The sequence below is a fragment of the uncultured Endozoicomonas sp. genome, from assembly GCF_947495845.1.
In the GTDB taxonomy this organism is placed as follows: domain Bacteria; phylum Pseudomonadota; class Gammaproteobacteria; order Pseudomonadales; family Endozoicomonadaceae; genus Endozoicomonas.
Genome location: NZ_CANMAO010000025.1, coordinates 1 through 57,671, shown reverse-complemented (window position 1 = coordinate 57,671; position 57,671 = coordinate 1). Strand labels below are relative to the sequence as shown.

At 47.5% G+C, this 57,671-nt stretch carries 51 protein-coding genes and 1 tRNA gene (1 of these 52 running past the window's edge); 23 read left to right on the top strand and 29 right to left on the bottom strand.

Features of this window, described 5'->3' with window-relative positions; translation table 11 throughout:
* Positions 1-106: the 5' portion of a hypothetical protein gene (locus tag Q1B11_RS15475; protein ID WP_299734221.1), read on the bottom strand. The gene continues 44 nt to the left of window position 1, outside the view; the window shows 106 of its 150 coding nt (coding positions 1-106); the start codon lies at positions 104-106; its stop codon lies beyond the left edge, outside the window.
* A gap of 61 nt (positions 107-167) precedes the next feature.
* On the opposite strand from Q1B11_RS15475, the gene Q1B11_RS15470 reads away from it, so the two are divergent.
* Positions 168-1,460: a protein kinase gene (locus Q1B11_RS15470; RefSeq protein ID WP_299734220.1), complete on the top strand. Its 1,293-nt coding sequence runs from the start codon at positions 168-170 to the stop codon at positions 1,458-1,460.
* Between the two features lie 7 nt (positions 1,461-1,467).
* Here the strand turns inward: Q1B11_RS15470 and Q1B11_RS15465 are convergent, their stop codons facing one another.
* Positions 1,468-2,058 carry a cob(I)yrinic acid a,c-diamide adenosyltransferase gene (locus Q1B11_RS15465; RefSeq protein ID WP_299734219.1) on the bottom strand — a complete coding sequence of 197 codons (591 nt, stop codon included), beginning with the start codon at positions 2,056-2,058 and terminating at the stop codon, positions 1,468-1,470.
* Positions 2,059-2,144: 86 nt separating this feature from the next.
* Entirely contained in the window at positions 2,145-3,413 is a 1,269-nt protein-coding gene (locus Q1B11_RS15460) for a hypothetical protein (protein ID WP_299734218.1), read from the bottom strand.
* A gap of 172 nt (positions 3,414-3,585) precedes the next feature.
* Between Q1B11_RS15460 and waaA the strand changes: the two genes are divergently transcribed.
* Positions 3,586-4,875, top strand: coding sequence for a lipid IV(A) 3-deoxy-D-manno-octulosonic acid transferase (waaA, locus tag Q1B11_RS15455; protein WP_299734217.1), 1,290 nt, complete (start codon positions 3,586-3,588; stop codon positions 4,873-4,875).
* Positions 4,876-5,039: 164 nt separating this feature from the next.
* Here the strand turns inward: waaA and Q1B11_RS15450 are convergent, their stop codons facing one another.
* A complete protein-coding gene (locus Q1B11_RS15450; RefSeq protein WP_299734216.1) occupies positions 5,040-5,297 on the bottom strand; it encodes a hypothetical protein in 258 nt (85 codons plus the stop codon).
* A 127-nt stretch (positions 5,298-5,424) separates the two neighbouring features.
* On the bottom strand, positions 5,425-6,828 hold the full coding sequence (locus Q1B11_RS15445) for a TolC family outer membrane protein (protein ID WP_299734215.1): 1,404 nt from the start codon (positions 6,826-6,828) through the stop codon (positions 5,425-5,427).
* Between the two features lie 225 nt (positions 6,829-7,053).
* Between Q1B11_RS15445 and Q1B11_RS15440 the strand changes: the two genes are divergently transcribed.
* On the top strand, positions 7,054-7,548 hold the full coding sequence (locus Q1B11_RS15440) for a DUF1249 domain-containing protein (protein ID WP_299734214.1): 495 nt from the start codon (positions 7,054-7,056) through the stop codon (positions 7,546-7,548).
* Between the two features lie 197 nt (positions 7,549-7,745).
* Here Q1B11_RS15440 and murJ read toward each other — a convergent pair whose 3' ends face one another.
* Entirely contained in the window at positions 7,746-9,323 is a 1,578-nt protein-coding gene (gene murJ, locus Q1B11_RS15435; protein ID WP_299734213.1) for a murein biosynthesis integral membrane protein MurJ, read from the bottom strand.
* Between the two features lie 402 nt (positions 9,324-9,725).
* On the opposite strand from murJ, the gene rpsT reads away from it, so the two are divergent.
* Positions 9,726-9,995 (top strand): 30S ribosomal protein S20, encoded by a 270-nt coding sequence (gene rpsT / locus Q1B11_RS15430; RefSeq protein WP_067518922.1) that lies wholly within the window; start codon positions 9,726-9,728, stop codon positions 9,993-9,995.
* 245 nt (positions 9,996-10,240) lie between these two features.
* Positions 10,241-11,566, top strand: a complete 1,326-nt coding sequence (locus tag Q1B11_RS15425) for an insecticidal delta-endotoxin Cry8Ea1 family protein (protein WP_299734212.1) — start codon at positions 10,241-10,243, stop codon at positions 11,564-11,566.
* Between the two features lie 71 nt (positions 11,567-11,637).
* On the opposite strand, the gene proB is transcribed toward Q1B11_RS15425, so the two are convergent.
* The 4 genes from proB to rplU form a co-directional block, all read right to left on the bottom strand.
* Positions 11,638-12,762: a glutamate 5-kinase gene (gene proB / locus Q1B11_RS15420; protein WP_299734211.1), complete on the bottom strand. Its 1,125-nt coding sequence runs from the start codon at positions 12,760-12,762 to the stop codon at positions 11,638-11,640.
* Complete coding sequence (gene cgtA / locus Q1B11_RS15415) at positions 12,759-13,967, bottom strand: Obg family GTPase CgtA (RefSeq protein WP_299734210.1); 1,209 nt, start codon at positions 13,965-13,967, stop codon at positions 12,759-12,761. Before cgtA ends, proB begins: the two co-directional genes overlap by 4 nt.
* 274 nt (positions 13,968-14,241) lie before the next feature.
* On the bottom strand, positions 14,242-14,499 hold the full coding sequence (gene rpmA / locus Q1B11_RS15410) for a 50S ribosomal protein L27 (protein WP_067581727.1): 258 nt from the start codon (positions 14,497-14,499) through the stop codon (positions 14,242-14,244).
* Between the two features lie 100 nt (positions 14,500-14,599).
* Positions 14,600-14,911, bottom strand: a complete 312-nt coding sequence (gene rplU, locus Q1B11_RS15405) for a 50S ribosomal protein L21 (protein WP_067518940.1) — start codon at positions 14,909-14,911, stop codon at positions 14,600-14,602.
* 466 nt (positions 14,912-15,377) lie between these two features.
* On the opposite strand from rplU, the gene ispB reads away from it, so the two are divergent.
* Positions 15,378-16,355, top strand: a complete 978-nt coding sequence (ispB, locus tag Q1B11_RS15400; protein ID WP_299734209.1) for an octaprenyl diphosphate synthase — start codon at positions 15,378-15,380, stop codon at positions 16,353-16,355.
* Between the two features lie 5 nt (positions 16,356-16,360).
* Here the strand turns inward: ispB and Q1B11_RS15395 are convergent, their stop codons facing one another.
* The 4 genes from Q1B11_RS15395 to Q1B11_RS15380 all read right to left on the bottom strand — a co-directional run bounded on the left by Q1B11_RS15395 (position 16,361) and on the right by Q1B11_RS15380 (position 21,751).
* Positions 16,361-17,212 (bottom strand): hypothetical protein, encoded by an 852-nt coding sequence (locus Q1B11_RS15395; protein WP_299734208.1) that lies wholly within the window; start codon positions 17,210-17,212, stop codon positions 16,361-16,363.
* Between the two features lie 599 nt (positions 17,213-17,811).
* Complete coding sequence (locus Q1B11_RS15390; RefSeq protein WP_299734207.1) at positions 17,812-18,849, bottom strand: NAD(P)-dependent oxidoreductase; 1,038 nt, start codon at positions 18,847-18,849, stop codon at positions 17,812-17,814.
* 661 nt (positions 18,850-19,510) lie between these two features.
* On the bottom strand, positions 19,511-20,335 hold the full coding sequence (gene galU, locus Q1B11_RS15385) for a UTP--glucose-1-phosphate uridylyltransferase GalU (protein WP_299734226.1): 825 nt from the start codon (positions 20,333-20,335) through the stop codon (positions 19,511-19,513).
* A gap of 48 nt (positions 20,336-20,383) precedes the next feature.
* On the bottom strand, positions 20,384-21,751 hold the full coding sequence (locus Q1B11_RS15380; protein WP_299734206.1) for a phosphomannomutase CpsG: 1,368 nt from the start codon (positions 21,749-21,751) through the stop codon (positions 20,384-20,386).
* Between the two features lie 129 nt (positions 21,752-21,880).
* On the opposite strand from Q1B11_RS15380, the gene Q1B11_RS15375 reads away from it, so the two are divergent.
* The 3 genes from Q1B11_RS15375 to Q1B11_RS15365 all read left to right on the top strand — a co-directional run bounded on the left by Q1B11_RS15375 (position 21,881) and on the right by Q1B11_RS15365 (position 25,986).
* Positions 21,881-22,720 carry a hypothetical protein gene (locus Q1B11_RS15375; RefSeq protein ID WP_299734205.1) on the top strand — a complete coding sequence of 280 codons (840 nt, stop codon included), beginning with the start codon at positions 21,881-21,883 and terminating at the stop codon, positions 22,718-22,720.
* 189 nt (positions 22,721-22,909) lie between these two features.
* Complete coding sequence (locus Q1B11_RS15370; RefSeq protein WP_299734204.1) at positions 22,910-24,490, top strand: peptide chain release factor 3; 1,581 nt, start codon at positions 22,910-22,912, stop codon at positions 24,488-24,490.
* Positions 24,491-24,804: 314 nt separating this feature from the next.
* Positions 24,805-25,986, top strand: coding sequence for a hypothetical protein (locus tag Q1B11_RS15365; RefSeq protein WP_299734203.1), 1,182 nt, complete (start codon positions 24,805-24,807; stop codon positions 25,984-25,986).
* Between the two features lie 255 nt (positions 25,987-26,241).
* On the opposite strand, the gene Q1B11_RS15360 is transcribed toward Q1B11_RS15365, so the two are convergent.
* The 3 genes from Q1B11_RS15360 to Q1B11_RS15350 all read right to left on the bottom strand — a co-directional run bounded on the left by Q1B11_RS15360 (position 26,242) and on the right by Q1B11_RS15350 (position 29,210).
* Positions 26,242-26,990 (bottom strand): IS5 family transposase gene (locus tag Q1B11_RS15360; RefSeq protein ID WP_299734202.1). Its coding sequence is split into 2 segments (ribosomal slippage): positions 26,242-26,658 and positions 26,661-26,990, totalling 747 coding nucleotides; the frame shifts between segments, so codons are not numbered across the junction.
* Positions 26,991-27,447: 457 nt separating this feature from the next.
* Complete coding sequence (locus Q1B11_RS15355) at positions 27,448-27,933, bottom strand: peptidylprolyl isomerase (RefSeq protein ID WP_299734201.1); 486 nt, start codon at positions 27,931-27,933, stop codon at positions 27,448-27,450.
* Positions 27,934-27,965: 32 nt separating this feature from the next.
* On the bottom strand, positions 27,966-29,210 hold the full coding sequence (locus Q1B11_RS15350) for a hypothetical protein (protein WP_299734200.1): 1,245 nt from the start codon (positions 29,208-29,210) through the stop codon (positions 27,966-27,968).
* 85 nt (positions 29,211-29,295) lie between these two features.
* Here Q1B11_RS15350 and Q1B11_RS15345 point away from each other — a divergent pair, with 85 nt between their 5' ends.
* Positions 29,296-29,871 carry a DNA-3-methyladenine glycosylase I gene (locus Q1B11_RS15345; protein ID WP_299734199.1) on the top strand — a complete coding sequence of 192 codons (576 nt, stop codon included), beginning with the start codon at positions 29,296-29,298 and terminating at the stop codon, positions 29,869-29,871.
* Here the strand turns inward: Q1B11_RS15345 and ybaK are convergent.
* From ybaK to Q1B11_RS15330, 3 genes are read right to left on the bottom strand one after another with little or no spacing between them, the layout of a single operon-like run.
* The gene (gene ybaK, locus Q1B11_RS15340; RefSeq protein WP_299734198.1) at positions 29,842-30,309 is read right to left on the bottom strand and encodes a Cys-tRNA(Pro) deacylase; all 468 of its coding nucleotides are present in this window, start codon (positions 30,307-30,309) and stop codon (positions 29,842-29,844) included. The genes Q1B11_RS15345 and ybaK overlap by 30 nt on opposite strands.
* A gap of 8 nt (positions 30,310-30,317) precedes the next feature.
* On the bottom strand, positions 30,318-30,731 hold the full coding sequence (gene arfB, locus Q1B11_RS15335; protein ID WP_299734197.1) for an alternative ribosome rescue aminoacyl-tRNA hydrolase ArfB: 414 nt from the start codon (positions 30,729-30,731) through the stop codon (positions 30,318-30,320).
* Complete coding sequence (locus tag Q1B11_RS15330) at positions 30,732-31,064, bottom strand: DUF2288 domain-containing protein (protein ID WP_299734196.1); 333 nt, start codon at positions 31,062-31,064, stop codon at positions 30,732-30,734.
* 275 nt (positions 31,065-31,339) lie between these two features.
* On the opposite strand from Q1B11_RS15330, the gene Q1B11_RS15325 reads away from it, so the two are divergent.
* From Q1B11_RS15325 to Q1B11_RS15290, 8 genes are all read left to right on the top strand, one after another.
* On the top strand, positions 31,340-31,714 hold the full coding sequence (locus tag Q1B11_RS15325) for a nitrous oxide-stimulated promoter family protein (protein ID WP_067518971.1): 375 nt from the start codon (positions 31,340-31,342) through the stop codon (positions 31,712-31,714).
* A 328-nt stretch (positions 31,715-32,042) separates the two neighbouring features.
* Complete coding sequence (gene rsxA, locus Q1B11_RS15320; RefSeq protein WP_299734195.1) at positions 32,043-32,627, top strand: electron transport complex subunit RsxA; 585 nt, start codon at positions 32,043-32,045, stop codon at positions 32,625-32,627.
* A gap of 62 nt (positions 32,628-32,689) precedes the next feature.
* Positions 32,690-33,271 carry an electron transport complex subunit RsxB gene (rsxB, locus tag Q1B11_RS15315; protein ID WP_299734194.1) on the top strand — a complete coding sequence of 194 codons (582 nt, stop codon included), beginning with the start codon at positions 32,690-32,692 and terminating at the stop codon, positions 33,269-33,271.
* The gene (gene rsxC / locus Q1B11_RS15310) at positions 33,268-35,577 is read left to right on the top strand and encodes an electron transport complex subunit RsxC (protein WP_299734193.1); all 2,310 of its coding nucleotides are present in this window, start codon (positions 33,268-33,270) and stop codon (positions 35,575-35,577) included. Before rsxB ends, rsxC begins: the two co-directional genes overlap by 4 nt.
* A gap of 123 nt (positions 35,578-35,700) precedes the next feature.
* Positions 35,701-36,801, top strand: a complete 1,101-nt coding sequence (gene rsxD, locus Q1B11_RS15305; RefSeq protein WP_299734192.1) for an electron transport complex subunit RsxD — start codon at positions 35,701-35,703, stop codon at positions 36,799-36,801.
* A 3-nt stretch (positions 36,802-36,804) separates the two neighbouring features.
* Positions 36,805-37,527, top strand: a complete 723-nt coding sequence (gene rsxG, locus Q1B11_RS15300; RefSeq protein ID WP_299734191.1) for an electron transport complex subunit RsxG — start codon at positions 36,805-36,807, stop codon at positions 37,525-37,527.
* Positions 37,517-38,260, top strand: a complete 744-nt coding sequence (locus Q1B11_RS15295; RefSeq protein WP_299734190.1) for an electron transport complex subunit E — start codon at positions 37,517-37,519, stop codon at positions 38,258-38,260. The genes rsxG and Q1B11_RS15295 overlap by 11 nt, the downstream gene beginning before the upstream one ends.
* Before the next feature lie 99 nt (positions 38,261-38,359).
* Positions 38,360-39,652 (top strand): hypothetical protein, encoded by a 1,293-nt coding sequence (locus tag Q1B11_RS15290; RefSeq protein ID WP_299734189.1) that lies wholly within the window; start codon positions 38,360-38,362, stop codon positions 39,650-39,652.
* 11 nt (positions 39,653-39,663) lie between these two features.
* Here Q1B11_RS15290 and Q1B11_RS15285 read toward each other — a convergent pair whose 3' ends face one another.
* The gene (locus Q1B11_RS15285) at positions 39,664-40,035 is read right to left on the bottom strand and encodes a 6-phosphogluconolactonase (RefSeq protein WP_299734188.1); all 372 of its coding nucleotides are present in this window, start codon (positions 40,033-40,035) and stop codon (positions 39,664-39,666) included.
* A 147-nt stretch (positions 40,036-40,182) separates the two neighbouring features.
* Between Q1B11_RS15285 and ptsG the strand changes: the two genes are divergently transcribed.
* Complete coding sequence (ptsG, locus tag Q1B11_RS15280) at positions 40,183-41,616, top strand: PTS glucose transporter subunit IIBC (RefSeq protein WP_299734187.1); 1,434 nt, start codon at positions 40,183-40,185, stop codon at positions 41,614-41,616.
* A 213-nt stretch (positions 41,617-41,829) separates the two neighbouring features.
* Here ptsG and crr read toward each other — a convergent pair whose 3' ends face one another.
* The 4 genes from crr to gap all read right to left on the bottom strand — a co-directional run bounded on the left by crr (position 41,830) and on the right by gap (position 46,825).
* On the bottom strand, positions 41,830-42,336 hold the full coding sequence (gene crr / locus Q1B11_RS15275; RefSeq protein WP_299734186.1) for a PTS glucose transporter subunit IIA: 507 nt from the start codon (positions 42,334-42,336) through the stop codon (positions 41,830-41,832).
* A gap of 290 nt (positions 42,337-42,626) precedes the next feature.
* A complete protein-coding gene (pfkA, locus tag Q1B11_RS15270; protein ID WP_067518991.1) occupies positions 42,627-43,607 on the bottom strand; it encodes a 6-phosphofructokinase in 981 nt (326 codons plus the stop codon).
* 251 nt (positions 43,608-43,858) lie between these two features.
* A complete protein-coding gene (gene pyk / locus Q1B11_RS15265) occupies positions 43,859-45,295 on the bottom strand; it encodes a pyruvate kinase (protein WP_299734185.1) in 1,437 nt (478 codons plus the stop codon).
* A gap of 519 nt (positions 45,296-45,814) precedes the next feature.
* Positions 45,815-46,825 (bottom strand): type I glyceraldehyde-3-phosphate dehydrogenase, encoded by a 1,011-nt coding sequence (gap, locus tag Q1B11_RS15260; protein ID WP_067519731.1) that lies wholly within the window; start codon positions 46,823-46,825, stop codon positions 45,815-45,817.
* Between the two features lie 1,288 nt (positions 46,826-48,113).
* Here gap and Q1B11_RS15255 point away from each other — a divergent pair.
* Positions 48,114-48,404 carry a hypothetical protein gene (locus Q1B11_RS15255; RefSeq protein WP_067518997.1) on the top strand — a complete coding sequence of 97 codons (291 nt, stop codon included), beginning with the start codon at positions 48,114-48,116 and terminating at the stop codon, positions 48,402-48,404.
* Positions 48,405-48,499: 95 nt separating this feature from the next.
* On the opposite strand, the gene adhE is transcribed toward Q1B11_RS15255, so the two are convergent.
* Positions 48,500-51,112, bottom strand: coding sequence for a bifunctional acetaldehyde-CoA/alcohol dehydrogenase (gene adhE / locus Q1B11_RS15250; RefSeq protein WP_299734184.1), 2,613 nt, complete (start codon positions 51,110-51,112; stop codon positions 48,500-48,502).
* Positions 51,113-52,423: 1,311 nt separating this feature from the next.
* Here adhE and fbaA point away from each other — a divergent pair.
* Together fbaA and Q1B11_RS15240 are read left to right on the top strand one after the other, a co-directional pair.
* A complete protein-coding gene (gene fbaA / locus Q1B11_RS15245) occupies positions 52,424-53,497 on the top strand; it encodes a class II fructose-bisphosphate aldolase (RefSeq protein ID WP_299734183.1) in 1,074 nt (357 codons plus the stop codon).
* A gap of 204 nt (positions 53,498-53,701) precedes the next feature.
* Complete coding sequence (locus Q1B11_RS15240) at positions 53,702-54,898, top strand: hypothetical protein (protein ID WP_299734182.1); 1,197 nt, start codon at positions 53,702-53,704, stop codon at positions 54,896-54,898.
* 65 nt (positions 54,899-54,963) lie between these two features.
* Here Q1B11_RS15240 and tnpA read toward each other — a convergent pair whose 3' ends face one another.
* Both tnpA and Q1B11_RS15230 read right to left on the bottom strand, forming a co-directional pair.
* A complete protein-coding gene (gene tnpA / locus Q1B11_RS15235; protein WP_299734181.1) occupies positions 54,964-55,395 on the bottom strand; it encodes an IS200/IS605 family transposase in 432 nt (143 codons plus the stop codon).
* A gap of 304 nt (positions 55,396-55,699) precedes the next feature.
* Positions 55,700-56,056 carry a diacylglycerol kinase gene (locus Q1B11_RS15230; RefSeq protein WP_366139477.1) on the bottom strand — a complete coding sequence of 119 codons (357 nt, stop codon included), beginning with the start codon at positions 56,054-56,056 and terminating at the stop codon, positions 55,700-55,702.
* A gap of 257 nt (positions 56,057-56,313) precedes the next feature.
* Between Q1B11_RS15230 and fba the strand changes: the two genes are divergently transcribed.
* The gene (fba, locus tag Q1B11_RS15225; protein WP_299734180.1) at positions 56,314-57,378 is read left to right on the top strand and encodes a class II fructose-bisphosphate aldolase; all 1,065 of its coding nucleotides are present in this window, start codon (positions 56,314-56,316) and stop codon (positions 57,376-57,378) included.
* Between the two features lie 97 nt (positions 57,379-57,475).
* On the opposite strand, the gene Q1B11_RS15220 is transcribed toward fba, so the two are convergent.
* Positions 57,476-57,564 (bottom strand) — tRNA-Gly (locus Q1B11_RS15220).
* Positions 57,565-57,671 lie beyond the last annotated feature (107 nt).

Sequence of the window (57,671 nt, the reverse complement as noted above, 5' to 3'; positions counted from 1 at the left end):
ACACTTCGCCTTTATCCTGCAAAGCGTAATGACGACCAATCGAATAGATTAAATCAGAAAGTAGAGTTAACAACACTTTGTTTTCAACTGCAGTTTGCTTGATCAATTCACACCGGTAGCTGCCGATGAATTCATGGTTATTAACGTTAATGAATGGAATCAATATAGTGAAAATAACGCCAAATACCGATTTGGGGGTAAACCAGGAACCAAGCCCTTGCAACACTCCCGAACCTTCTACCCCCGAACCTTCTAAAGAGTGGCTTGGAAAATCCATAGAGCCACTCTCTTCTCAAAGCCCCTATCTCAGGGAGCAAAATGATTCGGGATACGACTCTCAAACCACCCCACTCTCAAGTTACAGTATTAAATCCACTGATGTTACAAGTAAGGAGACATTCTCCAGCTCCGAGGTCGGAAATAATGAAGCGCTGGATAGCACACAACCTTTTCATACGGAAAATGAACCCATAGGTACCGGTCGGTTTGGCACAATTTATAAAATCATTCAGGAAGATGAATCCGGACAACCAAGGAGCGCTGCCCTGAAAACGGTTCGAGGGGAGTTCAGCCTCGCCAATGAACATAGAATCATGGAAACCATGCCTTCTCATCCAAATATTGTTCAATATCTTGGCGCCGTCTCTGAGCCCGATCGTGACGGTCTGATTTACGAACTATTGAATGGATCGGAGCTCGGCTCGATCACCAACAAACTCAGCGACTCTCCACTGCCTGCCGGAGAACTTTTCAATGCCTTTAAATTTCTGGAACAACAAAAATTCAAAGCGGTTAACCACGCCCATCAAAACGATATTATTCATGCTGACCTTAAACCCTCCAACTTTCTGTTTGATACTGGCTCAAAGCAGGTAAAGCTGCTGGACTTTGGAGAGTCTGCCAAGGTTGGCGAAAAGGTGTCCTGTGGCCATGAAGACTATACGCCTCCAGAGGCCATTGATAGCCTGCAAGGCAAGGAGCATGGTGTGCCTGCAGGTCCGGCCATTGACGCTTACGCCATGGGGCAAATGCTTTACAAGTTTCTGACCGGCCTTGAGGGCGAGGGTTCCAGTTTTTTTAATGGCAGCAGCATTGATGACCTTTCTCCCAATCAAAGGGTGGAAAAAGCATTTAGAATTAAACGCGCCATGAGTAATTATGCAACCCCTCTGCCTGATGGCTCGTACAAAACCGCGCTACCTGAACTTTCCTCTGACATCACCAATGATGACTACATGAAAGAATCCGCAAGACTGAACAAGCTTGGAAACTTTGATGCCATCGTTGACTCAGTGCCGGATTATCATCGTGAGGCAAAAGCACTTACCAGCCTGATAAACGGCCTTATGCACCCAATTCCGAAGTTAAGAACCACCATATCCCAGGCGCTTGAATCGTCGTGGTTCAAAGATTCTCCGGTTGACAAGGAGCAGGCACTGAGGACACTGTCAAAACTGTAACCGGTGGTTACGGTTGCTGTTCTGTCATGGCTGAAGCCTGCCACAGAACCTCGCCTTCATCCTGCAAAGCACAATGACGACCAAGGACGTACATTAAATCAGACAACCGGTTAACGAATTTCAGCAATGGTTCATTGACCGCTTCACCGCTTTCCTGCAATTCAATAATCGTGCGTTCTGCCCGGCGAGATACGGTTCTGGCCATATGACAATGACAGGCCGACTGACCGCCACCGGGCAGAGTGAAGTTCTTGAGATTGGGCAGAGGCTCATTCAGCTCATCTATCAGGGCTTCAATGGCTTTGGTGTGTTCTTCCTGAATCAGTTGATAGCCGGGCATGGCGAGTTCACCGCCCACATCAAACATACGGTGCTGTATATCTTGAATCGCTGCCAACTGCTTCTGGTTCACCTCATTCCCTTGCTGCAATGAGCGAATTAACATACCCAGCCAACTGTTGGCCTCATCGACCGAGCCAATGGCGTGAATACGAGGATGGGATTTTGGTAGCTGTTGTCCTTCACCAATGCGGGTCATGCCCTTATCGCCAGTTCGGGTGTAAATACGTGTTAAACGATAACCTTTTCGTTCAGACATAATTTCAACTTGCTTGCTTTGCCATCTAAAGAATCTGCACTATAGCGCAGCAAGCTTCCAACTAACATTTCATTACCTGTTTTAGGTTATACTCGGGGATGTATCGAAGCCCAGACATTAGTAATCTCTGTTCCATAATGCCCTGGCCAGCGCTTCGCATCTTCCCCTCCATGACTGATGGTTAATAATCGAGCTCCTGGACCATAATCATGGAACACAAACTTTTCCTCCAGAAAATAATCATTATATATTTCCATAAGTCCAGTATCATATCTCGCTAAGACTTCGCCAGTCTCAGTTTTAAGCTCAGCAGTCATACGGTATTTATAAGTATAACCTTCATTCTCTTGCCAATAAGAAAGATCATGATTAGTATCAACTTTATGCAATTCGCTTACTATTATGAGTGGGCATTTATCCATGATCTCTGGCGTAAAGCCACGATCCGAAAATTTAATTGTTTGTGATATCATACTCATTTTATGGGAACTTACAAAAGCACACTGCTTATCACCATAACGGTTCTTTCCACATATGGCCCTCCAGAGATCAAGCATGAGCGCTGCTCCAGCGACAGGTACGGCCGTGTTCCAATCTTCTAAATTATTTTCAGCAGATGGATTCTTAACTAGATTTTCACCATAGGGTGGCTTTACACTTGTTTCTTCCTTTGGAGTTGTTGTATCAGAAATTGGGCTGATCGAACTGGATTCAACCGTTTCATTTGCAGAAGAAGGTGCACCTATAGTCGCTGTTGATGCTCCTTTTGTTGCTTCTTTTGTAGTTAGTTCTGTAGTTAGTTCTGTAGTTAGTTCTTTCGTTGCTTCTGTAGTTAGTTCTTTCGTTGCTTCTGTTGTGGGAGTGACTGTACCCGATCCATTATACCATTCAGGCCACTCTTCTGAAGACAAGTTTGTTATGAAACTCGGGGACTCTACTGTACTTTTCACAATCAAATCATGGGCTTCTTGGGATATATTAGAAACCACCAATGTGCCTTGGGTAGCATTCTGTACATCTGATTGCAGGAAAGGTGTCGCTGAAGATACGCTAATATTCCGATCTCCTATTGGCTTGAGTATTTCGCTTCCTTTCATCTGCAAGCCACCATAAACGGAAGCCCCAATCAATATTGAGCCAGATATCAATGCGCATACTACTGTCTTTGGGTGATTAACTATCCATCTTAAGAAACCACCTTTTTCTGCAGTTCTTTGCCCTCTAGTACGACCATTCTTCTCAGGACCTCCATTTTCTAGAAGAGGTTCATCCATTTCATTTCTACCATGGTCCCCTTGTTCATTTGGCCCACCCGAAGTCAGATAAGGCTTCATTTCAATACCGTTCACGTCCATATCCTTTCCAAGATAAATAGATAGATATATTTATTAATAGTGATTCGCATTTACAGCGCAAAACTAAGAATAGTTCTGCCTCTAGACAAAATCCAAGGTCAATTTGCAAATAACATTGATTTCCGATCTGTTATAATCCAACCCTTTAAATAATTACTCTGGCAATGGTTGCATGAGTCGCTTTTTCTACTCCCTGCTGTTATATCTGATGTCACCACTGGTGGTGGCACGGCTTTATAGTCGTGCTAAAAAGGCGCCGGAGTATTCAAAAAGAAAAGCCGAGCGTTTTGGTTTTTTCCGCATGCCCGAATCGGATAAACCTCTGATCTGGGTCCACTCGGTTTCGGTTGGAGAAACCATTGCCAGTGCACCGCTGGTTAAACGGCTGCAGCAAGACTATCCCCAGCATCGAATTCTAATCACCACCATGACGCCTACTGGATCAGCTCAGGTCCAAAAAATTCATGGTGACAGTGTTGAACATGTTTATGCCTGCTATGACTTTCCGGATGCCGTTTCCCGCTTCCTGAACAAAACGCGCCCGGATATCGCCATTGTAATCGATACCGAGCTTTGGCCTAACACCATTGCTGCCTGCCATCAGCGTGGGATTCCAGTGCTGATTGCTAACGCCAGACTGTCGGAACGGTCAGCAAAAGGTTATGGCCGTTTCTCTGGCCTGGTAAAGCCCATGCTGCAGCAAATCAATAGGGTTGCAGCGCAGAATGAGGAAACTGCTCAACGTTTCTTAAACCTTGGCTTGCCAGAACAGCAACTGACAGTGACTGGCAGTATCAAGTTCGATCTGGATGTTTCGACCGAGACTGTTTCTGCGGGTAAAGCCCTACGCCAGCAGTGGCAACAAGGCATGGGAGAGAACATTCGCATTCTGATTGCTGCCAGCACCCATGAAGGTGAAGACCAGCAGGTGCTTGATGCCTATAAACGCATTCAGAAGACGAATCCGGAAGCGAGACTGGTTCTGGTGCCAAGGCATCCTGAGCGTTTTGATAAAGTCTGCCAGCTGGTTGAGGAGAATCATTTACCCGTTGTTCGACACAGCACCGGTGTAACGCCGAAATCAGAAACCAGAGTCATCCTTGGAGATACCATGGGTGAAATGATGAAGTTGTTTGCAGCTTCTGATATTGCTTTTGTGGGAGGCAGCCTGGTGGCAACCGGTGGACACAATATGCTGGAACCGGCGGCACTTGGCTTACCGGTTTTATCCGGCCCACACATTTTTAACTTTGAAGAGATCAGTCAATCGTTGATTGAGGCCGGTGGTATGAAGCTGGTTGCTGACAGTGAAGACTTGGCAAACTCTGTAGTGGCGCTTCTTAACAATCCATCAATATACGAAGCAATGGCCAATCATGGCCGTCAGTTTGTGAAGCAGAATGCGGGCGCGCTCCACAAGACGATGGCGTTAATAGACAGATTAGGATTTGTCCTGAAATAACTTTCACATTCCAATTTTCGTTGTCCGTACCCCGAAAAAGCTTGAGCCACTCGCTCTTTTGCGGACTACAGACAACGGATAACGGTCTCTACGATACTTCAAGGCCTCAGTTAAAGTGGATCTTATTTCAGGACAGTTTCTTAATATCTTAATAGACAAAAGAGTTAGCGAGCTGACGGCTTAGTCGCCAGAATGGAATCTGTATCAAGGTCAAGATTCAACCGGCTGCCATCAATAAAGTAGTAATCATTTTCGAACGACACACCCTGAATCGAGAGTTTACCCAGAATTTTTTCCATGGCCACTTGTTGCTCCTGAAGGTCTTCGGGAGCAAAGGTTCTCAGAAAAGCCTCTGCCAATGAACAACCGCCATTCACATGGGTTTTCATGATGGCTTCAAAGCTTTGGGAGTGCTTATTCATCAACGGATCTTCCCTGACTGGTTTTAATATCAGTATAGGAAGCCCAGTGATGCGGATAATTGAAGCGCCAAAAAGAAACGACTCCAAAAGGAGCCGTTAGTGAAGCAATTATAAAAAAGACAATAAATTAACTGGCACGGCAAGAAGCGGGTACAGACAACTCATCTTCACCGTCGGTCATCCATTTATTAAGTTCTTCCAGATCGGCCGGGCTGAGAGTGCCAGCCATTTGCTTCAGCTTCAGCGTATTTACGATGAAGTTGTAACGGGCATTCAGATAGTTACTGATAGAAGAGTAAAGGCGCTGCTGGGCGTCCAGAACTTCAGTGATGTTACGGGTTCCTACTTCGTAGCCGCTCTGAGTAGCCTTCAGGGCACTTTCAGAAGACGTGATCACCTGACAATTCGCCTGAACCTGATCAACATCAGAAATAGTGGTTCTCAGCAGATTACGGGTGGTGGCGTTGGTATCACGGAGTTGCTGATCGTAGTTCTTCTGTGCCTGTTCCAGCTGATAACCAGCCTGACGGGTTACGGAGCTGGTCGCGCCGCCGGAGAAGATTGGGAGGTCTACTTGCAGGCCGAAAACGGTTTGATCCCCCTCACCTGTCATCAGCTGATTATTTACACCTGAAGTCCCCCGTTTGGAGTGATCCGAACTGTAGTTATAACTGGCAAAAGCATTCACCGTTGGCGCATGGCCAGAACGCTTAGCTTTCACATTTGTTTCTGCAGCCATCAAACCTTCGCGGGAAGCCTTGAGCGACAAATTATTAGACAGTGCACTTTGCACCCACTCGTCTGGTGCGCTGGGTGCTGGAGCAACCACTGGCATCACCTTATCCATATGGGCAACATTAGTTACATCTTGATTAACAATAGTGCGCAGGCTTTCATAACTGACAGAGACCTGGTTGTCTGCCTGAATCCTTGCTACCCGAGCATTGTCGTAAGCCGCCAGTGCATCCAACACATCGGTTTCAGCAATCAGGCCAACATTGTATCGCTCGCGGGACTGATCTAACTGCTGCTTGAGGGCACGTTCTTGCGCCTTCGCGGTTAACAGAGCATCTTCAGAACTGAGAACACTGAAATACGCCTCTGCTACACGCAGAATCAATTGCTGCTGAGCATTCGCGAACACAGCTGATGCCTGATCACCAACAGATTTAGCCTGATCGTAGGTGTACCAACTGTTCATATTGAATAGCGGTTGAGTCAGACGGGCGCCCCAACCATTCGAGTTATAATCCGCTTTCGTATCAGAAGCATTCTCATATTCTGTGGTTGTTTTGTTGTATTGGGTATTTGCAGACAAACCCAGTGTTGGCAACAAACCTGCGCGGCTCTGATTCACCCCTTCCTGAGTCGCCATCATAGACGCTTTGGCCGCCGCGAGTTGGGCATCGTTTTCCAGCGCCAGATTGTAAACATCCATCAGGTTAACCTGGGATGGCACGGCTGCCTGGGCATTCAAAACGGCACCCGCCAGGGCAGCAAGCAAAAAACCTTTACGTCTGTTGTGTGACATAATCTCGTGATCCTTGGAATCTTTGCCAGTTATCATCGGCCAAAAGGTATGAGACCGACTACTGACCCTGGTTAGGTAACTGAGCTGTGAAAGTATAATCGATGAAATTTACACTAAATTGGGTAAAAATTGCAGTAGTAAGACCTATTCCTTTGTATAGATTGTCAAAAGATGTTGTGATGCACCCTTACAGATTACAGGCTGCAAACCGCTATAATCAGCAATATGAGCCATTTTCACCGAAAGCCAAAGTATCAGATTAACCTGATTCGCCTGCAGACAGTGTGCGAAACCAACTACCAACGCCTGATGAAACTGCTTCCTGCTTTATCAGAAGCACCGCTTGAAGAACAACCTCAGGAAAGTACTTTTTATTTTCCAGCACTTTTTCATCTTGATCAGCAATCACCAGCCTGGCTGAGGGTAAACGTCGTTGATCGTTCACCTTACACAACCCTGCTTGAGCTGGACATGAGCCTCAGTTGGATTGCCAGCGTCACGCCGCCTAAAGCAGAAGTCCGACTCTACCATGATGTCATGATGGCAGAGGTCGTGTACCGGAAAAGCAGCCAACGGATTGAGCCTCGCTATGCATACCCCAATCCCTCCATGCATCAACCCAATGAGAAAGAACAACATAACTTCTTTCTGGCTCAGTGGCTGGACTATGTAATTGCCGGCCAATCCATCAATATGGAAAGCACTCAGCCCTCGGTGTGAGCCGCCTTACCTTTGAAACTGTCACAAAATAACTTCCACATTTAACCAGAACCGTTGTCCGTTTCCCGCAAAAGCCTCGCTGCTTGGGCTTTTACGGAAAACGGTAAACGCTTCTCTGAGCAGTGAAGTTATTCAGGGACAGTTCCTAAGGTTTTGGCCAGGCATTCTATTTCGACGGTTATCGACAAAAAAGGCCATTAATGGCGGAACTGGGCTGGGCGTACGCCACTGACCAGCAGAACAATGATATAAACCAGCATTCCCGAACAAACCAATAGGGCGGTTTGTGTCAACCTTTCTACCAAGGACCAACTCAACCATTGCTCAATATCCGCCGCCAGCCAAACCAGCGTTGCTGCCATTGCCAGATTAGCGATCAGGATTCTGGCAAAGTACACACGCCAACCCTTAGCCGGCTGATAGACACTGGAGCGTTTCAGGCCATAGAACAGCAGACCGGCATTTAAGAAAGCCGACATCGTAGTGGCCAGTGCCAAACCTGCATGTTGAAAAGGAAATACCAAGGCCAGGTTAAACACCATATTGGCCACCATGGCCTTAATGGCGATTTTCACCGGTGTTTTGGTGTCTTGCCGGGCAAAGTAACCTGGCGCGAGGACCTTAATTAGCATAAAGGCCACCAAACCGAGAGAGTATGCCTTCAAACTCATGGCCGACATCAGCACATCACGATCCGTCATCTCGCCGTAATCAAACAACGTAGCAATTAACGGCCCCGCCAGAATAAACAAGGCAACCGCAGCTGGCACCCCAATCAGCAACACCAAACGAATCGCCCAATCCATGGTTCGGGAGAAATGATTGCTGTCCGCTTCCGCATGTTTGGCAGACAGGCTGGGAAGGATCACGGTGGCAATGGCAATACCAAATACGCCCAGAGGCAATTCAGACAACCGATCGGAATAATAAAGCCAGGAAACACTGCCGGTTTGCAGGAACGACGCCAGCACCGTATCCAGCAACAGATTGATCTGACTGACGGACACTCCAAAAAGCGCGGGTATCATTAACGTCATGATCCGTCGGCTGCCTTCATGCTTTGCGCCCCACTTGGGCATAGGCAGCAAGCGAATCTGCAACAGGAAGGGGATTTGCAACAACAACTGTGAAATACCCGCAATGGCCACACCCCAGGCCAATGCCATTACTGGCTCAGCAAAATATGGGGTCAATAACACCGTTGCACCAATCAAACTGACATTCAGCAACACCGGCGTAAAAGCAGGCACCGCAAAACGTCCGTAAGTATTGAGAATACCCCCTGCCAGCGCCGTAAGCGATATCAATAAAAGATACGGAAAGGTGATTCGCAGCATGTCACCGGCAAGATTCAATTTTTCCGGGTCATCCATAAAGCCGGGAGCAAATAGTCGAATGAGTATCGGTGACGCCAGCACGCCAAGCACCGTAACAAACGCCAGCGTTCCCGCCAACGTACCGCTGACCCGACTCACCAGTTCGCGAACATCCCCAAAGCTGCGCTGAGTACGATATTCCGACAGCACGGGCACAAAAGCCTGTGAAAATGCACCTTCCGCAAACAGGCGACGCAGAAAATTAGGGATTTTGAACGCAACAAAAAAGGCATCCGCAGACGCCGTGGAGCCAAAATAGCCTGCCACCACCACATCCCGAGCCAAACCGAGCACCCGGGACAACATGGTCATCATGCCCACCATCAGGCTGGAACGCAGCAGCCCGGATTTTTTCACTTCCGGGTGGTCGGATGGCGGATTGTTTTCAGAATTACTCATTAGTGAATTTTTCAGAATTAAAAATAATAAACGATTTATAATATCCAACGTCTTGGCTATTGCCCATGTTATTTCTGAAATCCGCTAAATCCACTGACACGAACCACCTCCCATAAAGACCAGAATCCGGCAGTTTCAAAGCCCTGCAGACAAGAAACCGTATTGACAATTCGCCACTAAGACGGCATAGTTCCGCGGCTAAACAGCCTTGAGCTTGTTCACTAGAAAGTAGAAAGCATCACGAGCTGATTAAAGATTTAGGTGGAATATGGGCTGATGGCGCCTTACCCGTGGCAACATCAGTAACTGCGGCAAACAACCTATTCCATGCAGGGTGCCCCAAGCCGCCCTGATTTAACTGAAAGACATTTATTTTTAAATAGATTTTCCAGGAGCACCAAAATGGCTAACTCTCCTTCAGCCCGCAAGCGCGCCCGTCAGTCTGAAGACCGTCGTCAGCACAACGCCAGCCTGCGTTCTATGGTTCGTACTTCTATCAAGAAAGTTGTTAAAGCCATCGACGCTAAAGACGTTGAAGCGGCAACTGCTGCCCTGACTGCAGCTGTGCCTGTGATCGACCGTATGGCCGACAAAGGCATCATCCACAAGAACAAGGCTGCTCGTCATAAGAGCCGTCTGAACGCTCAGGTTAAAGCTCTGGCTTCTGCCTAAGTTTTTTCGGGAAAGGCGCCGCATCACTGCTGCGCCCATTCCTCCTCAATACTTCCCTCTGCACACAGCTTTCCCAGTTAAAAACACTCTCGCCTCTAATCACTTAGTCAAATTATGAGCAATATCTAAGCCTATCAATATTGCAACACAGGCTCACACCTCCAGATAATTCCTCTAGAGTTAACCCTCGATAAGCACGAAACCAGCAAGCCCTAACCATCAATCATGATTGGAGGCATATGCCTGTGGACGTTGATATCCCACCAGTTCCGCCTTATGAAATTGTCGAATCCTACCATATTGAGTACGGTAACCACCCGCAGATAGCCTCGAACTTAACTCTAATATCACCTTACAATCTTATAAGCATGTCTCCGGAAAGTTTTGCCAATAGTCTTAGAAGCATTGTCGCCCAAGGCCTGGCCAAAATACCCATAGCAGGCTTCTTTCTCTCCGCCCTGGAACAACTCTTATGGCCCGTAAGCGGGCAAGATATCTGGGGAATGATCAAAGACCAGGTAGAAGCATTGGTTAATGAGAAGATCGCCAAGTTTCAATACGAGTTAGTTAAAGAAGATCTGCAAGGGCTTCAGCGTGTCATCAATGACTACAAAGACTCCTTGAAATTCGCTAAAGAGAACCCTGAATTTGTAAGAGAAAAATACTTGATCGCCATTGGCTTTTTTCAAGACCAGCTACCGCACTTTATAGCTGAAGGACAAGAACTGCCATTACTGGGACTATATGCCAGCTTTGCTAATTTGCACTTGGCAACCCTTCGAGATGGCGTTCTTTTTGGCAAAGAATGGGGCTGGCAACCCGACCTGGTAAAAGCACAGCACGATAAATTAGTGGAGGCTATAAAAGAACACACAGAATGGGTTAGCAAGTGGTACAAGAAAGGCCTGGAAGAAACAAAACAAGGCTTACCCACAACAGGCAACAATCTAACCACTAACCGATGGGCCATTGTGAACCGTTATGAACGAAATATGACTCTGAACATTTTGGATCTACAGTTTTACTGGCCCTATTTTGATCCAGAAGTCGCCCCTCCCGGAAAAAAAGATGCCATCCCGACACTTACCCGGATGATTTACTCAGACCCTATTGGCACCTTCGAAGATAACGGCATTCCCGACCTTACCCCCGTAATGGATCTTCTAGTCGCCCTTGGCTTAAGAGGCTTTGCCAACCTCGACGCCATACAGGAAACCTTCATAGACAAAACAGGTGGCATTTACACGACGCCATGGATCGGCGGAACGGGAGGTGAGCTCAATCCACCCTGGGGCTGGTCTGGCCATTTTGACGGCAACCTCATCGTTGGTGTACGAGGACACTCAGGCGACATTATCAACTCGATCATTCTGGAATTTAAAGATGGGAGCAGCACTCCTCGCGTGGGTAATAACGAAGGTCCTATCTATGGAAATGCCTTCCACTACACATACCCCGGACACTTGATGACAAAAATGTTTGCCAATGGACCAAGCAGATATTACGACAGCCTGGAAGGTATAATTCTAGGATTCCGTCCTGAGGAAGCCTACAAAGGCTTTCCTCGATAAGACTGGAGCATTCATAAAAAATGGGCGCTCAAGAAAGCGCCCATTCAATATGTCAGTTTATCGAATAAAGATTACGACAACACCATATTATCCCGATGAATCAGCTCAGGCTCTCTTTGATACCCAAGAACATCGCTAATCTGATGACTGGCTTTACCTGCAATTCGCCCGGCTTCATTAACACTGTAATTAATCAAACCCCGGGCAATTTCATTGCCAGCCTCATCAACACAGGTCACCATCTCACCGCGCTGAAAATCCCCCTTCAGGCTTTTCACGCCCACGGGTAATAGGCTTTTTCCCTGCTCTTTCAATACACGCACCGCACCAGCATCAAGCACCAGCTCACCAGAAGTCTGCAAATGACCTTGCAACCACTGCTTGCGAGCCGCCATTGGCGCCTTCTCAGGCAACAGCAATGTACCTAACAATTCACCATCGAAAATACGAGTAATAGCCTTTTCTGAGCGACCACCCACAATCACTGTTGCTGCACCAGAAGCCGCGGCCTGGCGAGAAGCCCTTAGTTTAGTGAGCATACCGCCGCGACCAAGGCGACCACTGCCACCACCGGCCATCGCATCCAGCGAAGGGTCTTTCGCTTGCACTTCACCAATCAGTTTTGCATCCGGATGACTTCTTGGGTCAGCAGTGAATAAACCATCCTGATCCGTAAGAATCACCAGAACATCCGCTTCAACCTGGTTAACCACCAAGGCTGCCAGCGTGTCGTTATCACCGAAACGAAGCTCATCGGTCACAACCGCGTCGTTTTCATTAATAATGGGAACAACACCCATTTCCAGCAATGTTCGCAATGTGCTGCGAGCATTTAAATAGCGCTTGCGATTACTGTGATCATCGTGGGTCAGCAATACCTGGGCCGGCTGAACGCCAAACTTCTCGAAACTGTTTTCCCACGCCTGCACCAGACGAGCCTGACCCACCGACGCAGCGGCCTGCAACTGATGCAGCGCTGTCGGTCTGTCCTGCCAGCCCAGCTTTTCCATTCCGGCAGCCACTGCACCGGAAGACACCAGAACCACCTCAACCCCTTGATCCCGCAGGTGACACATTTGGCTCACCCAACCATCCATACGACTGAGATCCAACCCCTGACCTTCGTTGGTCAACAGTGCAGAGCCAATTTTAATCACCCAGCGGCGGGTTGCCCGCAACCGCTTGCGCTCACTCATACGTAGAAAACCTCGACATCATGATCATCATCGTCGTCGTCATCGTCATTCTCAGATTCCTTCGCAGCTTTCTTGGCTTCACGCTGAGCACGACGCTCTTCTGCCACTTGACGCATACGCTCACGCGCTTCCGCCTCCATTTTGGCAAGACGTTCTTCTTCCTCGCGAGCCAAATCTTCGTTCTCTTTTTGTTCCAGCGCACGTTCTTCAATAAAGGTCATGATGTTCTGGCAGAGAATTTCTGTGCCTTGCGCGCCAATGGCAGACGTTTGATAAACCGGACCTTCCCAGTTCAGCTCATCAATAATGCGCTGACAAACCGCTTCACGCTCATCTTCTGGCAGCAGGTCAACTTTGTTCAGTACCAACCAACGATCTCGACCAGCCAGCGTTTCACTGAACTGTTCCAGTTCACTGATAATGGCCTTTGCTGATTCTGCAGGGTCGCTGTTATCAAAAGGCGCCACGTCCACAAGGTGAAGCAATATACGACAACGTGCCAAGTGCTTCAGAAAGCGAATACCCAGACCTGCACCTTCGGCAGCGCCTTCAATCAAGCCGGGAATATCAGCAATCACAAACCCACGATGACGATCTACCGCTACCACACCGAGGTTTGGCACCAATGTAGTAAACGGGTAATCCGCTACTTTTGGACGTGCCTGAGACACCGCACGAATAAACGTGGATTTGCCCGCATTCGGCATACCCAGTAAACCCACATCCGCTATCACCTTCAGCTCAAGCCGAAGATCACGACGCTCACCTTCAGAACCCGGACTGGTTTGACGAGGCGCACGGTTCACACTGGATTTATAACGGGTGTTACCCAGACCGTGAAAACCACCCTGAGCCACTTTAATGCGCTGACCAACATGGGTCAGGTCGCCGATGACTTCTTCGGTATCGTTATCCACAACCGTGGTACCCACCGGCACCTTCAGCTCAACATCGTCACCTTTGGCACCCGTGCAGTTACGGCCACGGCCAGATTCACCACCGCGAGCCTGATAGTGTTTCTGATAACGAAAATCCACTAGCGTGTTCAGATCGTTTTCAGCAATTACATATACGCTGCCGCCATCACCGCCGTCGCCGCCGTCCGGACCACCTCTTTCAATAAACTTTTCACGACGGAAGCTCAGACAGCCATTGCCACCCTTGCCAGCCTGAACCGTGATTGTTGCTTCATCTACAAATTTCATAATCTAATTCTCCTGCAACTGTCAGTGCAGTACTGCGACCTGCCAATGCCTTCAAATAAATACTTAAACACCGTTGGCCGTTTTCCGTTGTCCGCAAAAAGCACAAGCGGATTAGCTTTTACGGACAACGGTCAACGGATAACGGAAAGCGTTTCAACCGCAGTCAAACGGTTCTGAAAAGCATGCATTTGGAGGCACTGTCCTATATACACAAAAGCCCCGCAACAGCGGGGCTTTTTAGTGACCATCAGCAGAGCTAATGATCAAAGCACAATTATGCAGCTTCTACGCGAACATATTTACGCTTGTTGGCACCTTTCACTTCAAACACAACCTTACCGGCTGTTTTAGCGAACAAGGTGTGATCCTTGCCGATACCTACGTTAGCACCCGCGTGGAACTTGGTTCCGCGCTGACGAACGATGATGGCACCCGCCTGGATAGCCTGACCACCGAAGATCTTGACACCAAGGCGTTTACTTTCTGAATCGCGACCGTTACGAGTACTACCGCCAGCTTTTTTGTGAGCCATCTTGCTCTCCTTTTATCCCGGACCTGTCGCCAGCTACCACACCAGAGACCGTCCTTAGAAGTCTTCAACAGATCCGGTAATCGGACCCATCAGCAATTTATTAACCAGCGATGCTGGTGATCTTCAGCTCAGTGAACCACTGACGGTGGCCCATTTGCTTGCGGTGGTGCTTACGACGCTTGAACTTGATGATCTTGATTTTTGGGCCGCGACCGTGGCTGAGTACTTCAGCAACAACCTTGGCGCCTTCGATCAGAGGTGCACCAACTTTCAGCTCTTCACCGTTAGCGATCAGCAGAACGTCGCTGATTTCCAGGCTTTCACCGGCAGCAACGTCCAGCTTTTCAACCTTCAGGAATTCTCCTTCGGTTACGCGGTACTGCTTGCCACCAGTTTTAATAACTGCGTACATGATTTGATCTCCGAAAATCCTTAAGAGCCTCTTTGTCAAAGGCATCCATCGATTCCAACAAGTGACTGCAGTAATCGATGGAATTTTTAGCTATCTAAAAACCACTTCCCGGTTTAACCCGATAAGACCTGAACATGCCTTACAGCATCAGGGATGGGCGGCACCTCATGTGTTGAACAATCTTTGCTATTAAAAGCAGAAGCTTATCAACAATCCATGACAAAACGGCACACCGCACCGGATTTTCAGATAGGGGCGCAAATTTTAAGGAAGTCCAGCCCTGCTTTCAAGTGTTAAGACAATTTAATATCAAACCCTGCATTCAACGGGCTACGGAATTCACCATAAGGCAGGGATTCCCCACCTCAACACCCCTGTATCATTACTTTCCGAAGTCCGTGCTATTGACAGTTGCAGTAGCACTAAATACGATGCCTCTTTTCGCCCCCATCAAAGCAACTAGCCGATGCCGGACAAACAACAAGCTTCTTTTCAGATCGCCGTTCAAGATGATTTCCAGAGAGTCAATGAATGCATTCATAAGCAATTGCACTCAGACGTTGTGCTGGTCAGCAAAATTGGTGAGTATATTATTCAGTCCGGCGGCAAGCGACTGCGCCCTCTGCTGGTGCTGTTAACCGCCAGAGCCTGCGGTTATAACGACCACCACCATATTCCGCTGGCGGCCATTATCGAGTTCCTGCACACCGCCACATTGCTCCATGATGATGTAGTGGATGAGTCGGACCTTCGCCGTGGCAAAGATACTGCAAATGCTTTATGGGGTAATGCGCCCAGTGTTCTGGTAGGCGACTTCCTGTATTCCAGAGCGTTTCAAATGATGGTCGGGCTGAACAACTTTAAATTACTTCATATTCTTTCTGAAGCCACGAATGTGATTGCTGAAGGTGAAGTCATGCAGCTGATGAATATCCATGATGCTGATCTCTCCGAGGAAGATTACATGGAAGTGATTCGCTGCAAAACGGCCATGCTGTTTCAGGCCTCGTGCCAAACTGCCGCCATTCTCTGCAAGGTCAGCTCCGAGGTTGAAAAGAATATGGCAGATTACGGGAATTATCTGGGCATTGCTTTTCAGCTGATTGATGATTTGCTGGACTACACCGGCGATGCCGAAGCCATGGGTAAAAATCTGGGGGATGACCTGGCCGAAGGTAAACCAACTCTGCCGCTAATCTATACCCTGAAGCATGGAACACCAGCGCAGCAAACACTAGTTCGCGAAGCCATTGAACAAGGTGGTCGGGATAAAATTGAAGAAGTCATTGCTGCGGTTCAAAGCTGTGGGGCACTGGACTACACCGCGGCTAAAGCCAGAGATTTTGCTGAAAAGGCGAAACTCTGCCTGCATGCCTTAGCAGACAGCGAGTTCAGTTCAGCTATGGCAGATCTGGCGGATTTTTCAGTGGCACGAAGCCACTAATCTTCTTATCCCATACGCTCTGGCATTGGATGCTTAGCCAGAGCTTGCTGCATCCTCTCTCCAGAAACTACCTTCACCTCACCTACTTCTTTATTTGAACTGCTCTTTATACCTTCTTTATAGTCGATAAACTCTTCAGGTGTATATTCCCCCATTTGCGCTCTATAACCTATTTGACAGGTCAGCGAGTTGTGCACTGTCTGTTTATCCTTACCCGTAAATAACCCACCAAATATTGAGTTATGTCCAGTTGTAGCGCATGGAAGGAAAAAACAACCCCGGGAGTCTGAGTTCGCTTGTCTTTTGCAAAAAAACTGAGCCTCAGTCACTTCACCATTGCCGTTAAAACACTCTCCTACTCGCCCACTCGGAAAATAACTATCAATTATTTTCTCTGTCATAAAACCACGCACTGGTGGTGACGCAATGAAAAACACACCTTTATAACCTTCAGCTTTATCCTTAACCTCCACATAAGGGCCGGTAAATTTGCATAAAGGAACCAGCGGGCGAGGTAGAAAATGTTTGCCTGTTACATGATCAATTCCCTCTTGTGATTGCTCAACCAACTTGCAATGCTCAGGTGTTCCGGGCTGAACAATCTTTACTTCCGCATTCCCCGGCACTAATAAGGTAAAGAAAGGCTGACAATCAACTAATTTTAACGATTCGTAGCCCTGTAATGTTTTACTTGAGCCTTTGCTCTCCATATTACTTTCAGTGCCCACATTAACTTTGCAGCCATCGATAGGTTTGGCTCTATAACTCTTCCAAGTTTCAGAAGCAGCAGCATGTACTTGATTGGCACCTGAAACACAAGGAAACAGAGTCTGAGCAACACTTCTCAGACATTCCATAAACAACACTCCAAAACTATTTATTATCAGATCAAGTTATCTACGAATGCGCCCCACATAACACTATAGATTTTAAAAACCCACTTACGAGAAAGTCTCATTCGTATCCAAGCACGAAGTCTAGTCCATTCTCATTAAATTCCCAGAATCGATACCAGCATTAGCAACACACCTTTAACCTATGCATCAAGAAAAAAAAGCCAAATTCAATTATCTAAGACAAACATTTAAACCAGTCATTCTTGTAGAACACCATACGAGCACAACAAGAGCACAACAAGAGCACCCATATTGATCGACAAGAATCCTCACCCAGGACCGATAGTTTCTATTAATACCAATTCTGTTTTTAAATTATGGGCTGCGCAGCCCATAATTTAAAAACAGAATTGGTATTATAAGTAGGTGATAGTTTGCTTTCGACTATTTTTCGGAGCATAGATATTGCGATTCCACTGACTTAAGGCTTTGCTACCAAAGGCTTGAACTATTTCTTGGTCAAATAAACAAAATATCCGATTACAAAATATCCGATTACAAAGTATTACCTACTTATAGGATGGTATTAGGGGTGCTCCTGTTAAGTTTTCTATAAGGAGTCATGAAAGCCTACCAGTTCGCTTGCTGACTCTGATCAGATTAATCACTTCTTCTATTATCTTGCGTCTTTCCGACAAGCATTTACCTGCCAGTATTTTTCTGGCGATTCCACTTGTTTTTGTAAAACCTATTTCTTTTCTGGCCTCACTGGCAATCTCGGTTACGGTTTTAAAACCCGATCCGAGAACGTCTTTCAGCTTATCATTTTTTATGGTCTCACCGTCTTTTTTTGCCAGTTCAATAAATTCTAGAGTAAATGCTCCGTCATTGATTAACTCTGCAAGTTCTTTTAAGTCATCGAGTTCAACATACAATGGAATCGCCGAAGGGTTAATCATATCTAGAAACGCATTGAGTGATACAGGGTCTCCCACAATATCAATCACCTCATTATAATTTTTATTCTGCAGCATTATTTCTGCCATATATCGAATACAGGCGGCTGCACTTTCGTAGTCTATTGGTTGAATATGGCTATCTTGGGCGCGTATTGAAATGGACGGCAGAGTTCTACTTATCATGCCCGCCATATTACATAGTGAGATAGTTGCCTGCTTATCATCCCCAACGAGCACGCCAACTCTGGCAACGGGAACACCATTTTCAATGGCGTAGTTCTCAGCTTCCATCTTTGAATGGGCATAGGGTGTTGCTTCACTGGACAAGCCTTTGATCTTTGAGGCGGCGGATGAAATGTACATGATTGGAATATCCGATTCCCTGCAGGCTTGAATAATTCTTTTTGTACCGTTTACATTGGCCTCGTGAATTTGATCAGGAGTACCTTTACTGAGGCAGGCAGAGTGAATAACCATCGAATAATCCCTGATTTTTTTCTGCATGCTTTTTACTGAGTCGTCCAATGATAAATGCATATAGCCTGATCTTTGCGTGCTTGATGTCGCCTGCACAGCATGGCTATTACCGATATGGCTGACAACCCGGCTTCCAAGACGCCCCGCCCCTCCAGTAACAAGTATTGGTTTAGCCACACTGGCTAACTGCCCTGCCTTGCTGATGATCTTTGATACTTCCATAGCTGACCTCTATCCCTGCGCTTACCTTGTTTGTCAATAATTCATAGTTTGTTTTTTATAATTCTAAATTATAAGTTCGCAAATAATATTAGACATTCTGATAAGCCCCAGTGATTCGAATATTTCCATCACTTGTTCCAAGTAAATAAGCCACAATCAGCGATTCCCGATAAAGGCTTAACCTATTGATATATAGGTAAAAGCTAGAGCCTGCTCGCGCAACTTATCTACCAACACCTAATACCATCAATGAGTTAGTGTTTTCTTCGTTGGGAACAGCTGAGCCACAAGCTCTTATTCAAAGAAAGCAGCTCTCGCGCATTGTGATGATTGTCAGAGGTGGAATTTGTTGGCTGAAGGGTGATACCTAACGAGCCTGGAAGCCTATCAGGTGATAAATATTCTATTTCACAGGCCCTTTATCGCTGCCGTAAGTTCCCCCTGTGTCAGAAAAGATGACTAATACCAATGACGCTTTTAAAATATGGGTCTAGCAAGTTATTTTGGGCGACTGGGCAATACCCGAGGGCATAAAGGCGAAGAGACGAGTCATAGCCTTTACACCCTGTGGGTGGTAGCTATGACGATGAACTTCAACACAGATACAGTCGCTCAAAATAGCTGCGCAGACCATCATTTAAAAGCAGAATTGGTATAATAACTACTTATAAAGATGGTCGTAACAATAGTTGGTCGCCTCAATAAACCCTTCAATACTGCCGCAATCAAAACGCCTGCCTTTAAACTTATAAGCCATCACACAACCTCGTTGCGCCTGCGCCATCAGTGCATCGGTAATCTGGATCTCACCGCCCTTGCCGGGCTGAGTATCCTGAATCAAATCAAAAATATCCGGGGTCAGAATATAGCGACCGATGATGGCAAGATTACTGGGCGCATCGGCTTTGGAAGGCTTTTCCACCATGTTCTCAACACGGATTAGCTCATCGGAGATGGCCTGACCATCGATGATGCCGTATTTGTGCACCTCATCATCAGGCACTTCCATCACCGCCACAATGGAACAGCGGAACTGTTTATACAGCTGAGCCATTTGAGCGAGAACCCCGGGACCTTCGGTATTGATGCAAAGGTCGTCCGCCAGCACCATGCCAAATGGCTGGTCGCCAATAAGCGTTTGACCAGTCAATACTGCGTGCCCCAGACCTTTCATCTCCCGCTGACGGGTGTAGGAGAAAGAGCATTGATCAATCACGCTGCGAATATCGGATAACAGGCTCTCTTTATCCGTACCGGAGATCTGGTGTTCCAGCTCGTAATTCACATCAAAATGATCTTCCAGAGAGCGTTTGCCCCGGCCAGTGACGATACACACATCGGACATGCCCGCCTGTAGCGCTTCTTCAACGCCATATTCGATCAGCGGCTTGCTGACGATGGGCATCATCTCTTTGGGCATGGATTTGGTGGCTGGCAGGAAGCGGGTTCCGTAACCTGCTGCCGGAAAAAGGCACTTTTTAATAATGCTCATATTGATAAACTCACTCTGATCTTTTAATCAACGGTCTTTAAATCAGTCTCGAATCAGCTTGAGAAGCTCTTCGGTTTTTTCCTGCATCAGGCTTTCATCGCCCCGACTTTCCACATTCAGGCGAATCACCGGCTCGGTGTTAGACAGCCGAAGGTTAAACCGCCATTGCCCCATATCCAGAGAAATGCCATCGGTGTTATCGACTTCAATCGCCTCTTGCTGATAGGTTGCCAACACTCGTTCGATGGCGGCCTGAGGATCTTTCAGCTTGCTATTGATTTCTCCGGACGATGGGAATCTGGCAATGCGATCACTCACCAATGCAGACAACGGTTGACCTTTACCCGACATCAATTCCGCCACCAGCAACCAGGGAATCATGCCTGAGTCACAATAGGCAAAATCACGGAAGTAATGGTGAGCACTCATCTCACCACCATAAACGGCATCTTCCAGACGCATGCGCTCTTTAATAAATGCATGGCCGGTTTTGCACAGCACAGGCTCACCGCCCGCCGCCTTCACCTGATCAATGGTATTCCAGGTAAGCCGTGGATCATGGATGATTTTTGCGCCTTTATGATGAGCCAGAAATGCCTCACCCAACAGCCCAACGATGTAATAACCTTCAATAAACTGCCCCTGCTCATCGAACAGAAAACAACGGTCAAAATCGCCATCCCAGGCAATGCCCATATCAGCACCGTGGGCCAGAACTGCATCGGTGGTTGCCTGACGGCAGTCGTGCAATAACGGATTAGGAATACCATGGGGAAAGTTGCCATCGGGTTCGTGATGGATTTTCACAAACTCTACCGGCACATTCAGAGACTGGAAACGCTGCTCAATAGCATCAACTACATGACCGGCGGCACCGTTGCCAGCATTCACCACCAGCTTTAGAGGTTTTAAATTTTCAGGCTTAATGTAACTAAGCAGATGCTCAACATACTCATCAAGTAGATTAATCTGCTGATAACTACCTCTCTCCACCGAAGGCTCGGCGAACTGATTCTCCGCAGCCAACCTCTCTATATCCAGCAAACCATTATCCGCTGTGACCGGCTGAGCACCTTTAAGCACCATTTTCATGCCGTTGTAATCGATCGGGTTATGACTGGCAGTTACCTGAACACCGCCGTCTATACCTAAATGGAATGTGGCAAAATAAATCTCTTCTGTGCCGCTGAGACCAATATCCAGCACATTCACACCGGCATCCCGCAGGCCTTCTGACAGGGCGTGTTTCAGCGACTCACTGGTCAGTCGGATATCACCGCCAACCACCACATCCCGCGGCTTGAGAAACTCGCCATAGGCTCGCCCGATGCGATAGGCAATATCGTCATTCAATTCATTAGGGAGCCGGCCACGGACATCGTAAGCTTTGAAGCAGGGTAAGGTAGTCATTGGAATCACAGCGACAACATAAAGGCATATTTAACTACGAATGCCCCCTTGGACTCAAACGATCATCCGGGAACTTTCTGGTCAACCACTGATCCAAGTTCACTGGTATAATGACAATAACCGTTAGAAATGCATTTGACTCTCTTGAAGAAACTATTAACCCTTGGTTTAACCCTACTGCTGGGTCTATCCGCCAATGGCCATTCTGAAAGCCCTATTAGCTACGAACACATGGCTCTGTACCAATTAAAGAGTCATCGCTATAACGCCCAAACTGCCATTATCGAATCAGAAAAAAAATACCCGGCTCATTCTGGCTGGTACCCCCTATCCTGGTGTACTACCTGCTACACCAATAGCAACACAGACAATGACGATCAATCACTCTCCGATACCAACACTGACGGCCTTGAAGTCCTCGGCATTGCCATCGTGGTCACAGCAATCGTAGCTGGTTCAGCTTACGCCACGTACTATGCAACCAAGCCCTATCAGGGAGCCGCCAGCCTCACCGCGGTGGAGTTGCCTGAGGACTCCCCCTGGAAAATCACAAATTACAAGATTATCCATGGCAGGGTCATCAAAGAGGCTGATTTCTTTTTCGATGAAGAAGCACTCGCTACAGTCATTAACCAAGGCATGTTTGATAAAACCAGAAACAATGCCGGACGCTTCCTACTGGTTGATCAAGAGAACTGGTGGGGTCTGGTCGGTTACCCCATGGATATCAACATAACGCTATCCAGCGCACACGAGGCCAGCGAAGAAAATAAAAACATTGTCGTTAATATTAAACGCAGCATTACCAATGGCATCAAAGCAGGAACCATCACTGCAACCATCGTCAATGCACCCGATATTCAACAACCCATCTATCTGAAAAAGCACATTGATTATCCCGGCTGGCTGGAATTTTCCAACTGGCAAGCAAAACCAGCGCGTCTTTTGCTGGATGTCATTTATGATTAACGGGCGTTTTCCACCCTTTTTGCAGTAAAACGGCCAATCAGCTTGCAGTCGCCGCACTGATTTGGATAATTCACCCATTATTTTATTTTGGAGTTTTGTACACTCCCACTCATCTTAATCTACCCGTCGTCATCTGCCTGTGGGTTTTAAGTACTTGTGTACAAGGTTCCCCACACCATGGAAACACGCATGTCAGCATTGTCGCGGGAAGTTGAAACCAGACGAACCTTTGCCATCATCTCCCACCCGGACGCCGGTAAAACCACGATTACCGAAAAGCTGCTGCTGCTCGGTGGTGCGATTCAGCTGGCGGGCACCGTAAAAGGTAAGAAAACCGGTCGTATGGCAACGTCTGACTGGATGAAAATGGAACAGGAACGGGGTATCTCCATCACTACCTCCGTAATGCAGTTTCCTTACCACGACCGCATCGTCAATTTGCTGGACACACCAGGGCACGAAGATTTCTCGGAAGACACTTACCGTACATTAACTGCGGTAGACAGCTGTCTGATGGTTATCGACGGCGCCAAAGGTGTTGAAGACCGGACCATCAAATTAATGGAAGTGTGTCGTTTACGTGATACACCAATCTTCACTTTCGTGAACAAAATGGACCGGGAAGTTCGTGACCAGATTGAAGTTCTCGACGAAATCGAAGACATCCTGAAAATCCAGTGCGCCCCGATCACCTGGCCAATCAGCATGGGCAAACGCTTTAAAGGCGTCTACAACCTGTATACCGACACTATCCATGTGTTCAAGCCGGGTCAGGCCAGCGTGGTGCCGGATGACATCCAAATTCAGGGCATTGAATCACCAGAAGCGATCGAACTACTGGGTGACCTCCACGCCGACATGATGGAAGAGATCGAACTGGTTCGCGGCGCCAGCCACGAGTTCGATCTTGAAGAATACCAAGCTGGACGCATGACACCGGTCTTCTTTGGTACCGCGCTTTCCAACTTCGGCGTTCGTGAAATGCTGAACGATTTCGTAAAGTGGGCGCCTTCACCGCTGCCACGGGAAACTGATGCTCGCTCAGTGCCTGCAACAGAAGATAACTTCTCCGGTTTCGTGTTCAAGATTCAGGCAAACATGGATCCAAAGCACCGTGACCGTATCGCCTTCCTTCGCATTTGTTCCGGTAAATACACCCGCAACATGAAGATGAAACACGTGCGAATCGGTAAAGACATTAAGATCGCCGACGCCGTCACTTTCCTTGCAGGTGATCGCTCACATGTGGATGAAGCCATCTCCGGCGATATCATTGGTCTACACAACCACGGCACCATTCAGATTGGTGACACCTTCACTCAAGGCGAACTGATGAAGTTTATGGGGATTCCTCACTTTGCCCCTGAAATGTTCCGCCGCGTTCGTCTGAAAGATCCGCTGAAACTGAAGCAATTGCAGAAAGGTTTGAAAGAACTGTCTGAAGAAGGTGCTACTCAGCTGTTCATGCCATTAAACAACAATGACCTGATTCTGGGCGCCGTGGGTGTGCTGCAGTTTGATGTGGTGATGCGACGCCTGCAGGATGAGTACAAAGTAGAAGCCATTTACGAACCCGTCACTGTGAATACAGCCCGCTGGGTGGACTGTAAAGACAACAAGAAGCTGGAAGAGTTCAAACGTAAGTGCGCTGAAAACCTTGCCATCGACGGTGGCGGCTACCTCACTTATCTGGCACCGACCCAGGTAAACCTGTCTTTGTCTGAAGAACGTTATCCTGACGTTACCTTCCGCACAACTCGAGAGCATTGAGGCAGGCTGGCACTGTTCCTTAAAGAGAATGGTTGCCAACTTTCTGAGCAAAACACACAAGGTCGGTAATTCTGAAAGAATTCCTCGTTCCCATGCTCCGAGGTTGTCGCTAAAGCCCTGGTTCCCATGCTTTTATGCCCTTTGGGTATTGCGTGGGAACCCATACTTCTAACCCTTTACAATTCAAGGGTATGCATTCCCACGCGGAGCATGGGAACGAGACGTTTGGAGTTTTGCGAAACCCTCCTTCCTCGTGGGAACTGAGGGAGTGCACGCTTGTCTAACAAGTTACCTACTGTTTTTCTGGATTATTTATGAGTAAAGCCGTCCCATCCGGATCAGATGCTACACGAAATATCAGACATACCGTGGAGCCTATTTTACTTCTGACACTGTCAGGCTTGTTGTTTGGCTACCTTGGTCAAACCATGGGTGTGACCAACATGTTTAACACCCTGTTCAACACGGCCCACCAGCTGCTGCTGAACACCGTACTTTTTCTCATGGGAATTACCGTACTGACCGGCGCCGCCGGTCGTCTGCTAATGGAGTTTCACGTTATTGCTCTGATTGAGCGCATGCTGGTGCCATTCATGCGCCCACTGTTCAATCTGCCAGGCCGCGCAGCCATGGCGGCCATGATGACCTTCTTTTCCGATAATCCCGCCATCATTGGTCTGGCAAAAGATCGTCGCTTTAACCATTCTTTCAAAGTGCACGAGATTATCTCTCTGACTAACTTTGGCACCTCGTTCGGCATGGGCCTGATTGTTATCACCTTTATGGCGACACTGCAGAACAGCCAGACGGGTGACACCTATTTTATTCCCGCCATGATTGGGCTTGCAGGTGCAATGGTCGGCGCTATTGTGTCTACGCGCCTGATGCAGCGATTTATCCGCAACGACCACCGGCTCCATGATGCGAGTTTCACCGCCACTCACAGCGATCTTCTGGACGATCACAGCTCCACCGATCCGGTGTGGTTACGTTTCCTGAATGCTCTACTGGATGGTGGTAAGGGCGGCGTTGCCATGGGCGTTGCTATTATTCCCGGCGTTTTGATTATCAGTACATTTGTCATGGTGCTGACCTTTGATGCCCCAACCACAGGTTACACTGGCGCTGCGTTTGAAGGTGTTGCACTGTTACCGAAACTCGCCAGTCATTTCACCTGGCTGTTTGAGCTGCTGTTTGGTTTTGATCATGCGGAGTTGGTGGCATTTCCAATCACGTCTTTGGGTGCTGTTGGTGCAGCCATGTCTCTGGTACCGAACTTTATCAATCAAGGGCTCGTTGGCGGCAGCGACATCGCCGTATTTACTGCAATGGGAATGTGCTGGAGTGGTTACCTGAGCACACATACCGCCATGCTGGATTCGCTTGGTTTCAGACAGTTGACGTCTAAGGCCATTCTTGCCCACACCATCGGTGGTATTTGTGCTGGCGTCGCCGCTCACTATTTTTACCTTTTGCTCAGTCCAATCATTTATTGATCATCACTCCCTCTACGACCAATGTAGAGGGCAAACCTCGACCTTCCGCTAACTGTGTTCCAGCCCCCTCTCCCTTTAAAATAAACATCTGAAGTACGGTTTCAGGGAGAGGAGTATGCGACTGATTCAACTGTTAGGCCCGCTGCAACAGGCCATCGACACTATGAGCAAAGGCAATACATTTAAAGTCAGTACCCTGCTGATGGACCTAGGGGGCGTCACCATCTAACCGAACAGTCAATTAACAAATGTGACTCACGCCAGCCAAATTATGATCGCCGCCACCTCAAGCATTCCCATGTAGTTTCGTGGCAATCGCTCGTAGCGGGTTGCTATCCGCCGGAAGTTCTTGAGCTTTTGAAACAGACGCTCAACCAGATTACGCTCTTTATAAATCTGTTTATCATAATCTCTCTGATCTACGCGGTTTTTCTTTGGAGGAATAACCTGTGTAGCCCCTGATCTCTTGATCTCCAAGAGGAATGCATTAGAGTCATAGCCTCTGTCAGCAAGAACAAAATCAGCAGAAAAGCCTTCTATCAGGGCATTTGCCTGACCATACTCTGATGCCTGTCCAGCCGTGAGAATAAAGCGGACAGGGTTACCAAGCGCATCTGTTGCAGCATGAATTTTGGTTGTTAATCCACCTCTTGATTTTCCGACCGCTTCGCTGTCTTGTTCTGTTTTTTAGGCGCTCCGTGTTGATGAACACGGGTAATTGAGCCATCAACCATTAGATACTCCATATCACGATCTTTACTCAGCTCTTTAAAGACCCAACTCCATATGCCCCTTTTACACCAGCGATTGAACCGATTGTACGTACTGGCCCAATGACCGAACTCTTCCGGCAAATCTCTCCATGGGGCTCCAGTACGGCCAATCCAAAGAATCGCCTCTACAAATAACCTGTTTTGGGCTGTTGGCCCCGGATCAGATGCTTTACCGGGTAACATATCTTTGATCCGATCCCACTGTTCATCTTTGAGCACTGTCCGAGCCATAGCAAACCAAAATAACAAACAGTAGCCCATTATTGGCTGGTCTTATGGTCAGGCTCATAAGCTGATAGATCGGTTAGATGGTGACGCCCCCTAGGACTCTGGGAAAGCCGCAATGATTTACACAACATGCGAACTACCATGGCATTTAAAGCGCTGGTCGAAGATGGTTTGCTGGAAAACATCCAACTACTGACACTACAGAAAACAAAGCACGCTGTTTATCTTACTTACTGATGCTTAAGTAGTTAACCACATGAAATCATATTTTCTGACTCATTGAACAGGCGCTCTGACTGCGTTGCAACTCTGGTCTCATAGCTCGCTATGCTCCCGCCGTTGCGCCTTGCAGAGAACCTGTTCAATGAGCCAGAAATATTCGACTCCAAATGCTCAACTACTTAAACTGGCGCCATAAAAAAAGCCGACAAACGTCGGCTTTTTTTGCACTCAATTTTATTCAGTGCTCATGACCACCAGGCCCATGAACATGACCATGATCCAGTTCTTCTTTTGTTGCTTCACGAACGTCAACCACCTCAACACTGAAGTGCAGATTCTCACCCGCAAGGGAGTGATTTGCGTCAATCACCACCTGATCTTCTTCTTCATTAATCGCGATAACCGTTACAACACGAGGGCCGATGGCTGTGTCAGCATGAAATTGCTGACCTACTTCGACAGAATGATCACCAAACTGCTCTTTCGGCACTGGCTGAACCAGACTCTCATCGTACTCGCCGTAGCCTTCAGCGGACTCAACAGAGACTTCAAACTTATCTCCAGCCTGCTTGCCTTCCAGCGCATTCTCCAAGCCTTCAACAATGTTGTACTCACCGTGAATATAAGCCATGGGAGACTCGCCTTCAGAGCTATCCAGCACTTCTCCATCATCATTTTTCAGAGTGTAATGAAACAGCGCCACTCGTTCTTTGGCTATCTTCATCAATAGTCGCCTTTGTCTGGTAAACGGCTATCTTAGCTGGCATTGAGTTCGCTAGCCAGTGCTTGCAAGTCAGGTATGGATAATAGACGCTTCATCACTATGGGTTCTTCCTTTTTCGCTTCAAACTCCTCAAACATCTTGCTTGCCCCAGCCGCACCGGACGCATAGGACGAATAGTCTATTTCAGGGTGAACAAAGAAATGCTGCGCAAATAAACCGACAAGGTCTCGCTTACACACCCGCTGCTCTTCCTTGCTAGGCTCGTTCGGGGCACTTCGGTACGCTTCACCAAAAAGCTTCACTGCAATTAAAAACCAGTCTCGATCCTCCAATGACTTAGTAGACAATGACGCCTTAATTAATTTATTCAGTGCTGTATATTTCGCCCCTTCATCAAGACCATTACTCTCTATAGTCAATAATCGGTTACAGTCCTCAACGTTAAAAAAACCTATTTCTCTGATTCTATTTTTAAGAAAACCGGCTAAACACGCAGGTTTTAAAAGCAAGTGATCGGGTATTTTTTGTTGATTAATTACGTATTCAAGCATTTTAATATCAGACTTAAGTGCAGGGACTCGAAACAACCCACTGACTCCTTCCGCAATATACTTCTCTAAGTGAGCGGTCATTATATATCTGTTCAACACAGGCCAGCACTCAGCGGGAAACTTGTTTATTTTCGAGAGCGTCGATAACTGCTGCAATGAACTTCCCCTGAATAATGTTATTAAACTTGTGATCTGATTTTTCTTATGGAAAAAGGGTATTACGATACTTTTTTGGCATTTCTCAGACTTCTCTTCAGCCTTTGAACTAACACTTGAGCTTTCAGGGGATGACAATGACCGCCTGATTCCTTCGCTATTGTAAGCATCGCATTCATTGAACACGTCGACCGCGCTGACGTTGTCAGCAAACATTGGAGAATCTGGTCTCAAACCATTAATATCTCCCTCACAAGCAACAAAGGGCAATGAGTTCGATCGATCTTTCTTCACATCTGATAAAACATACCCTGATGAACAGGCAGCCAGCAACTTTTCAAATTCAACACTTAATGGATCAACCTCGCCATTGTGTTGATTAAGTTTCACACCCGCTTGATTATCAAGAGTGACTTTATAACGATCCAAAGGCTTAATTTCTTGTATTCCCTCACCTGAGCGGCACTCTCCACTCAAGTACCTGACTGCTCCATTACTTGCAGCTTTTTCTCTATTCTTGTGAGGGACGCAGTCCTGTGCAAGCATCGACTGATCGGCTGAGATTTCCAAAAATAACTCCGAATAAATTGAAACATGATATACATAGGCAAAATTAATATATAAAGATAGGCTGTTTTCATAAGGAGTAAAAAGTTTGAAAGACCCACGCTGCACTTGGTGCCATAGTGACCCACTATATATTCAATATCACGATAACGAGTGGGGTGTGCCTACCCACGACGATAAAACACTGTTCGAGTTTTTGATTCTGGAAGGCGCACAAGCAGGCTTGAGCTGGATTACGATTTTGAAGCGGCGAGAAGGCTACCGAAACGCCTTTCATGACTTTGATGTAGAAAAAGTCGCCCGCATGAAAGAGCAGGATATTGAACGACTACTTCAGGATACTGGCATTATCCGGAATCGCTTGAAGATCAAAAGCGCCATCAAGAATGCCAACGCCTTTATCAAAGTGCAGCAAGAGTTTGCTAGCTTCAGCCAGTACCTTTGGTCTTTTGTGGATCATCAGCCAATTATCAATCATCGGCAAACCATGAGTGAAGTACCTGCCACCACCGAAGTGTCTGACAGGATGAGTAAAGATATGAAGAAGCGCGGTTTCAGCTTTGTGGGCAGCACCATCTGTTATGCTTATATGCAGTCCATGGGATTAGTGAATGATCACTTGGTAAGCTGCCCTTCATTTGCTGATTGCTGCGAAAGATCCTGACGTTAGCTTCAACAGATCTTCAGCAGCAAGCTCAACCTCCAACCCTCGACGACCAGCGCTGATAAAAATTGTCTCAAAATTGTCTGCAGTTCTGTTAACTACCGTAGGTAAGCGCTTTTTCTGACCCAACGGGCTAATACCTCCAAATAAATAGCCCGTTGAACGCTCTGCTTCCTGCTGCTCTGCCATCACTGCTTTCTTGGCACCGCAGGCAGCGGCCATTGCTTTCAAATCCAACATGCCGGCAACCGGCACCACAGCAACTACCAGTTGTCGTCCATCCAGCTTTACCAGCAGTGTTTTAAACACCTGATTTGCATCCTGCCCCATTTTTTCCACAGCCTCTTCGCCATAGGAGTGACTGTCTGGATCATGGTCGTACTGATGCACCTTAAAATTAGCTTTGGCTTTTTTGAGCAGATTAATGGCTGGCGTCATATCTTTACTTAATGATCAATTCGTCCACGTAAATTCTTAACTTGAGCGCGTTTTTTCTTACCTTCCACCCGGCGTTTTTTAGAAGCCAGGGTGGGCCGTGTGGCCTTACGATGCTTTTGAACGACGGTCGCCTTTTGAATTAATTCCTGCAGGCGAAGCAGGGCATCATCCCGGTTTTTCTCTTGCGTTCGAAATCGCTGAGCCTTTAAGACAATGACTCCGTCCTGAGTTATCCGGGCATCCCTGAGTGCCATCAAACGCTCTTTATAGAATGGTGGTAACGACGATGCCTGAATATCAAACCTCAGGTGAACAGCAGACGACACTTTATTTACATTCTGGCCACCCGCACCTTGAGCTCGAATATAGCTGAGCTCTATTTCATCCGCAGTGATCAGTACGCCGTCCGCTATCTGCAACATTCAGTTAACCTTTTCCTGAACCAGAACCCATGGGCGAATCACCATCGCCCAGAACTCTTGATCGCTATCGTTCCAGCGTAACGCCTGCTCATCAGACACTTGGGCAAGGCTGCCTTCTTTCAACCACTGTTCGATCGTCGCTTTGTTATCTACCGACATCTGATAACCAACATCGATCAGATCCAACGTCTTATCCACGTAGAGCACAAGCCCCTGGGCAAAATAACGTTGCAATTCAGACCAACCAATACTGGATGTTTCCTGATTGAGCTTGGTCTTTTCCAACGTTTCGTTAGTGATTCCCACGGTTTCCGTATTTACATTATCGGACATACAAATTCACTGCCTTCAAAGCATTTTTCTCATAAGAATGATGCCGATCATACCTCAAAATGCCAGATTATTTGGAGAAAATGCGTACCTATGGGATCATACCCAAAGGATTTCAAGTTGCTACGCGGCGGCAAGTGAGTGAAGCCTTTAGGCCCTCGGGTCCCGTGAGCCTACAAATAGTAGGTGATCGGGGTGAGCGAGCGCAGCCAACAAAGTAGCAACTTGAAAGGCGACGGGTATATTACCGCATCGAATAAGAGAAGGTTTAGCTGTTTATGCCACTCACCCTCGACGGTCCACTGAAAGATCACCCTAGACTGGCACGAGAGTACATTACTGTCAGCCATATGATCGAACTGTACTGCCAACACCACCACAAACACCGTACTCTGTGTAATGAGTGTTTATCTCTGCTGGCATTCAGTAAAAGGCGCCTGGAACGTTGTGTTTACGGTGACGACAAACCTACCTGTGTGAATTGCAAAGTCCATTGTTATAAAGCAAATCAGCAGGACAAAATTCGTGAAGTGATGAAATGGGCTGGTCCACGCATGTTGTTTAAGCATCCCGTTTTAGCCATAAAACACGTTCTTGATGGCCGAAAACCCATTCCAAAGCACCCAAAAGATTCAAGGCATTCTGCAGCGTAATAAGGCCTGGGAGGCCAGTCGGTGCCCAACATCCCAATACCGGCTGGTGCAAGGCTGACCTCCATATTAGAACTGGACGCAGGCCAAGCGTAACCCCGCTGTACGAAACTTCCCCATTAAATTTGCAGCCAACACTACATGCATACTAGTTGCAGTAACGATATAATCCCGCCTCCGTTGGCACGAATACTCTCGTGGCACCCTGAAAATGCATTAGCCAAACACAGGTTTATCGTTATTCGATAAATGTCTTTAATCAACATTTATCTACATTTTTCAGGCATATATACTTGACGCCTTCCGGCAGACATTGGCTATAGGGAAACCAATGAGCGAACTGATACTGATTCTGGTCAGCGCCATACTGGTCAACAATTTTGTTCTGGTACAGTTTCTTGGGCTGTGTCCATTTATGGGCGTTTCCAACAAGCTGGAATCGGCCATGGGCATGTCCATGGCCACCACGTTTGTACTGACGCTGGCCTCCATCTGCAGTTATCTGACTCATCAATATATTTTGCTGCCGCTGGGGCTGGAGTTTCTGAAAACCATCTCCTTTATCCTGGTGATCGCCGTGGTGGTGCAGTTCACCGAGATGGTGGTGCGCAAAACCAGTCCGTTACTTCATAAAGTGCTGGGTGTGTTTCTCCCCCTGATTACCACCAACTGTGCCGTGCTCGGTGTCGCCCTGCTGAACACCAACCGTTTGGACAGTTCTCTGGTGGACTCCGCCACTTACGGCTTTGGTGCTGCGGCTGGATTTTCTCTGGTACTGGTACTCTTTTCTGCCATGCGGGAACGCATTGCTGCTGCGGACGTGCCAACACCGTTCCGCGGTGCAGCGATTGGTATGATCAGCGCCGGACTGATGTCCCTGGCATTTATGGGCTTTACCGGGTTGATCAAACTGTGATGCCGAATTTGATAGAAATGACAACCGTTGTAATAACAACGATGGGGCAGGTGCGTTAATCCATGGAGATTGTGTTTTACGCCATTGGCGCCCTGCTGACTCTCGCCCTGATTTTCGGGGCGATTCTGGGTTTTGCTTCTATCCGCTTCAAGGTTGAAGGCAACCCGATTGTTGACCAGATCAATGAAATCCTTCCCCAAACCCAGTGTGGTCAATGCGGTTATCCCGGCTGTCGCCCTTATGCCGAAGCCATTGCCAATGGCGATGCTATTAACAAATGCCCCCCGGGTGGTCAGGCCACCGTCAACACCCTGGCCGATTTGCTGGATGTAGAAGCCGAACCCCTGGATGCCGAGGACGGCGCAGAACCGATTACCAAAGTGGCCTTTATCCGTGAAGATGAATGCATCGGTTGCACCAAATGCATTCAGGCCTGCCCGGTGGATGCCATCCTCGGTGCCGCGAAACAAATGCACACCGTCATTGTGGATGAATGCACCGGCTGCGATCTTTGCGTAGAACCCTGCCCGGTGGACTGCATTGATATGCTCCCCGTTGCCGTCACCACTCGCACCTGGAGCTGGGAGTTGCCAAACCCAAATAGCAGTCTTATTGCTACGGATCGCAGAGGTCAGACTGCATGAATGCGGTGTTTAACAAAACGTCTAACGGTATTGAGACGACAGCTGACGTAATTGCCAGCTCCGAACGCAAAATCTGGCCTTTGGTGGGTGGTGTTCACCCTGAAGAGAATAAACATCAATCCACCGGTCGGCCCATTGGTTTCCCGCCAATACCTGCGCAACTGGTTCTGCCGCTGTCACAACATGCAGGCGCACCCGCTGAACCACTTGTGTCCGTAGGTGATTCTGTTCTGAAAGGACAGATGATCGCCCGAGCCAATGGTTTTGTCAGTGCGCCGATTCATGCGCCCACGTCCGGCACCGTCATCGCCATTGAGAATCGGCGAATTCCCCATGTGTCTGGTTTTTCTGATCTCTGCGTCGTGCTGGAAAGTGATGGTGACGACCGCTGGTGTGAATTAACGACTGTGGCTGATTATCACGCACTGTCACCAGAAGATCTGGTCAACAAAGTGCGTAATGCTGGCATCAGCGGCCTTGGTGGTGCCGGTTTTCCAACCGCTATCAAGCTGGCACCCAGCTCACCTATCAATACACTGATTCTTAATGGTACCGAATGCGAACCCTACATCACCGCCGACGATATGTTGATGAGGGAACGAGCTGCTGCGGTCATTGAAGGCGCAGAAATACTGCTGTACATGATCGGCGCCACAGAGTGTCTGATCGGCATTGAAGACAATAAACCAGAAGCCATTACCGCTATGCAGCAGGCCGCCGCTGGCAAAAACATTCACATTGTCGTTTTCCCTACGGTTTACCCATCCGGCGGTGAAAAACAGCTGATTCAGATTCTTACGGGTCAGGAAGTACCTTCAGGAAAATTGCCAGCTGATTTAGGCATTGTCGTACAAAACGTAGGCACCGCCGTTGCAGTGAAAGAAGCTGTTCTCGATGGCAAGCCGTTGATCTCCAGAATCACCACATTGACCGGCGACGCATTATCTGCACCACAAAATGTGGAAGCATTGATTGGCACACCGGCTGCCGACTTGCTCCGCCATGCAGAATTAAACGACGCCCAACTCTCCACCCTTGTTTTTGGTGGACCAATGATGGGCTTCGGTGTGGACAGTCTGGATATTCCAGTCATTAAAACCACCAACTGCCTGATTGCCGGAACCCATGAAGAGTTCCCTTCAGCACCGGACGCACAAGCTTGTATCCGCTGTGGACACTGCGCCGAAGCCTGTCCATCGTCATTGCTGCCACAACAGCTTTATTGGCATGCGAAGGCTGAAAACCATGAACAGCTGATGCATCACAATTTGTTCGACTGCATTGAGTGTGGTGCCTGCGCTTTTGTCTGTCCGTCGTCTATTCCATTGGTGCAATACTATCGCGCCTCCAAAGGTGCCATTCGCACTCAGGAAGCCAAACACGCTAAAGCCGAACGCTCCAAGGTACGCTATGAAAGTCGACTGGCTCGACTGGAGCAAGACAAGGCAGAGAAAGAAGCCAAGCGCAAAGCCAATGCCGAACGCGCCGCCAAACTGAAGGCTACAAAAGCCACTGATCAGCCAGCGGACAGCAAAGGCGAAGAAGATCCCATTCAGGCCGCCATCGCCCGAGCCAAAGCTCGCAAAGCAGCAACAGCTCAACGTGCTAACAACGCAACATCGACGCTCACAACAGCAAAAGCTGAACTCACCAGCCTGCAGAAAGAGCTGAAAATCCAGCTATCCATGGCTAAGGCTCAGGTAAAGAAAACCGAGCGCGCTCTGGCGGCGGCAGAATCCTCTGGCACTGGAGATACAGATCAATTGACGTCTAACCTTGCCATGCTTAATGAGCAGGTGGGTAAGCTACAAAAAGAATTTGATCAAAGTTCTCTGCCAAACGCACAACCAGAAAAGCCAGAGAAAGCAGTAAAGCCAGCACTCTCTGATGATGAGAAAAAGAGAAAGGTTGAGCTTGCCATGGCCAAAGCGGCGCTGAAAAAAGCAGAGCGTGCTTTGGCTGCAGCCCTTGAGCACGACAATGAAACCACCGAATCATTACAACAAGCAGTAGCAGAATGCCAAAGCAAAGTGAACGCTCTGGCGGCAATACCGGAAGCGCAACCGGAAGCACAACCTGAACCGAAAAACGACACTGGTCATCCTGTCGCCAAAAAGCCAAAACCTGTGCTCAGTGATGCCGCGAAAAAGCTGAAAATCGAAGTCGCCATGGCAAATGCTGCTGTTAAAAAGCTGCAGCGGGCAATGGCCAATGCCGGCGATGATGAGCAAGCGGAGCTACAACAGAAATTGGCAGATGCAGAACAAAAGGCTGCTGATGCAAAGCAGAAACTCGACGCTCTGTAATGAACTTATGTAGGTCGGTAATCCCAACGGGATTGCCGACAAAACCAACAATATGCATCGTCGGCAACCCTTTGGGTTACCGACCTACAATGCTCGATAGCATGGGAATTAGGCTGGCATTAAATGGCTTTGATTAACAGCAGAACTTCCAACAAGCCGCCGGCGTCCATAAGCCAGCGGGCGCGGGAAACCTCTCCCCACACCCTTGGCCAGAACAGCACCCAACGGGTGATGGCTCTGGTGATCATGGCCACGGTGCCCGCACTGGTTGCTCAAACCATCTTCTTTGGCTGGGGCACTCTGATCAATGTGATCTGGTGCTCTCTCATTGCCATGGGCTGTGAAGCGCTGGTGATGACGCTCCGAAAACGACCAGTGTCTTTTTATCTGAAAGATTACAGCGCTCTGGTCACCGGCCTTTTACTGGGTTTGGCCTTGCCACCTTTCGCACCCTTTTGGATTTCTCTGGTGGCAGTGTCTTTCGCAATGATTATTGCCAAGCACCTTTATGGTGGCCTTGGTCAAAACCCCTTTAACCCGGCCATGGTCGGTTATGTACTGGTGCTGATTTCATTCCCTCAGGAAATGACCAGCTGGCTGCCACCTTTAGGTGTCGAGGGTTACAACAACAGCCTGAGCGATGCCTTATTCACCATTTTCCCGTTCGGTCAGGGTATCGAAGTTGACGCGATCAGTACCGCTACGGTGCTGGATGTCATGCGGGAAAACAAAAGCCTGACCATGGATGAACTGTGGGCCGCCAACCCTGTATTTGATGGTTTCGCAGGCCGCGGCTGGATGTGGGTAAACCTTGCTTACCTTGCGGGCGGCGTCTTTCTGATCTGGCGAAAAGTGTTCACCTGGCATGCACCGGTGGGCATGCTGGCAGCCATTGCGGTGATGGCTTTTCTGTTCTGGGGAGGCACTGGTTCAGACAGCCATGGCTCCCCGGTGTTTCACCTACTCAGTGGTGCCACCATGTTAGGTGCTTTCTTTATTATCACTGATCCCGTCAGTGGCGCCACCAGCAACCGTGGTCGTCTGATTTTCGGCGCCGGCGTCGGCATTATGGTTTATGTTATCCGTGCCTGGGGCGGTTATCCTGACGGTGTCGCTTTTGCCACACTACTGATGAACATGGCCGCACCGACCATTGATTACTACACCCAGCCACGCACTTATGGTCATAACAAGGCCAACAAAGGCTTGCCAGGAAAGGATTGATGCATGAGTGACGACCAGATTCCTTTAAAAGACGCCACACAAAACTCTGCTTCTGTAAAAAATGCTGTGTTCACCAGTATTATCCGCAACAGTTTCGGGCTGGGTTTGTTTGCAGTATTTACTGTTGGCTTGATTTCCATCACCTGGATTTTGACCCAGGAAAAAATTCAGACACAGGTTCGCGCCTATGAAGCCAGAGCACTGATGGAAATCCTGCCCCAGAAAACCCACGACAATGTTCTTGTTGATTCCAAAACAACGCTGGAGCCGTCCAGATTATTGTCCAGTCAGACAACAACGGAAGCTTATGTGGCACTAAATAATGGCGAAGTCTCTGCCGTGATTCTGCCGGTGATTGCACCGGATGGTTACAACGGCCGAATTGATCTTCTTGTGGGCATTAAGCGCGATGGCAGTCTCGCGGGTGTACGAGCAGTCACTCACAAAGAAACGCCGGGACTGGGTGATAAAATCAACACCAATGTTTCCGATTGGATTCTCAGCTTTGCCGGAAAGTCTTTGAACCAGCCAACAGCAGAGGGCTGGAGCGTAAAAAAAGATGGCGGTGATTTCGACCAGTTTACCGGAGCAACGATCACGCCGAGAGCCGTCGTGGCTGCCGTACATCGGGCGCTGACCTATTTTGAGACTCATCAAAAGCATTTGCTGAACCCTCGGAATATCCAACAGCACAGCATCAGTGAGGAACCAAGCCATGACCAATAACACTGACACTGCTGCTGCCACCAGCACAACCGCCTTACTGGCCAAGATCGCCAAAGACGGTCTGTGGAAAAACAACCCGGCTCTGGTGCAGTTGCTGGGTCTCTGTCCGTTACTGGGTGTTTCCAGCAGCGTGGTCAATGCCCTTGGTCTTGGCATCGCCACTATGTTGGTAGTCATGGGGTCCAATATTGCCGTTTCACTTATACGACATCAGGTCACCGATGCTATTCGCCTGCCGGTGTTTGTCATGATCATTGCGTCGTTCACCACCTGTATTGAACTGTTAATGCAGGCTTACACTTACGAGCTGTATCGAATTCTTGGGATATTCATTCCGCTCATCGTGACCAACTGCATTATCCTTGGTCGTGCCGATGCCTTTGCCTCCAGAAACTCGGTTCTTCCGGCTGCTTTCGATGGTTTTATGATGGGCAGCGGTTTTGCTGTCATTCTCCTACTGCTTGGTGCTATGAGAGAACTGATTGGCCAAGGCACGTTGTTTTCAGGTATGGATCTTCTGCTTGGCCCTATCGCCGCTGACTGGACCATCACCGTCTTCCCGAATTACAAACAATTTCTGTTTGCCATTCTTCCCCCTGGTGCCTTTGTTTTTATGGGTTTTCTAATTGCCATCAAAAATATTATTGATCGCAGAATGGAAGAACGTAACAAACAAAGACAACCTACGGAGCCTAAAGAGAGTCGCCGGGTTCGGGTGACCGGGAATATTTAGCGTGGAACTAAATCCTGACTGATTGGTCTGTTTAATTGCGGCACACGGTACTGCCGAGGCCGAGTGCTGTGATTTAACAACTTAGTAGAGATTTATAATATGTACACCAACTACTCCAAACCATCCACATCACGTTCACTATCGCCTATAAGCGAAGAAGATTGGACTGAAAAAACAGACAGTTTAAACAGCGCTCAACCAGTAGAAGCTCAGCAAACGAGTACTCTTGAAAAAACTCAGACACTCCTTTTACAACACGAATCCACCATTAGCGGCGCTCTTGAGTTGGCAAAACTATTGGCAGAATTTTTCGAGAAGCCCCTCCCTGAGCAACTGAACAAACTAAGTCTCGGCGCTAATACAGAGACAACGCCACAAGACCGAATAAGCTCACTTGAATCAACGGTAAAATTGCTCGATGTTTATTTTCAGGGAAGCCCATTAAACAGGCAAGCTGGAGGAGATAATGTCGAACGCTGGCAGGTAAAAGATCAAAAGGCGAAATTACAGAAACTTAGTGCGCAAGAGCTGGATCGGCTCCGTGAAGCTCTTAACAATCTTAATCTAGCCTCTGACATCACTTCGCCTATCACAGAACAAACCAACGTAATCCTTCCTGGTGCCGCTATTCCACGAATGCTGCTGCGCCCGGAATTTGCCCTGCAACAAAATAGCGATAACGTAGTGCCAAAGAGCATCATCTGCCTTGGTGCTTCGCGCCCATTAAATGCCGAAATTGATTTTATTACTGAACCAACTAGAAACCAGCAGCTATTTGATAAAATTCACTCCTATGTTAATGCATTCAGCGATAAGCTCGGCACTGAAAAAACAGAGGCCCATGCTCAAATGGCATTGATGGATATGTTGCGTGAGGAAAACCCGGATTCATTTTTGTCAAAGCAGACCATTCATATGGGGTTTACTGGCGGTGTTACCTATAAAACCCAGACGCTCACAAAGGAAGGCAATTATCAACTTGCAAATAATGAAAATAACGGTCGAGCCAATACGGAGGCCACCATCGTGACCGCCCTGCACACGCTTAACCAACTATCAGCAGACAACGAAGAGCAAGAGCTCTTATTGGTTAGCAACCAACCACATATAACCGCACAACAACTTGCCACTGAAAGAGTAGCGGCATTAGAGCCATACAAAGACTCTGCCATCACCGTTCATGCCTGCGGAGATAAGACAGCACTTGATACAACTGACCAGCTATTCAGCGGTATTGATTCGGTGAGAAAATCGATTCAACTGTTAAACCCTGAATACCATGTAACCACCAACTGGGTTAAAGGCAAAGAGCCAGAAATTCTGATGCTTCGTTCACCCAAGGCCGGCGAATGGGAATGCCTTGCTCCAACAGAAAGCGGGATCACTGTTTAAAACAAGTGCCACTAAGGGCTCCAATAAACATCAACCGGCACCTCCGATTGCCAAAATACTGCTGACACTGGCGTATTGATGTAATCGGAATTGTTAAGCGCTCTGCGATAAACGTCCATTTTTTCATCCCCGGTAATAAGCAGAATAATGGACGTCGATTGCAATAAGCCATGCAAGGTTAACGACATTCGCTCAAGGTTGCCGCCAAACACATCACTTGGCTGAGCCTTGATATCGGCACACAACTTCTTGCTTTTCAACGCATATTCCAGCCCATGAGAGTTTGGAAATAATGAAGCGGTATGACCATCAGTTCCCATGCTGAGGATTGGCAGAATCGTAAACATTTCATGTCGACTGTGAAAAAAGTGCTCTCTGATCATCCATACGCTTCCTGTTGTCGCTACCGGTGCTTGTCAACATAAGTACCCATGAGCAAAGCACATAGTTGGTCTATCCTTGTTACTCAATCCTATCAGTAAAGACCTTTCAATTACCCCCTTCACATTTTCATCTCTGGAGTTCCCCTCATGGTTAAAAGCGCATTTGGCACGCTGCAGAAAATCGGCAAGGCGTTAATGCTGCCTGTTGCCGTGCTGCCCGTTGCCGGGATTTTACTTGGCGTTGGCAGTGCCGGTTTCTCGTTTATACCCGAGCTGCTTTCGAACATCATGGCTCAGGCTGGCGGTTCTGTATTCAGCAACCTGCCGATTATTTTTGCCATTGGTACTGCCATCGGCCTGACGGAAAACGACGGTGTCTCTTCTGTGGCAGCTGTCGTTGGTTTTGCCATTATGCTCGGCACGATGGGTGTGATGGCAAACCATTTAGGTCTCGAGCCATCCGTCGTGATGGGGATCAGCACTATCGACACGGGTGTCTTTGGTGGGATCATTGTCGGTATTCTCGCTGCCAAGATGTTCAACCGTTACTACAAAATCCAGCTACCGGAATACTTAGGTTTTTTTGCGGGAAAAAGATTTGTACCCATTATTACCGGCGTATCAGCCATCGCCCTTGGCGTTTTGCTCAGCTTTATCTGGCCACCTATTCAATCACTGATTAATGCATTTTCTCAATGGGCAGTGACTGAGAACCCCGAAGCCGCCGGTTTTGTTTATGGCTTTGTTGAGCGGTTGCTGATTCCATTTGGCCTGCATCATATCTGGAACGTACCTTTCCAAATGGAGATGGGCGAATTTATAGACGCTTCTGGTACCGTATTTAATGGTGATATTGCCCGCTTCTTTGCTGGCGATCCAAGTGCCGGTTTTTTAGCTGGCGGATATTTGTTCAAGATGTTTGGCCTGCCTGCGGCTGCGATTGCCATCTGGCATTGTGCCAAACCAGAAAACAGAGCAAAGGCCGGCGGCATCATGGTGTCTGCCGCGCTCACCTCAGTACTCACAGGGATCACTGAACCCATCGAGTTTTCATTCCTGTTCGTTGCTCCTGTGCTCTATGGCATACACGCCATTCTGGCCGGGCTGGCTTTTGCTATTACCAACTATCTTGACATCAAAATGGCCATGTCATTTTCCCATGGCCTGATAGATTACGTGTTGTATTTTGGCATCGCGACAAAGCCGGTCTGGATTTTGATTCTTGGTGCACTCTATGCAGTGTTGTACTACGTCATTTTCCGGGTGTTGATCACCGCAATGGATTTGAAAACACCAGGCAGAGAAGATGAAAGTGAAACTCAAACCAAAGTTGAAGCCTCATCAGATTTAGCGGTTGATTTAATCAAAGCTTTCGGAGGAAAAGACAATATTAAAAACCTGGATGCCTGCATTACACGACTTCGGGTCACGGTAAATAATACCGATACTGTGGATGTCGATCGTATTAAGCAGCTAGGCGCTACCGCCGTTGTTGTGGTCGGTCAAAATATGCAGGCCATTTTTGGTCCTAAATCGGACAACATCAAAACCGACATGAGTGAGGCAATGAGAAGTATGTGATCAATATCAGAGGCTCCTTTCTGGAGCCTCTGATATTATACCAATTCTGTTTTTAAATTATGGGCTGCGCAGCTATTTTGGGCGACTGGATCTACGTTGAAGTTCCTCGCCATAGCGACGGCTATGACTCGTCTCTTCGCCTTGCCCAGTCGCCCAAAATAACTTGCTCGTTCCACCATTTAAAAACGCCATTGGTATTACTGCTTTCTTGTATTACTTGATAGAAACCGTCATTAGCAGATCTTTACCCGCCTCGACGTTACCCGATTCCTTATGGATATGACTGACATCATCCATATTTGAAATCACCACCGGCGTAATCACACTTTTGGCCTTTTCTCTGAAGAAAGGAAGATCGACTTCGATAATCGGATCTCCCGCACGAACCGTCTGCTCTTCCTGAGCAATTCGTTTAAAACCCTCACCCTTAAGCAATACGGTATCGATACCAAAGTGGACGAATAGCTCGACGCCGTTGGGTGTTATCATGCTGAAGGCATGATTGGTTTCAAAAATTTTACTGATCACACCGTCACAGGGTGCAACCATTACATTGCCGGTTGGATCTATTGCAATGCCATCACCAACGACTTTATCCGCAAATACCGGGTCAGGCACTTCTTCTATCGGGACAATAACGCCCGTTATAGGCGACTTTAGTTCTGTACCCTGTTCAGCACTGAACCCCAGGTTTTTCTTTAAAGAATCAAGAATGCCCATCGTCGTTACCTGTCGTCTTTGTAACACCAACCCTCAAAGAGGATCATGAAGAAGAGATATCAGAGGAGGCCTGCGCACCAGGCGGAGAAACAGAAAAGCCTCAATTATGAGGCTTTTCACAGTATATACCCGTCGCCTTTCAAGTTGCTACTTTGTTGGCTGCGTTCGCTCACCCCGATCACCTACTATTTGTAGGCTCACGGGACCCGAGGGCCTAAAGGCTTCACTCACTTGCCGCCGCGTAGCAACTTAAAATCCTTTGGGTATAGCGTGGATCTTTCTGGAACAATTTATACAGAAACGATCTGAGCCACTTTCATCAAATGACTGTCGATCTGATTATGTTTGCTGATCGCTCTTTCCAACGGCGTCTTCACAACTTGCTGATCACGAATACCCACCATAATACCACTGTCGCCATTACGCAGTGCTTCTACCGCAGCAACACCCAGGCGACTTGCCAGCACTCGGTCAGAACAACTTGGCTTGCCACCCCGTTGAATATGCCCAAGCACGGTGACTTTTACTTCGTATTCCGGGAATTTTTCTTCCACAGCCCGTGACAGTTCAAAAACACCACCGCAGCGATCACCTTCTGCAACAACGATAATGCTGGATGTTTTACCAGCACGACCACTCTTTTGCAGAGATTCCATAAACTGATCGACACTCTTTTCCTGTTCGGGGATCAGAATATCTTCCGCACCGGAAGCAATACCAGTATTCAGTGCGATAAAGCCCGCATCACGTCCCATCACTTCAATAAAGAACAGGCGATTGTGAGAAGTGGCGGTATCACGAATTTTGTCGATGGCTTCCACAACGGTGTTCAGCGCCGTGTCATAACCGATGGTGTGATCGGTACCATAGATATCGTTATCGATTGTGCCTGGCACACCCACACAACGCATGCCGTGTTCTTCTTCAAATAACATGGCACCGGTAAATGAGCCATCACCACCGATGACGACAATCGCATCCAGCTCCGCCGCCCTGGCATTTTCAAACGCCTTGAGACGACCTTCTTTGGTGCGGAACTCCGCACTACGCGCAGACTTCAGGAAAGTACCGCCCAGGTTGATAATGTTGGCAACGGTACGGGCATCCGCCACTTCCATATTGTTTTCGATCAGGCCTTTGTAGCCTTCCTGAATAACAACAGGAACAATTCCATAGTAAATACAGGCGCGAACGGTAGCACGAATGGCCGCATTCATACCGGGGGCGTCGCCACCGGAGGTCAAAACACCGACTCTCTTTAATTCGGTCATACCAGACTTCTCTCCTTCCAAATACCAGATGCTTATCGTCGTTTATATACCAATGGCGCTTTTTAATTATGGAGCGAGCAAGTTATTTTGGGCAACTGGACAAGGTGAAGAGACGAGTCATAGCCGTAGCTATGGCGAGGAACTTCAACGCTGATCCAGTCGGTCAAAATATCTGCGCAGCCCATAATTCAAAAGCAGAATTGGTATTAATAAGCACCGGCAAAAATCAGTGACGGTTAATCAGTCAACACTCAGCTTACTCTGATGATCTGCATTGTGTTGGTACCGCCTTCAATTTCCTGACTTTCACCTTTCGTCAAAATAATCTTATCACCAGCAGACAAAAGCCCACGTTCTTTCAGTACATCGATGGCACGGCCATTGACTTCCGGGCCATATTCCGTGCCGCTGTCAAAAGCCACCGCTTCAACGCCACGATAAAGTGCCACCCGGCGCTCAGTGGTTTCGTAACGGGTCATGGCAAAAATCGGAATCCGGGTATTCATTCGTGACATCCACAAAGGTGTAGCGCCACTTTTTGTCAGACAAACAATCGCCTTGATATCGTCCTGATGATTGGCTGCAAACATAGTGGCCTGAGCAATGGCTTCATCAACATGTTCAAACATGCCAATCTTGCGCTCGGTCATGTATCCCACATTATTCTGCTTCTCGGCCCCCAGGCAAATGCGGCTCATGGCTTTAACCACTTCATCCGGGCGCTTGCCAGTAGCGGTTTCACCGGAAAGCATCACCGCATCCGTTCCATCAAGTACTGCATTCGCCACATCAAACACTTCTGCGCGGGTTGGCTGAGTGTTATGGATCATGGACTCCATCATCTGTGTGGCGGTGATCACCGGCTTATTCAGACGACGAGCCTCGTTAATCATATGTTTCTGGGCGCCAATCAGCTCAGGATCGCCAATTTCCACACCCAGATCACCACGAGCCACCATGATGGCATCGGATGCCGAAATAACTTCGGCTAACAACCCATGGTCGTTTGCTACTTCGGCACGTTCAATCTTTGAAAGGATGGCGGCATCACCACCAGCCTCCGTCAATAGACGGCGAGCTTCTTCCACATCACTGGCACGGCGTACAAACGATACCGCCAGATAATCAACACCAATCTCTGCCGCCAGCAGTATGTCTTCTTTGTCTTTTGCAGTCAGCGCTTCTGCAGACAAGCCACCACCTTGCAGGTTGATGCCTTTATTGTTGGAGAGCTCGCCACCATTAATCACTCGGGTGTTAATGCATGAACCATTGATGCTTTTGATCTCGAGGCTGATTCGACCATCATCCAACAACAGAATATCACCGACTTTACAATCATTCGGGAGATCTTTGTAGGCAAGGCCAACCTGGGTTTCATCGCCATCATCAATGGCAAGGCTGGCGTCCAGAATAAAATTAGCTCCATCCGGCAAATGAATTTTGCCATTCTGGAAACGACCAATGCGGATTTTAGGGCCTTGCAGATCACCAAGAATCGCCACCGGGCGATTCAAACGGGCAGCAATTTCACGGATGCTTTTTGCGCGAGCCTTATGATCTTCTGCTTCACCATGGGAGAAATTCAGACGGACGACGTTCACCCCGCCCTCGATCAGCCTCTGTAACTGATCATCAGACTCCGTTGCCGGGCCAAGGGTTGCTACGATTTTCGTGCGTCTGATCATGGTCATCCTCTCGCTTATAAACCTGTCGTTCTCGTGGGCAACACAGCTCCACAGAAATGTATACGGCAAGCGACAGGTGCTAATTATTACAGTTTTCTACTAGGAGGCTGACCGAGAATAGGTTGCCCTACTGCGGTGGTAGTAAATTGGCCTAAAAATTCTTTTTTGTTCAGTAAATAGCACCACTATTCACTTCACAAAAAAGATTTTTTATCCTCAATTTTCTACCATCCTCGCTACGGGCGCTATTCTCGGTCAGCCTCCTTGGCCCTTATGCAACAGAACCTATCAAAAGCCTCTGAAACAGAAGCATCTTAAAAACCTGGATAAAACAAAAGGTGAAAGTGTCATGAACGGTAAAGTATAGGAGCAACCAGTTCAAAACACCGCCTTCTCTTTGTTCTATCGTTTTCTTTTATCGTTTTCTTTTATCATGAGGCTCAGTCAAGGTTATCGACTAAACCAAGACAGGCTCGATAAACGAGCCTGTATGGATCAAAGCATCAAACAAAACGACAATTAAGCGTTCATCAGAGCCTTGGCAGTATCGAGCATACGGTTGGAGAAGCCCCACTCGTTGTCGTACCAGGACATTACTTTAACCAGATTACCCAGAACACGAGTCTGAGTCGCATCGAAGTTAGAAGAGAATGGGCTGTGGTTGAAGTCCATGGATACCAGTTCTTCATGATTTACATGCAGAACGCTAGACATCGCAGGGGTGGACTTGGCAGCAGCAATGATAATCTCATTCACTTCTTCAACGGTGGTTTCGCGGGCAGCAACAAAGCTCAGGTCAACCAGAGACACGTTGATGGTTGGTACACGAACCGCCATGCCGTCGAACTTGCCTTTCAGGGCAGGAACCACTTCACCCACAGCAGCGGCAGCGCCGGTAGCGGTTGGGATCATGTTCATGGCCGCAGCACGGGCACGGTACAGATCAGTGTGATACACATCGCTCAGACGCTGGTCGTTTGTGTATGCGTGGATAGTAGTCATCAGACCTTTATCGATGCCCAGAGCGTCGTTCAGAGGCTTGGCAATAGGCGCCAGACAGTTAGTGGTGCAGGAAGCGTTAGAAATAACGGTCATGTCTGCAGTCAGAACGTCGTGGTTTACACCGTATACGACAGTGGCATCAACGTTAGAACCTGGAGCAGAGATGATTACTTTCTTAGCGCCGGCATCCAGATGAGGCTTGCAGGAATCCTTGGAACGGAATACGCCTGTGCATTCGAACACAACATCAACACCCAGAGCACCCCAAGGCAGCTTGGAAGGATCACGCTCGGAAAAGGTTTTGATTTCGTCACCGTTAACGAACATAGCACCTTCACCTTCTTCAACTTGCGCGTTGAAGCGACCGTGTACCGTGTCGTACTTAGTCAGGTGCGTGTTAATTTTGGTGTCACCCAGGTCATTAATGGCAACAATCTGGTATTCATCGCGACGACCGGCTTCGTAGAGTGCACGCAGTACGTTGCGACCGATACGGCCGTAGCCATTAATAGCAATCTTGATCATGATGTCTCCAATACCGTTAATCACAGCGGAAAAACCGCTCTGCCCCTAGTTAAAATGATTTCATTCACGAATACAGCACTGTAAAAACACCTATAACAACTCACATAACAAGAGTTAATTAAATAGCTACAGGTTTTAACGGCGATTAACAGACTTTGTCCAACAATTCGCCCTGATTATTAACAGCGCTATTCACATAAACGTCACATAAACATTTATGAAAGAATAAAATCACTTCACCAGATCAGCACTAACGCTACAGACAAGGGTTGATAAGCTAATGGTACGGAGTTAAATACATGTAGAACAAAACAACATGTAACACATTATTTCACATCCGGATCAACCGATTGTCGAAGCCGCTGGTTTGTGTACGCTTCTAAACCAAAGGTTTATCAACCATACGTCACCAGCTTGATATAAAGTGTGATCGAAAAAATGGGATTCAGCAAAGTCTTAAGTAGTTGGCCATATGGAATCGAATATTTCTGGCTGAGTGGACAGTTACTATGCAAGGCACAACGCAGGGAGCATAGCCGTAGCTATGTGACCGGAGTTGTAACGCCGCAGAGTGGCTGTCCACTTAGTCAGAAAACATGATTTCATGTGGTTAACTACTTACAAGCCACACATAAAAAAACCTTGCAGTATTCCATATCCGGTCTCGGTTTGAACTCAGCAATCAGTAAATTCTGACTGTTTGATAGAAAAAATTCTTTCCTGAACCGGAAGCTCTATCAGCACCTTTACTTACAAGAATGATGCTTTTTGATGGCAGAAGAGTCAACCCTAAATTAAAGTCTTAATCTCTACTCCGGTGTTGGCCTATTTCAAAATATCATTATCATTTATTAACACTCCTTTTATAGAAACATAAGGAATTTCAAACCCAGAATCCCAACCTCCTTCATCAAAACAGCATGAACAGAAATTCTATTTTAGACATAATCTGTCGTAGTATAAAAATTACCTTCTAATAATAAGACGTTAGCCGCCTTTATAGACCTTAACGAAAGAAGTCCCGGTATTTATATTCAAAACTAACATAGATTGATCCGTTTCATTTCTATCAAACTACAACAAAAGCAATAAATCATTTACACATCGACCAGCCAATCACACCGTTTTTTCAAAGATTTATCACGCCATCTCAAAATGTAAATATTTTGTAAGCAAGAACAGACAGCTTGGTTAACCCCGCCAAGAGCAAAAGATAATGCCGTAATAACCTCACGCACCCGATCAACAACTGGTAAGATATTCCAACCATCTGCCTACCAATTTATACTCCATGAAATACTTATTACTCCTGATCACGTTTTCCACAGCGTCTTTTCTTCAGGCTGACCTTATCAGCTGCGATCAACAACAAACCGTTTGCGAGGCGCAGTGCAAAGCCACGAGCCTGGTGACAGACAAAAACGAAAACACTTGCTCTGCACAATGTCTTGGTGAACGTACTGCCTGTGAATTGGAACAGAGCAAAGAAACAGCGGCAAAGTTAGCTGAAAAAGCCAAAGAAAACAGTCAGTCGTTGCTTGAGAAGGCAAAAGCCTTTTGGGATGGTCTCTCCGGCAAATAGTGGATTTTCTTCTAGCCAGAAATCTCAACAGCTATAAAAATGACTCATCATTATTCACAGCCTGTGGCTGAACAAACCACAGGCTGCATCATCAATTACTTCCCGTAGTAAGCCTTCTCTAACAGTTCCTCTAACTCTGAAATCAGCGGCAGTCTAGGGTTGGCTGTTGTCGTCTGATCTTCAAAGGCATGATTAGCCAGCATGGTGATTTTGCTCTTGAATAACGATTCATCAATACCGATTTCCTGCAGATTGGAAGGCATATCCAAGCGCTTCATCAAATCCCTCACTGCATTAGCGAGCGACTTAACACCTTCTGCTGGTGTTTTTGCCGGTAAGCCCAACATCTTAGCAACTTCAGCGTATTTCTCATGGGCAATGTAATACTGATATTTCGGGAACGAAGCCACTTTGGTTGGGTTCGGGCAACCGTTGTATTCAATCACATGAGGCAACAATACCGCGTTGGCGAGACCGTGAGAAATATGCAACTCGTTACCGAGGTTATGAGCCATCGCATGGTTCACACCCAGGAATGCGTTAGCAAAAGCCATACCCGCCATACAGGAAGCATTGTGCATTTTTTCCCGGGATTTTTTGTCCGCTACTTCGTAGGACTGAGGCAGATAATCAAACACCAGTTGAATCGCCTTCATGGCAAGGGCGTCGGTAAAATCTGACGCCATGACTGAGACGTAAGCCTCTAACGCATGGGTCAGTACATCGATACCGGTATCTGCTGCCACTTTTTTGGGAACCGTCAGCACCAAGTTTGGATCAATAATGGCGACATCCGGCGTTAATTCATAATCCGCCAGCGGGTACTTCGCGCCTTTTTCCTTATCCGTGATAACCGCAAATGAAGTTACTTCTGAGCCTGTACCCGAGGTGGTTGGAATAGCCACCAGACGCGCTTTTTTACCCAGCTTCGGAAACTTATAAACACGCTTGCGGATGTCCAGGAACTTTTGCGCCATGCCCGCAAAGTCAGCATCTGGCTGCTCATAAAAGAGCCACATACCTTTAGCTGCGTCAATCGGTGAACCACCGCCCAGAGCAATAACCACATCCGGATTAAAACGCGCCATTTCCCGGGCGCCATTACGAACGGTTTCCAAGCTTGGATCCGGCTCCACCTGGTTGAAAATTTCAACCTGCACAGGCACCGAACGTTTTCTTAGATGATAAAGAATTTTATCCACATAACCCAGTGACTGGATCACTTCATCGGTGACGATGAATACACGAGAAATGTCCTGCATTTTCTCAAGATACTGGAGGGAATTCGCTTCAAAATAGATTTTTCTGGGAAGTTTAAACCACTGCATACTGACCCGGCGCTTCGCAACACGTTTAACATTAATCAGATTCACTGCGGATACGTTAGACGTTGTACTGTTACCGCCGTATGTACCGCAACCCAGAGTCAAAGACGGCATGTTGGTGTTGTAGATATCACCGATCGCACCGTGGGTACTTGGGGAGTTAATAATGATTCGCCCGGCTTTCATGGCCAGAGAGAATTCATCAATAATCTGACTATCTTCCGCGTGCAATACCGCGGAATGACCGAGGCCACCAAAGTTCAGCATTTGATCTGCCAGTTCAATGGCGTGCTTGGCATCCTTCGCTTTCAGTACACCAAGCACTGGCGATAACTTCTCTCTGGAAAGCGGAAACTCAGGACCAACGCCTTCTATCTCTGCCGCCAGAATGCGAGTATTTTCCGGTACTTTAATGTCCGCCAGTTCGGCAATATAAGAAGGCTTCATGCCCACGATTTTGCTGTTCACATGGCCATCATGAATCACTACTTCAGCTAATCGTTTTGTTTCCGCCGGTGTCGTGAAATACACATTCTGAGACTTAAGCTCTTTCACCACGTCTTTATAGATAGCCTGATGAACGATGGCCGCCTGCTCAGAAGCGCAGATCATGCCGTTATCAAAACTCTTGGACATGACCAGATCATTACAAGCCTGCTTGAGGTCCGCAGACTGATCAATAATGCAGGGCACATTACCGGAACCCACACCCAGCGCCGGCTTACCGGATGAATACGCCGCGCGAACCATGCCGGAACCGCCAGTAGCAAGAATGACGGCCACTTCCGGATGGGTCATCAGCTTCTGTGTCGCTTCAATAGAGGGATACTCAACCCAAAGCACGCAATCTTCCGGCGCACCGGCTTCGACAGCCGCATCGCGCACAATACGTGCAGCTTCACTGGAACATTTTTGCGCGGAAGGATGGAAGGCGAAAATAATGGGGTTTCGAGTTTTGGTAGAAATGATGGATTTGAACATCGTCGTAGAGGTTGGGTTCGTCACCGGCGTGACACCGCAGACAATCCCCACAGGTTCGGCCACCAGCATAAAGTCTTCTTCGGTGTTATCTTCGACGACACCGACCGTCTTATCGTACTTAATGGAGTGATAAACGTATTCGGTAGCAAAGATATTCTTGGTCACCTTATCTTCAAGAATACCTCGGCCAGTTTCTTCAACCGCCATACGAGCCAGCTCCATATGAGCGGCCTGCCCTGCTAAGGCCATGGCTCTGGTTACCCGATCAACATCTTCCTGAGTCAGAGAAAGAAACTTTTCTCTCGCTAGCTTTGCCCGATCAATCAAGCCATTGATCTGAGCATCCACATCCTGAACCGCCGCTGCTTTTTCTACAGCTTTGCCCGCCGATTTTTTCGCCATGACTGCTTCCTCTATTTAGGGTCTATTGATGTTTCGTTGCGAGACTCAGTGACTCAGAAAAATGTCAACCGCGCGAAAGGCTTGTGAAGTGCGTAGTTATTCTACGTCGAGCAAGCCTGACAAAGCGGAGGGCATTTTTCTGGGTCACCCGACGGGCGGATCAGTGCGCCCCTATGTCGTTGTTCCAGCGCCTTGAAAGGCAATGAGCCTTCCTGCGGCACTGCGCCTAGACATAGGAGCGCACTGATCCGCTGAGCACGCAACGAAACATCAATAGACCCTAGTAACCAAGATCATTTAATAAAACTATCTACCGATAACCGTCGTTGAAAACACGCGCTGACGGACACTGAAATTCTGTTTAATAAACTGGCAACCATCAGGTATCGCAGAATACAGAGCGACCCCTGACCTCTTTCGAGCAAACCCTAATAAAGATAGTGCATAGTGCTTTAAAACGCCTGACCATTGTCATTTAATAAATGACTGAGCTTATTCGCAAATTCACGAACATCGGCTTTCTATTCGCCTTTTTCAGCTCTCAAGCTCAATTCTCAAACTTATACGAAAAAAACATATAAACTGTCGTTTTATTATCTTTATAATCTTTAAAACGTCGACTTGCTGTCATTACAGCACAGGAAATTCATATCAACACTGACTCAAATCAAAAAACGCCTATTGATTTCTTTCGCATAACAACTTAACAAAATTCGTTAGAAATCGATCGAAAATCGACAAAGAATGACAGTCAGAACGAATAGCCCGCAACACACCAACCCCCTTCCGATTTAATTAAAACCGACAAACAACAAATCAACAAATAGATTTAAAACCCCAAAAAACACAGCCAATCACAATAAAAACAACCAGACAAAAACAAGAAAAAACAATCAAAAACACATTCGTTAAAGCCACCCTTTATATCTCTCAATTAATGGGAAAATGCTTTTACCTGTTGTAACCTTTCCGTATCATAAGCAGCCATTCAATACGTCTGACCCGGAATGATCGATGCATCTCTTCTCCATGACGAGAATCACCTGCAGGACTCCGGGACACACACCCAAAGGATTTCATGTCGCAACTTGAAAGACGAAGGGTAAGTACCCGGCCATATGGAATCGAATATTTCTGGCTTGTTGATCAGGTTCTCTGCAAGGCGCAACGGCGGGAGCATAGCGAGCTATGTGACCAGAGTTGCAACGCAGTCAGAGGGTCTGATCAATGAGTCAGAAAATATGATTTCATATGGTTGGGTACTTATACATCCATGAACACAATCAGCCTTTGTAAAGGAAGGATAGAAACATGTCTCAGAAGATTCTGGATCTGGTAAAACCTGGTGTGGTTACCGGCGACGACGTTCAGAAGCTCTTTGAAGCGGCTAAAGCGGGCGAGTTCGCACTGCCCGCGGTTAACGTTGTGGGCACTGACTCCATCAACGCCGTGCTGGAAGCGGCAGCGAAAGTGAAATCACCGGTGGTTGTTCAATTCTCCAACGGTGGCGCCAGCTTCTTCTCTGGCAAAGGCCTGAAAGCCGATCCTGCGGGCGCACTGGGCGCTATCGCTGGCGCAAAATATGTGCATGCCATTGCTGAAGCCTACGGCATTCCTGTTATCCTCCACACTGATCACGCTGCTCGCAAGCTGTTGCCATGGATCGATGCTCTGCTGGACGCTGGCGAAGAATTCTACGAGCAACACGGCAAGCCACTGTTCTCCTCCCACATGATCGACCTGTCTGAAGAGTCTCTGGAAGAGAACATCGAAACCTGCGCCAAGTATCTGGAACGCATGACCAAAATGGGCATGACTCTGGAATTCGAACTGGGCTGCACCGGCGGTGAAGAAGACGGCGTGGACAACAGCGACATGGACAGCTCCATGTTGTATACCCAGCCAGAAGACGTGGCTTACGCCTACGAAATCCTGAGCAAAATCAGCCACCGTTTCACCATCGCCGCTTCCTTCGGTAACGTGCACGGTGTGTACAAGCCAGGTAACGTTCAGCTGACACCCAAGATTCTGGATAACTCCCAGAAGTTCTGCTCCGAGAAATTCGGCATTCCTGCCAAGGCTCTGAACTTCGTATTCCACGGTGGTTCCGGTTCTACCCTGGAAGAAATTCGTGAAGCAGTTTCTTACGGTGTGATCAAAATGAACATCGATACAGACACTCAGTGGGCTTGCTGGGAAGGCGTTCTGAACTATTACAAGAAGAACGAAGACTTCCTGCAAGGTCAGCTGGGCAACCCTGAAGGTGCCGACAAGCCAAACAAGAAGTTCTACGATCCACGGGTATGGCTGCGTGCTGGCCAAGAGTCCATGATCGCTCGTCTGGAAAAGGCACACACTGACCTGAACAGCGTCGACGTACTGTAAGGGCTTTTGGCTTTTGGCTTTTGGCTTTTGCCATTTGCCAGTAGTAGCACTGAATCAAAAGCCAGTGCTACTAACCTCTCCACCACATCTCTCTTGCTCTCAACCCAACCACGTAACTCTACTGTTCCTTAAAAAATTGAACTTTTGAATCAACCCATCATCTTATATTGCACTCTTGACCACATTAACAGGTTTACTAGCAGTATGAATGCATCTTTCCCTTGTAGTATTTGTAAAGAACCACTAACAAAAGCTCCTAAACCCAATACTTCGGCATGGTATCAACCAAAAGAAAGCGGTACCTATAAATCAGGTATATCAACCGCTTCCGCCAATAAGGTTAGGCCTGAAGTTACAGCTATAACCCTCCCGTGCAAGCATAGTTTTCATTTCGAATGCATATCCACTGAACTAAAAGAAAGAGGGGTCTGCCCAGTAGACAATACAACACCCATCCTCTCTGCAGAAACCAAGATTTTCGAAAGCACTCTTTTTTTCCCAATCAAACAGGGTGACACCGAACAGGTCACAATGCTTTTATCAAAGATCAAGAAAAGTCAATGCACTACAGTAGAACCTGAAACCATTATCCCAGCTCTATTGATGCTAGCCCAAAATTTTCCACAACAATTCGATCCGATATTCGAGGCTCTCGAGAAACAGAATCTCACCAATGACAAGACATACAGCGAAGTGGGTTTTGCTATAAGTGGAATCCACCCCGACTGCAATATTCGCCCAGATTTAACAAAAGCCATTAAATTGCTTGAAAAAGCAGCAGACAAGAACAATCCAGAAGCAGCGCTTAATCTTGGTGTAATCTACGTCAATAGAAAAGATAATCTTCAGGAACTTGAGAAAGGGCGAGCTCTATTAAAACGTGCTGCTGAGTGCGATGAAAAGCAAATTAATGCCCTCGCACTTACAAACCTTGGAGCTTCATATGTTCTCCCTACGGACAGATTGATGAATGGAAGTTGCGACAAATCACCAGATACCAATCCTGACATACCAACAGATTACAAAACCGCGCTTCGCTATCTTGAACAAAGTTTGGAGGCCTCCCGAACACCGCCAGCACTTATCATCCTGGCTCGCATATACATGCATGGAAAAAACACATATCTTCAACAGGGCTTTGATGGCATCTCACGAGACTATGTTAAAGCACGCGCCCTCAGCCTTGAGGCTTTTGGAAAAACACCCGAAAACAATTTTGCAGAACAAAAGGCCGCACTTAGAAACCTGATCAGCCTTGCAGATAGATATCGTGATGGCATTGGATGCGAGATTGATACCTATCTTGAGAATAAGATCGATCAAGAAATCAAACATCTTTACAAAATGATAAAAAAGAATGAAATGCAGGATGAAGTGCAGGAGAGTTGCATAATTACCTGACCTCCAGCATAGCTGGAGACTTATTAGGTTACGCCCTCTAAGGGCTTTAATTGCGCCAAGGCAGCTTACCAATCAAGATCATACTGATCTCGGTGCGAGTCATTCTTTTCTTGATCCCGAATATACTTTCGTACAACCTCTTCATCGAGACCTACTGTTAAAACAAAATATCCTCCTGCCCAAAAGTGTTCACCATTGAAGTTCCGTTGCTTGCCCTTGAAGTTCTTGGCAATTTCTATTGCACACTTCCCTTTCAAATAACCAACAACATGAGAAATAGCAAGCTTTGGAGGAATACTGATGCAGATATGAACATGATCTTTCATCAGATGACCCTCCACTATTTTGCACTCCTTCCTTCTGGCAAGCTCATGGAAAATTTCTCCTAGAAACTTGCGGAGGTTCCCATAAATGACTTTCCTGCGTTTCTTCGGGATAAAGACAATATAATACTTACAATCCCAGCGGGTATGAGCCAAGCTTTTATAGTCTCGCATAATGTTTACCTTCATTTTTCTTGGTCGAAACCTGAAGGCTAGCTACTGTCGCTACGGTTAAACCTATGCGAGACTCCCCGGCATAGCCGGGGGTTATCAATATTAATTAGTCATTTCAAGACTCTCAGCCAGCAGATCAAGCTAAAGAAAGGCACCATACGGATAAAATAGCCCCTAGTGCAAGGAAGCGTTAATACCCATACCGTTCCGCACTGAGCGGAGTCGAAGTGTGGTGCTTTGATCCTTCGAGTCCGCTCAGGATGACCGGGAATGTAAGTCTTATAACGCTTGGCTGCACTAGCAATCAGAATAGGATGGATAACCATACATACCCCGCCAGACAAAGAGAAACAAACACTGCCGCTGAACCAATATCTTTTGCCCGACCACTGAGCTCATGCAGCTCACCGCCAAATCGATCCACCACCGCTTCAATAGCAGAATTAATCAGCTCAACAATAACAACCAAGACCACTGAGGCAATCAGAACCGTCCTTTCCAGAGTCGTTACCGGCAACAGAAAAGCAATAACCACAGCGACGACAGTCAGCATCAGCTCCTGACGAAATGCCGCTTCATTAATCCAGGCCGCCTTGAGACCTTTCATCGAATAACCCGTTGCATCAATAATGCGGCGAACTCCTGTTTTTCCCGGCTTCACGATATCTCCTTACAAACTGATAGTGACTAATACCAATTTTGCTTTTAAATTATGGGCTGTGCAGCCATTTTGGTCGACTGGATCAGCGTTGAAGTTCCTCGCCATAGCTACGGCTATGACTCGTCTCTTCGCCTTGCCCAGTTGCCCAAAATAACTTGCTCGCTCCGTAATTTAAAAGCGCCATTGGTATAACTTTGCACACGCTTCGAATGAAGGCGATAATAGCGGGTTTCGAATAATGAATAAATGGAGCAGGTATGGCCTTGATAAGCCTTCGCCAGATGTTGGATCATGCGGCTGAAAACGGTTATGGAATTCCGGCTTTTAATGTAAACAACCTTGAGCAGATGCGCGCCATCATGGAAGCGGCACAGGAAACAGATTCACCGGTTATCGTGCAGGCTTCTGCAGGTGCCAGAAGTTATGCTGGCGCACCTTTCCTTCGCCACCTGATTCTTGCTGCTACCGAAGAATTTCCGAATATTCCCGTGGTTATGCACCAGGATCATGGTACCAGTCCAGCAGTATGCCAGCGCTCCATTCAATTGGGCTTTACCTCCGTCATGATGGACGGCTCATTAATGGAAGATGGTAAAACCCCTTCCAGCTACGAATACAATGTTGAAGTCACTCGACGGGCTGTTGAAATGTCCCATGCCTGCGGCGTCTCTGTTGAGGGCGAGCTTGGCTGCCTGGGATCATTGGAAACAGGCCAGGCTGGAGAGGAAGACGGTGTCGGCGCTGAAGGCATTTTGTCTCACGATCAGCTACTGACCGATCCGGATGAAGCTGCGGAGTTTGTAAAAGCCACGAGGGTTGACGCTTTGGCGATCGCCTGCGGAACCAGCCATGGCGCTTATAAATTTTCCCGCCCACCCACTGGCGATATTCTTGCCATTGATCGCATCCGCGATATTCACAAGCGCATTCCTAACACTCACCTTGTTATGCACGGCTCATCATCCGTACCGCAGGAATGGTTGAAAATCATTAATGACCACGGCGGATCAATTCCTGAAACTTACGGCGTTCCGGTTGAACAAATTCAGGAAGGGATTCGGAACGGTGTGCGGAAGGTAAACATTGATACAGACCTTCGTCTGGCCTCTACTGGCGCTGTTCGTCAGTTTCTGCAGGAAAACCCTTCAGAATTCGATCCACGTAAGTTCTTGAAGGCCTCAACCAAGGCCATGAAAGAGCTTTGCATACAACGTTATATAGCGTTTGGCTGTGCAGGTCAGGGAAGTACAGTGCCGGTTAGTAGCCTGGAAAAGATGTTCGCTTTATACGACAAAGGTAAGCTAGATCCGAAGATTAGCTAAAATATTTTTTATCCAGAAAAGGCCAGCTTTGAGCTGGTTTTTAGTATCTTTAAAAATCAGGCAAAAAAAAGCCAGTCATAAGACTGGCTTTAACAATTGGAGCGGGAAACGAGGTTCGCTCTTGTCACAAGAAAGTGCGACCTCAACCTTGGCAAGGTTGCGCTCTACCAACTGAGCTATTCCCGCAATAAAGTTTTCAAGACTCTTTATGTCTTTAAAAGTGGCGTCCCCTAGGGGACTCGAACCCCTGTTACCGCCGTGAAAGGGCGGTGTCCTAGGCCACTAGACGAAGG

Bases quoted from the DNA above. Each gene is read 5' to 3' on its own strand.
- Q1B11_RS15465 (WP_299734219.1), bottom strand. From the start codon at position 2,058: ATGTCTGAACGAAAAGGTTATCGTTTAACACGTATTTACACCCGAACT.
- Q1B11_RS15460 (WP_299734218.1), bottom strand. From the start codon at position 3,413: ATGGACGTGAACGGTATTGAAATGAAGCCTTATCTGACTTCGGGTGGG.
- waaA (WP_299734217.1), top strand. From the start codon at position 3,586: ATGAGTCGCTTTTTCTACTCCCTGCTGTTATATCTGATGTCACCACTG.
- Q1B11_RS15450 (WP_299734216.1), bottom strand. From the start codon at position 5,297: ATGAATAAGCACTCCCAAAGCTTTGAAGCCATCATGAAAACCCATGTG.
- Q1B11_RS15445 (WP_299734215.1), bottom strand. From the start codon at position 6,828: ATGTCACACAACAGACGTAAAGGTTTTTTGCTTGCTGCCCTGGCGGGT.
- Q1B11_RS15440 (WP_299734214.1), top strand. From the start codon at position 7,054: ATGAGCCATTTTCACCGAAAGCCAAAGTATCAGATTAACCTGATTCGC.
- murJ (WP_299734213.1), bottom strand. From the start codon at position 9,323: ATGAGTAATTCTGAAAACAATCCGCCATCCGACCACCCGGAAGTGAAA.
- rpsT (WP_067518922.1), top strand. From the start codon at position 9,726: ATGGCTAACTCTCCTTCAGCCCGCAAGCGCGCCCGTCAGTCTGAAGAC.
- proB (WP_299734211.1), bottom strand. From the start codon at position 12,762: ATGAGTGAGCGCAAGCGGTTGCGGGCAACCCGCCGCTGGGTGATTAAA.
- cgtA (WP_299734210.1), bottom strand. From the start codon at position 13,967: ATGAAATTTGTAGATGAAGCAACAATCACGGTTCAGGCTGGCAAGGGT.
- rpmA (WP_067581727.1), bottom strand. From the start codon at position 14,499: ATGGCTCACAAAAAAGCTGGCGGTAGTACTCGTAACGGTCGCGATTCA.
- rplU (WP_067518940.1), bottom strand. From the start codon at position 14,911: ATGTACGCAGTTATTAAAACTGGTGGCAAGCAGTACCGCGTAACCGAA.
- ispB (WP_299734209.1), top strand. From the start codon at position 15,378: ATGCCGGACAAACAACAAGCTTCTTTTCAGATCGCCGTTCAAGATGAT.
- Q1B11_RS15395 (WP_299734208.1), bottom strand. From the start codon at position 17,212: ATGGAATGTCTGAGAAGTGTTGCTCAGACTCTGTTTCCTTGTGTTTCA.
- Q1B11_RS15390 (WP_299734207.1), bottom strand. From the start codon at position 18,849: ATGGAAGTATCAAAGATCATCAGCAAGGCAGGGCAGTTAGCCAGTGTG.
- Q1B11_RS15380 (WP_299734206.1), bottom strand. From the start codon at position 21,751: ATGACTACCTTACCCTGCTTCAAAGCTTACGATGTCCGTGGCCGGCTC.
- Q1B11_RS15375 (WP_299734205.1), top strand. From the start codon at position 21,881: ATGCATTTGACTCTCTTGAAGAAACTATTAACCCTTGGTTTAACCCTA.
- Q1B11_RS15370 (WP_299734204.1), top strand. From the start codon at position 22,910: ATGTCAGCATTGTCGCGGGAAGTTGAAACCAGACGAACCTTTGCCATC.
- Q1B11_RS15365 (WP_299734203.1), top strand. From the start codon at position 24,805: ATGAGTAAAGCCGTCCCATCCGGATCAGATGCTACACGAAATATCAGA.
- Q1B11_RS15355 (WP_299734201.1), bottom strand. From the start codon at position 27,933: ATGAAGATAGCCAAAGAACGAGTGGCGCTGTTTCATTACACTCTGAAA.
- ybaK (WP_299734198.1), bottom strand. From the start codon at position 30,309: ATGACGCCAGCCATTAATCTGCTCAAAAAAGCCAAAGCTAATTTTAAG.
- arfB (WP_299734197.1), bottom strand. From the start codon at position 30,731: ATGTTGCAGATAGCGGACGGCGTACTGATCACTGCGGATGAAATAGAG.
- Q1B11_RS15330 (WP_299734196.1), bottom strand. From the start codon at position 31,064: ATGTCCGATAATGTAAATACGGAAACCGTGGGAATCACTAACGAAACG.
- Q1B11_RS15325 (WP_067518971.1), top strand. From the start codon at position 31,340: ATGCCACTCACCCTCGACGGTCCACTGAAAGATCACCCTAGACTGGCA.
- rsxA (WP_299734195.1), top strand. From the start codon at position 32,043: ATGAGCGAACTGATACTGATTCTGGTCAGCGCCATACTGGTCAACAAT.
- rsxB (WP_299734194.1), top strand. From the start codon at position 32,690: ATGGAGATTGTGTTTTACGCCATTGGCGCCCTGCTGACTCTCGCCCTG.
- rsxC (WP_299734193.1), top strand. From the start codon at position 33,268: ATGAATGCGGTGTTTAACAAAACGTCTAACGGTATTGAGACGACAGCT.
- rsxD (WP_299734192.1), top strand. From the start codon at position 35,701: ATGGCTTTGATTAACAGCAGAACTTCCAACAAGCCGCCGGCGTCCATA.
- rsxG (WP_299734191.1), top strand. From the start codon at position 36,805: ATGAGTGACGACCAGATTCCTTTAAAAGACGCCACACAAAACTCTGCT.
- Q1B11_RS15295 (WP_299734190.1), top strand. From the start codon at position 37,517: ATGACCAATAACACTGACACTGCTGCTGCCACCAGCACAACCGCCTTA.
- Q1B11_RS15290 (WP_299734189.1), top strand. From the start codon at position 38,360: ATGTACACCAACTACTCCAAACCATCCACATCACGTTCACTATCGCCT.
- Q1B11_RS15285 (WP_299734188.1), bottom strand. From the start codon at position 40,035: ATGATCAGAGAGCACTTTTTTCACAGTCGACATGAAATGTTTACGATT.
- ptsG (WP_299734187.1), top strand. From the start codon at position 40,183: ATGGTTAAAAGCGCATTTGGCACGCTGCAGAAAATCGGCAAGGCGTTA.
- crr (WP_299734186.1), bottom strand. From the start codon at position 42,336: ATGGGCATTCTTGATTCTTTAAAGAAAAACCTGGGGTTCAGTGCTGAA.
- pfkA (WP_067518991.1), bottom strand. From the start codon at position 43,607: ATGACCGAATTAAAGAGAGTCGGTGTTTTGACCTCCGGTGGCGACGCC.
- pyk (WP_299734185.1), bottom strand. From the start codon at position 45,295: ATGATCAGACGCACGAAAATCGTAGCAACCCTTGGCCCGGCAACGGAG.
- Q1B11_RS15255 (WP_067518997.1), top strand. From the start codon at position 48,114: ATGAAATACTTATTACTCCTGATCACGTTTTCCACAGCGTCTTTTCTT.
- adhE (WP_299734184.1), bottom strand. From the start codon at position 51,112: ATGGCGAAAAAATCGGCGGGCAAAGCTGTAGAAAAAGCAGCGGCGGTT.
- fbaA (WP_299734183.1), top strand. From the start codon at position 52,424: ATGTCTCAGAAGATTCTGGATCTGGTAAAACCTGGTGTGGTTACCGGC.
- Q1B11_RS15240 (WP_299734182.1), top strand. From the start codon at position 53,702: ATGAATGCATCTTTCCCTTGTAGTATTTGTAAAGAACCACTAACAAAA.
- tnpA (WP_299734181.1), bottom strand. From the start codon at position 55,395: ATGCGAGACTATAAAAGCTTGGCTCATACCCGCTGGGATTGTAAGTAT.
- fba (WP_299734180.1), top strand. From the start codon at position 56,314: ATGGCCTTGATAAGCCTTCGCCAGATGTTGGATCATGCGGCTGAAAAC.